This is a genomic window from Streptomyces sp. NPDC091412, from assembly GCF_044756885.1.
In the GTDB taxonomy this organism is placed as follows: domain Bacteria; phylum Actinomycetota; class Actinomycetes; order Streptomycetales; family Streptomycetaceae; genus Streptomyces.
Window position 1 is genome coordinate 1 of sequence record NZ_JBIVTV010000018.1, and the last position, 57,671, is coordinate 57,671.

General features: G+C 69.0%; 49 protein-coding genes and 4 pseudogenes (1 of these 53 running past the window's edge). 31 read left to right on the forward strand and 22 right to left on the reverse strand.

Annotated elements, in window-relative coordinates; translation table 11 throughout:
* Positions 1-485 precede the first annotated feature (485 nt).
* From ACIQMV_RS31115 to ACIQMV_RS31130, 4 genes are all read right to left on the reverse strand, one after another.
* Positions 486-1,732, reverse strand: a protein-coding gene (locus ACIQMV_RS31115) for an IS3 family transposase (RefSeq protein WP_402596664.1) whose coding sequence is annotated in 2 segments (ribosomal slippage) — positions 486-1,390 and positions 1,390-1,732 — 1,248 coding nt in all. Because the reading frame shifts where the segments join, the coding sequence is not laid out codon by codon here.
* A gap of 196 nt (positions 1,733-1,928) precedes the next feature.
* Positions 1,929-2,426: a hypothetical protein gene (locus tag ACIQMV_RS31120; protein ID WP_402596567.1), complete on the reverse strand. Its 498-nt coding sequence runs from the start codon at positions 2,424-2,426 to the stop codon at positions 1,929-1,931.
* Between the two features lie 255 nt (positions 2,427-2,681).
* Positions 2,682-3,479, reverse strand: coding sequence for a DeoR/GlpR family DNA-binding transcription regulator (locus ACIQMV_RS31125; RefSeq protein WP_402596568.1), 798 nt, complete (start codon positions 3,477-3,479; stop codon positions 2,682-2,684).
* Positions 3,480-3,747: 268 nt separating this feature from the next.
* Entirely contained in the window at positions 3,748-5,274 is a 1,527-nt protein-coding gene (locus ACIQMV_RS31130) for an APC family permease (RefSeq protein ID WP_402596569.1), read from the reverse strand.
* Positions 5,275-5,673: 399 nt separating this feature from the next.
* Here ACIQMV_RS31130 and ACIQMV_RS31135 point away from each other — a divergent pair, with 399 nt between their 5' ends.
* The 7 genes from ACIQMV_RS31135 (at position 5,674) to ACIQMV_RS31165 (ending at position 12,988) form a co-directional block, all read left to right on the forward strand.
* A complete protein-coding gene (locus ACIQMV_RS31135; protein ID WP_402596570.1) occupies positions 5,674-7,089 on the forward strand; it encodes an NAD(P)/FAD-dependent oxidoreductase in 1,416 nt (471 codons plus the stop codon).
* A complete protein-coding gene (locus tag ACIQMV_RS31140) occupies positions 7,086-7,868 on the forward strand; it encodes an FAD-dependent oxidoreductase (protein WP_402596571.1) in 783 nt (260 codons plus the stop codon). The genes ACIQMV_RS31135 and ACIQMV_RS31140 overlap by 4 nt, the downstream gene beginning before the upstream one ends.
* Positions 7,865-8,095 (forward strand): hypothetical protein, encoded by a 231-nt coding sequence (locus tag ACIQMV_RS31145; RefSeq protein WP_402596572.1) that lies wholly within the window; start codon positions 7,865-7,867, stop codon positions 8,093-8,095. The genes ACIQMV_RS31140 and ACIQMV_RS31145 overlap by 4 nt, the downstream gene beginning before the upstream one ends.
* A 30-nt stretch (positions 8,096-8,125) precedes the next feature.
* Positions 8,126-8,827, forward strand: coding sequence for a class II aldolase/adducin family protein (locus ACIQMV_RS31150; protein ID WP_402596573.1), 702 nt, complete (start codon positions 8,126-8,128; stop codon positions 8,825-8,827).
* A complete protein-coding gene (locus ACIQMV_RS31155) occupies positions 8,824-10,329 on the forward strand; it encodes an FGGY-family carbohydrate kinase (protein ID WP_402596574.1) in 1,506 nt (501 codons plus the stop codon). The genes ACIQMV_RS31150 and ACIQMV_RS31155 overlap by 4 nt, the downstream gene beginning before the upstream one ends.
* Before the next feature lie 24 nt (positions 10,330-10,353).
* Positions 10,354-11,829, forward strand: coding sequence for an aldehyde dehydrogenase (locus tag ACIQMV_RS31160; protein ID WP_402596575.1), 1,476 nt, complete (start codon positions 10,354-10,356; stop codon positions 11,827-11,829).
* A gap of 196 nt (positions 11,830-12,025) precedes the next feature.
* Positions 12,026-12,988, forward strand: a complete 963-nt coding sequence (locus ACIQMV_RS31165) for an LLM class flavin-dependent oxidoreductase (protein ID WP_402596576.1) — start codon at positions 12,026-12,028, stop codon at positions 12,986-12,988.
* 290 nt (positions 12,989-13,278) lie between these two features.
* On the opposite strand, the gene ACIQMV_RS31170 is transcribed toward ACIQMV_RS31165, so the two are convergent.
* On the reverse strand, positions 13,279-14,064 hold the full coding sequence (locus ACIQMV_RS31170; RefSeq protein ID WP_402596577.1) for a Ku protein: 786 nt from the start codon (positions 14,062-14,064) through the stop codon (positions 13,279-13,281).
* 1,180 nt (positions 14,065-15,244) lie between these two features.
* Here ACIQMV_RS31170 and ACIQMV_RS31175 point away from each other — a divergent pair.
* Positions 15,245-15,397, forward strand: a pseudogene (locus tag ACIQMV_RS31175) (M81 family metallopeptidase); the annotation flags it as partial.
* Positions 15,398-15,512: 115 nt separating this feature from the next.
* Positions 15,513-15,923, forward strand: a pseudogene (locus tag ACIQMV_RS31180) (transposase family protein); the annotation flags it as partial.
* Positions 15,924-16,035: 112 nt separating this feature from the next.
* Here ACIQMV_RS31180 and ACIQMV_RS31185 read toward each other — a convergent pair.
* The 3 genes from ACIQMV_RS31185 to ACIQMV_RS31195 all read right to left on the reverse strand — a co-directional run bounded on the left by ACIQMV_RS31185 (position 16,036) and on the right by ACIQMV_RS31195 (position 18,598).
* A complete protein-coding gene (locus ACIQMV_RS31185) occupies positions 16,036-16,215 on the reverse strand; it encodes a hypothetical protein (protein WP_402596578.1) in 180 nt (59 codons plus the stop codon).
* 614 nt (positions 16,216-16,829) lie between these two features.
* On the reverse strand, positions 16,830-17,513 hold the full coding sequence (locus ACIQMV_RS31190) for an ABC transporter ATP-binding protein (RefSeq protein ID WP_402596579.1): 684 nt from the start codon (positions 17,511-17,513) through the stop codon (positions 16,830-16,832).
* On the reverse strand, positions 17,510-18,598 hold the full coding sequence (locus ACIQMV_RS31195) for an ABC transporter permease (RefSeq protein WP_402596665.1): 1,089 nt from the start codon (positions 18,596-18,598) through the stop codon (positions 17,510-17,512). The genes ACIQMV_RS31190 and ACIQMV_RS31195 overlap by 4 nt, the downstream gene beginning before the upstream one ends.
* 172 nt (positions 18,599-18,770) lie before the next feature.
* On the opposite strand from ACIQMV_RS31195, the gene ACIQMV_RS31200 reads away from it, so the two are divergent.
* Both ACIQMV_RS31200 and ACIQMV_RS31205 read left to right on the forward strand, forming a co-directional pair.
* Positions 18,771-19,985: a sensor histidine kinase gene (locus tag ACIQMV_RS31200; protein ID WP_402596580.1), complete on the forward strand. Its 1,215-nt coding sequence runs from the start codon at positions 18,771-18,773 to the stop codon at positions 19,983-19,985.
* Positions 19,982-20,617, forward strand: coding sequence for a response regulator (locus ACIQMV_RS31205; RefSeq protein ID WP_402596581.1), 636 nt, complete (start codon positions 19,982-19,984; stop codon positions 20,615-20,617). The genes ACIQMV_RS31200 and ACIQMV_RS31205 overlap by 4 nt, the downstream gene beginning before the upstream one ends.
* Before the next feature lie 203 nt (positions 20,618-20,820).
* Here the strand turns inward: ACIQMV_RS31205 and ACIQMV_RS31210 are convergent.
* Positions 20,821-21,003, reverse strand: a pseudogene (locus ACIQMV_RS31210) (ROK family protein); the annotation flags it as partial.
* Between the two features lie 26 nt (positions 21,004-21,029).
* Here ACIQMV_RS31210 and ACIQMV_RS31215 point away from each other — a divergent pair.
* Positions 21,030-21,188 carry a hypothetical protein gene (locus tag ACIQMV_RS31215; protein WP_402596582.1) on the forward strand — a complete coding sequence of 53 codons (159 nt, stop codon included), beginning with the start codon at positions 21,030-21,032 and terminating at the stop codon, positions 21,186-21,188.
* Between the two features lie 226 nt (positions 21,189-21,414).
* A complete protein-coding gene (locus ACIQMV_RS31220) occupies positions 21,415-21,891 on the forward strand; it encodes a hypothetical protein (RefSeq protein ID WP_402596583.1) in 477 nt (158 codons plus the stop codon).
* A 113-nt stretch (positions 21,892-22,004) separates the two neighbouring features.
* Here ACIQMV_RS31220 and ACIQMV_RS31225 read toward each other — a convergent pair whose 3' ends face one another.
* Together ACIQMV_RS31225 and ACIQMV_RS31230 are read right to left on the reverse strand one after the other, a co-directional pair.
* Positions 22,005-24,671: an ABC transporter substrate-binding protein gene (locus ACIQMV_RS31225; RefSeq protein ID WP_402596584.1), complete on the reverse strand. Its 2,667-nt coding sequence runs from the start codon at positions 24,669-24,671 to the stop codon at positions 22,005-22,007.
* An 88-nt stretch (positions 24,672-24,759) separates the two neighbouring features.
* Positions 24,760-25,257: an SMI1/KNR4 family protein gene (locus ACIQMV_RS31230; protein ID WP_402596585.1), complete on the reverse strand. Its 498-nt coding sequence runs from the start codon at positions 25,255-25,257 to the stop codon at positions 24,760-24,762.
* A 693-nt stretch (positions 25,258-25,950) separates the two neighbouring features.
* Here ACIQMV_RS31230 and ACIQMV_RS31235 point away from each other — a divergent pair.
* The 3 genes and pseudogenes from ACIQMV_RS31235 to ACIQMV_RS31245 all read left to right on the forward strand — a co-directional run bounded on the left by ACIQMV_RS31235 (position 25,951) and on the right by ACIQMV_RS31245 (position 28,444).
* Complete coding sequence (locus ACIQMV_RS31235; protein WP_402596586.1) at positions 25,951-26,196, forward strand: Smr/MutS family protein; 246 nt, start codon at positions 25,951-25,953, stop codon at positions 26,194-26,196.
* A 149-nt stretch (positions 26,197-26,345) separates the two neighbouring features.
* Positions 26,346-26,891, forward strand: a pseudogene (locus tag ACIQMV_RS31240) (transposase); the annotation flags it as partial.
* Positions 26,892-27,223: 332 nt separating this feature from the next.
* Positions 27,224-28,444: a metallophosphoesterase gene (locus ACIQMV_RS31245; protein ID WP_402596587.1), complete on the forward strand. Its 1,221-nt coding sequence runs from the start codon at positions 27,224-27,226 to the stop codon at positions 28,442-28,444.
* A 398-nt stretch (positions 28,445-28,842) separates the two neighbouring features.
* Here the strand turns inward: ACIQMV_RS31245 and ACIQMV_RS31250 are convergent, their stop codons facing one another.
* Both ACIQMV_RS31250 and ACIQMV_RS31255 read right to left on the reverse strand, forming a co-directional pair.
* Positions 28,843-29,358, reverse strand: coding sequence for a hypothetical protein (locus ACIQMV_RS31250; RefSeq protein WP_402596588.1), 516 nt, complete (start codon positions 29,356-29,358; stop codon positions 28,843-28,845).
* Complete coding sequence (locus tag ACIQMV_RS31255; protein ID WP_402596589.1) at positions 29,352-29,771, reverse strand: hypothetical protein; 420 nt, start codon at positions 29,769-29,771, stop codon at positions 29,352-29,354. Before ACIQMV_RS31255 ends, ACIQMV_RS31250 begins: the two co-directional genes overlap by 7 nt.
* A gap of 206 nt (positions 29,772-29,977) precedes the next feature.
* On the opposite strand from ACIQMV_RS31255, the gene ACIQMV_RS31260 reads away from it, so the two are divergent.
* On the forward strand, positions 29,978-30,400 hold the full coding sequence (locus tag ACIQMV_RS31260) for an NUDIX domain-containing protein (RefSeq protein ID WP_402596666.1): 423 nt from the start codon (positions 29,978-29,980) through the stop codon (positions 30,398-30,400).
* A 20-nt stretch (positions 30,401-30,420) separates the two neighbouring features.
* On the opposite strand, the gene ACIQMV_RS31265 is transcribed toward ACIQMV_RS31260, so the two are convergent.
* Entirely contained in the window at positions 30,421-30,927 is a 507-nt protein-coding gene (locus ACIQMV_RS31265) for an NUDIX domain-containing protein (protein WP_402596590.1), read from the reverse strand.
* Positions 30,928-31,093: 166 nt separating this feature from the next.
* Between ACIQMV_RS31265 and ACIQMV_RS31270 the strand changes: the two genes are divergently transcribed.
* The 9 genes from ACIQMV_RS31270 (at position 31,094) to ACIQMV_RS31310 (ending at position 42,405) form a co-directional block, all read left to right on the forward strand.
* Positions 31,094-32,302, forward strand: coding sequence for a hypothetical protein (locus tag ACIQMV_RS31270; RefSeq protein ID WP_402596591.1), 1,209 nt, complete (start codon positions 31,094-31,096; stop codon positions 32,300-32,302).
* Positions 32,303-32,772: 470 nt separating this feature from the next.
* Positions 32,773-33,240 carry an NUDIX domain-containing protein gene (locus tag ACIQMV_RS31275; RefSeq protein ID WP_402596592.1) on the forward strand — a complete coding sequence of 156 codons (468 nt, stop codon included), beginning with the start codon at positions 32,773-32,775 and terminating at the stop codon, positions 33,238-33,240.
* Positions 33,237-35,228 (forward strand): ABC transporter ATP-binding protein, encoded by a 1,992-nt coding sequence (locus ACIQMV_RS31280; protein WP_402596593.1) that lies wholly within the window; start codon positions 33,237-33,239, stop codon positions 35,226-35,228. The genes ACIQMV_RS31275 and ACIQMV_RS31280 overlap by 4 nt, the downstream gene beginning before the upstream one ends.
* Entirely contained in the window at positions 35,225-36,547 is a 1,323-nt protein-coding gene (gene fxlM, locus ACIQMV_RS31285) for a methyltransferase, FxLD system (protein WP_402596594.1), read from the forward strand. The genes ACIQMV_RS31280 and fxlM overlap by 4 nt, the downstream gene beginning before the upstream one ends.
* Before the next feature lie 78 nt (positions 36,548-36,625).
* Positions 36,626-37,765, forward strand: a complete 1,140-nt coding sequence (locus ACIQMV_RS31290) for an NUDIX hydrolase (protein WP_402596595.1) — start codon at positions 36,626-36,628, stop codon at positions 37,763-37,765.
* A 57-nt stretch (positions 37,766-37,822) separates the two neighbouring features.
* Complete coding sequence (locus ACIQMV_RS31295) at positions 37,823-39,313, forward strand: NUDIX domain-containing protein (RefSeq protein ID WP_402596596.1); 1,491 nt, start codon at positions 37,823-37,825, stop codon at positions 39,311-39,313.
* Between the two features lie 324 nt (positions 39,314-39,637).
* Entirely contained in the window at positions 39,638-40,465 is an 828-nt protein-coding gene (locus ACIQMV_RS31300) for an NUDIX domain-containing protein (protein ID WP_402596597.1), read from the forward strand.
* Between the two features lie 29 nt (positions 40,466-40,494).
* On the forward strand, positions 40,495-41,694 hold the full coding sequence (locus ACIQMV_RS31305) for a bifunctional class I SAM-dependent methyltransferase/NUDIX hydrolase (protein WP_402596598.1): 1,200 nt from the start codon (positions 40,495-40,497) through the stop codon (positions 41,692-41,694).
* Between the two features lie 75 nt (positions 41,695-41,769).
* Positions 41,770-42,405: a M15 family metallopeptidase gene (locus ACIQMV_RS31310; protein ID WP_402596667.1), complete on the forward strand. Its 636-nt coding sequence runs from the start codon at positions 41,770-41,772 to the stop codon at positions 42,403-42,405.
* On the opposite strand, the gene ACIQMV_RS31315 is transcribed toward ACIQMV_RS31310, so the two are convergent.
* Positions 42,286-43,347 (reverse strand): hypothetical protein, encoded by a 1,062-nt coding sequence (locus ACIQMV_RS31315; protein ID WP_402596599.1) that lies wholly within the window; start codon positions 43,345-43,347, stop codon positions 42,286-42,288. The two genes, ACIQMV_RS31310 and ACIQMV_RS31315, sit on opposite strands and share 120 nt — an antisense overlap.
* Positions 43,348-44,202: 855 nt before the next feature.
* Between ACIQMV_RS31315 and ACIQMV_RS31320 the strand changes: the two genes are divergently transcribed.
* Positions 44,203-45,594, forward strand: a complete 1,392-nt coding sequence (locus tag ACIQMV_RS31320) for an MFS transporter (RefSeq protein ID WP_402596600.1) — start codon at positions 44,203-44,205, stop codon at positions 45,592-45,594.
* Positions 45,595-45,650: 56 nt separating this feature from the next.
* On the opposite strand, the gene ACIQMV_RS31325 is transcribed toward ACIQMV_RS31320, so the two are convergent.
* From ACIQMV_RS31325 to ACIQMV_RS31350, 6 genes are all read right to left on the reverse strand, one after another.
* A complete protein-coding gene (locus tag ACIQMV_RS31325) occupies positions 45,651-47,591 on the reverse strand; it encodes a helix-turn-helix domain-containing protein (RefSeq protein ID WP_402596601.1) in 1,941 nt (646 codons plus the stop codon).
* Positions 47,592-47,672: 81 nt separating this feature from the next.
* Entirely contained in the window at positions 47,673-48,467 is a 795-nt protein-coding gene (locus tag ACIQMV_RS31330) for a 3-hydroxybutyrate dehydrogenase (RefSeq protein ID WP_402596602.1), read from the reverse strand.
* A gap of 54 nt (positions 48,468-48,521) precedes the next feature.
* The gene (locus tag ACIQMV_RS31335; RefSeq protein ID WP_402596603.1) at positions 48,522-49,001 is read right to left on the reverse strand and encodes an NUDIX hydrolase; all 480 of its coding nucleotides are present in this window, start codon (positions 48,999-49,001) and stop codon (positions 48,522-48,524) included.
* Positions 49,002-49,080: 79 nt separating this feature from the next.
* The gene (gene lnt, locus ACIQMV_RS31340; protein WP_402596604.1) at positions 49,081-50,691 is read right to left on the reverse strand and encodes an apolipoprotein N-acyltransferase; all 1,611 of its coding nucleotides are present in this window, start codon (positions 50,689-50,691) and stop codon (positions 49,081-49,083) included.
* Between the two features lie 55 nt (positions 50,692-50,746).
* Positions 50,747-51,289: a hypothetical protein gene (locus ACIQMV_RS31345; protein WP_402596605.1), complete on the reverse strand. Its 543-nt coding sequence runs from the start codon at positions 51,287-51,289 to the stop codon at positions 50,747-50,749.
* A 104-nt stretch (positions 51,290-51,393) separates the two neighbouring features.
* A complete protein-coding gene (locus tag ACIQMV_RS31350; protein WP_402596606.1) occupies positions 51,394-52,179 on the reverse strand; it encodes a glutamate racemase in 786 nt (261 codons plus the stop codon).
* Between the two features lie 39 nt (positions 52,180-52,218).
* Between ACIQMV_RS31350 and ACIQMV_RS31355 the strand changes: the two genes are divergently transcribed.
* The gene (locus ACIQMV_RS31355; RefSeq protein WP_402596607.1) at positions 52,219-53,421 is read left to right on the forward strand and encodes a glycosyltransferase; all 1,203 of its coding nucleotides are present in this window, start codon (positions 52,219-52,221) and stop codon (positions 53,419-53,421) included.
* 178 nt (positions 53,422-53,599) lie between these two features.
* A complete protein-coding gene (locus tag ACIQMV_RS31360; protein ID WP_402596608.1) occupies positions 53,600-55,228 on the forward strand; it encodes an IS200/IS605 family accessory protein TnpB-related protein in 1,629 nt (542 codons plus the stop codon).
* 21 nt (positions 55,229-55,249) lie between these two features.
* Here ACIQMV_RS31360 and ACIQMV_RS31365 read toward each other — a convergent pair whose 3' ends face one another.
* Complete coding sequence (locus tag ACIQMV_RS31365) at positions 55,250-56,647, reverse strand: TerD family protein (RefSeq protein WP_402596668.1); 1,398 nt, start codon at positions 56,645-56,647, stop codon at positions 55,250-55,252.
* A gap of 296 nt (positions 56,648-56,943) precedes the next feature.
* On the opposite strand from ACIQMV_RS31365, the gene ACIQMV_RS31370 reads away from it, so the two are divergent.
* Complete coding sequence (locus tag ACIQMV_RS31370) at positions 56,944-57,411, forward strand: DUF6643 family protein (protein ID WP_402596609.1); 468 nt, start codon at positions 56,944-56,946, stop codon at positions 57,409-57,411.
* A 56-nt stretch (positions 57,412-57,467) separates the two neighbouring features.
* Positions 57,468-57,671: the 5' end (the start) of an MOSC domain-containing protein gene (locus ACIQMV_RS31375; protein ID WP_402596610.1), read on the forward strand. The gene runs 621 nt beyond the window's last position; only the first 204 of its 825 coding nucleotides appear in the window; its start codon is at positions 57,468-57,470; its stop codon lies beyond the right edge, outside the window.

Below are 57,671 nucleotides of genomic sequence, written 5' to 3' on the forward strand. Positions count from 1 at the left end.
TCGGCTCACTGAGCGCACGTGGAACTGGAGCGTGCGGCAGAAGGTTGCGGTCTATCTGGTCTCGCAAGCCCTGCTGCTGTGGGTGGTAGTGGCTGCGGTGGTCGGCGGGGGCATCGGTGTGCCGCTCCCTGTCTTGGTTGGCATGTGGTGCAGCCCTGCGCTGGGCGGACTCGTAGGAGTTTGGCGGGGCGCGAGGGATTTCAGTGACCGAGTCAAGGTGACAGGCGCCGGCCGACAAGAGGACGGCGCCCGAACGAGGCCAAGGCTTTGAGACCTGTGCTCATCTTTATCAGGTCGATTATCGCGGTGCGTTGACGCTGCAACTCGGCCGTCGTGCGGCGTTGGTGTGGTCGCTGGGGTCCACCCCGATTCGCCTCTATCCGCCGCTGTTGGTGTCAGCCGCTGATGTCAGACATCACCGGGCCACATGACGATCGCCGAGACGGGAGGGCCTTCCCCCGTGATGGTGGACACGCGTTCGTGTGTCATGCGGCCAGCGTGAGCTTAGCGGTGTGGTGTCGGTGTTCGTATTCGTTGGGGCTGAGGTGGCCGTTGGCTGAGTGCCGGCGACGGGTGTTGTAGCGGGTCAGCCAGGCGAAGACGGCCTGCCGGCAGGAGGCCGCATCGCCGTAGTCGCGGGCGTCCTGGAGGGTCTCGCGTTTCAGGGACGCGTGGAAGCTTTCGCAGGCCGCGTTGTCCGCGCTGGTGCCGACGGCGCCCATCGACCGGGTGACCCCGAGCTGATTGCAGAGATCGGTGAACTGCCGGGACCCGTATTGCGACCCGTGATCGGAGTGGAACACGGCGCCGTCCAGGCTGCCGCGGGAGCGGGCGGCCATCCGCAGGGCGTCGGCGACGAGGTCGGTTCGCATGTGGTCGGCGATTGACCAGCCGACGACCTTGCGGCTGAAGCAGTCCAGTACGGTCGCCAGATAAAGGAACTCCCCGCTCTCCAGGGGCAGGTAGGTGATGTCGCCCATGTATTTCACCCCCGGTTTGGGGGCGGTGAAGTCCCTGCGGAACAGGCCCGGGACGATGACGACGGAAGGGTCGGGGACCGTGGTGCGGATCCTTCTGCGCAGGCGGAACCCGGTGATGTTGAAGGCCCGCATCACCCGGGCCACCCGTTTCTCGTTGACGCGTATCCCGGTGTCGTGGAGTTCGGCGGTGACCCGCGGCGAGCCGTAGGTTCCGCCCGAGTGCTGGTGGATGACGCGAATCTTCTCGGCCAGGGCCTGATCGTCCAGATGCCGGGCGGCTCGCGCGTCGGCGCCCGCCCGCCACTTGTAGTAACTGGACCGGTTCAGGCCCATGACCTGGCACAACCGCTTCACTCCGAAGGCGCCCCGGTGGTCGTCAACGAACTGGAAGCGGCTCACCAGTTCGTCTCTCCTGCGAAATACTTGGCCGCCTTGCGGAGGATGTCCCGCTCGGTCGCGAGCTTGCGTTCGCTGGCCTCGAGTTCCCGCACGCGTGCCTCGAGCTGCCTGATCCGCTCGTCCGGATCGGTGGCCGAAGCCTCCTGCCCGGCCCCGGCCACCGCCTTTCCGGCGGCTGGCGGGGCAGCCGGGTCGACGCCGCGGCGCCGACGGTCGCGCAGCACCCAGTTGCGCAGGGTGTTCCTGTTGATGCCCAGGTCAGCGGCGATGCTCTTGTATGTCGCCCCGGGCGTGGACTCGTACAGGGCCACGGCATCGGCCTTGAACTCGTCCGAATAGTCCTTCATCGCCATCGGCGGTGTTCTCGCTTCCTCCGGATCAAGCAGATCCAGTATCAGCGTGTCCACCACTCAGGGGGAGGCCCCGGAAGTCCCGGGCTCCGTGCTGAACACGCAGTCAGCGAGAGCCTCGTCAAGGGAGGCTATGGAGGTGGGACCCGTTACAGGCCTCCCACGCGCTTTCAGGGCTCCACGCCGCAGCGTCGCGCGATCACCTTGAGGCGTTCCAGTTCGCGTTGTGCTGCGGCCGGGTGGACGAGGTCGAGGGCCATCCATGCGCGGGCGGTGAGTAGACGATGTCCTGGCGGGTGGCCGCGTCGAGGCTGGATGTGGCTTGCTGGAGGCGGTGTTCCGTGACGTACAGGGGGACGGCGATGTCGTCGAGTCGGTCTCGTAGGCCGAGGGGGAGTACCTGTGGCAGGGCGTCTTTGGCGTAGTCGCGCACCTGCTGGTCCGCCTCGCAGGGGCGGGGCAGTGAGGGTGCCCAGGGGAGGCCGGCTTCCTGGGCCTCGTCGTACATGTCCGCGATCCAAGAGCGTGCGATGGCGTATTCATTCTCGGTGGCGGCCGCGTGGGCCGACTCCAGCATGGAGCGCAGTTCGGCCCGGCCCTGGAGGTCCTCGCCCGTCTGGGCGTCCAGATAGCCGGACCACACGTCGAACGCCTTCCTCAACTCGGCGTCCAGCATGACCTTGTACGCGTCCGGCACTGCACGCCGGTGAAGGCGGCGGTCACGCCGGTGGCATCGGCGAGATCGGCCAGCAGGCGGGACCCGGCGTGGCTGACCACTCCACGACCGTCGGCCGAGACGACAAGCCTCGGGCGCGACCCGGTAGTGTGCACGCAGAATGTGCCTTCCTGCTGGGATGACAGAGACCTTCGACAAGCCTCATCGTCCCAGCTCAGAGGGCACTTTCGCGTTTCCGATCAAGATCCGGACACAGTGGCAAGTGAAACGCGCAGGTTAGGCGACAACGATCTCGATTCCTGCCTCCTGGAGTCGAGCGAGCTCCTTTTCGTCCGCGTCGGAATCCGTCACCAGAACGTTGACCGCGCTGATGGGTGCGATCTGGGTGAACCCGCGCTTGCCGATCTTGGTTGAGTCGGCTACGACGATGGTTCGGGCGGCTTGGCGCGCGATGGTGGCTCCGATCTCGGCGACAAGTTGGTGAGGGGTGGTCAGTCCCCCGTCGGAGCTGAGTCCGTCGCACCCGATGACTGCGACAGCGGTGTTCATCTCCTCGACGGCGTGTACTGCCTGGGGGCCTACGAACGTCATGTAGGAAGGCAGGTAGGTCCCGCCGACAGCGACCAGGTGGGGATCCTGCCAGGTGCTCACCTCTTCGATGACGGGCAGCGAGTTGGTGACTACGGTGAGCGTGGAATGAAGGTCTTTCGGGAGGCTTGCAGCGACGCGTGCGACCGTGGAGCCGGAGTAGAAGAACACGGATAGGCCCGGGTCGAGGAGTTCTACCGCACGCGCGGCGATGAGGCGCTTGGCGTGCAGGTTGCGGCTCGCTGCCTGAGCGTACTGGGGGGAGCTCACGGTGGGTGTTGGCTTGGCGGCTCCACCGCGGACACGGGTGATGAGTCCCTCGTTCACCATGGCGGTGAGGTCGCGCCTGACGGACATCTCCGTGAGGCCGAACTCTTCGGAGAGGTCCTTCACGCCGACGAAGTCCTGGGTGTCGAGGATCTCCAGGATGCGCGCACGGCGCGCGGGGGCATCCCATCGTGTGCCGTCAGACTGCGATACGGGCACCGCTAGCCCCCGATCGTCTCAGTGGCCATGACGGCCGCTGTGGTTCCCGGGCAGGAACGGCGCTGGTGGGGTGTGGGGGCAGCGCTCGCACGTGGCACTCGGTGGGCGGCACCCGTACTGGCGCAGTACTGCTCGATCACTGACTCGGCCTCCTGTCTGGGGGTCCGTACGGTAGGCGCGGGTGCGATCCCGCACACCGGCAATGTTCGCACGTTACCCATTCTGAGAGCGAACGAACATTGCCGGTGTGGGGGTAGTGCCGTGAGGATCATGAATCCTTCGAGGTGAGCATTACACGCATACGCTCGTACTTCTCGGCGGAGCGGGAGCGCAGCCAGAGGGCGTAGCCGGTGCCGGCCGCGGCGCTGAGGGCCAGCAGGCCCACCAGGAGTGCGGTCAGTCCGGTAGATGCTCCCAGCAGCAGGTCGAGGCTGGAGAGCGCGACGATGAACATGCCGATCATTCCGACAGCCGCGATCGCCGGTGCGATCCGGGTGTGCCACGGTCGCTGGTCCACCTTGGTGCGACGGAAGAACACGAAGATCGCTAGCGCGGCCACGACCTGCGCGCCGATGATGCCGACCGTTCCGATGCCGGCCAGCCACGTGAAGAGTGTGGTGTACGGGTCCAGGCCGAGCACGGCGAACAGGCCGACGATGACCACGGCACTGGCGGTCTGGGTGATCGCCGCGATGTAGGGCGTCTTGCGGCCCGGAAGGGTGTGCCCGAGGCGCTCCCACACCAGCCCTTGCCGGCCCAGCGCGTAGAGGTAGCGGGAGAGGTTGTTGTGGAAGGTGACGATGGCCGCGAAGACCGACGTGATGATCAGGACCTGGAAGACATCCGAGGCCCAGGCACCCAGTGCTCGGTTGCTGACGAAGAAGACCAGGCTGCCGGATTCCCTCTGGGCGATGCTCTGGGCCTGGTCAGTGCCTGTGCCGGCGATGATGAGGTAGGACGTGACGGCGTAGATGGCCGCCATGAAGACGACGGAGAAGTAGGTGGCCCGCGGGATGGTGCGGTGGGGCTTCTTGGCTTCCTCGCTGTAGATGGCACTGCCTTCGAAGCCGATGAAGGTCGTCTGGGCGAACATGATGGAGATGCCAACACCCGCGGCGGCGATCGCCGGAAGGGTGAAGGGCTCGGCGCTGAAGTCGGCCGGCGTCGGCGAGTTGGGATGGAAGATCACGCCCAGCCCGAGGATGAGGAGCATGGCGCACTCGAGGCAGATCAGGACGCCGAGCACTGCACCGCCCGCGTGCACACCGCGCAGTCCGATGAGGAGACAACACAGCATCGCGAACGCCGCGCAGGTCCACCACGGCACGGATGCGCCGGTGGCCCGGTGCAGCAGTGAGGAAAGGTAGTAGCCGAACCCGCCGTACAGCGAGAACTGGATGCAGCTGTAGGCGAATACGGTGACAGATGCCGTGCCCAGCCCCGGTGTTCGGCCCAGCCCCATGGTCACGTAGGCGTACAGAGCGCCCGCGTTCGTGATGTGGCGGCTCATGGCGAGGTAGCCGACGGCGAAGACGAGGAGCAGGCCGGCCGCGATCAGGAAGCTTGCGGGCGTTCCGACGCCGTTACCAGTGCCGATCATGATGGGCACGATGGCTACCACGCCTGTCAGCGGCGACGCCGCGGCGATGATGTAGAAGGCGATCGCCGGCGCGCCCAGAGCGTTCTTCTTCAGGCCGTGGTCCTGGCCTGCCACCCGTTGGGGCTCCCCGGGAGGGGGGCTGGGGACCAGGTGCGCCATGGCGGGCGGGGTCTCGTCGGAAAGAGGCTGCGTCATGACGCGGTGCCCTTCTCTTCGGGGATCGGGGCACTGGCGTTGCGCTGCGGACACGCGCCTCGATCCTCTGCCGCGCTGCATCGGATCAGTGGCGCATGTTGGATCCGCCAGCCCGCAGACGCGTGAAACACGCTGCTACACAGGCGATTGCACCTATTGACCCTGTAGAACATCACTCACGAGGAATGTGACCTGATGCACCTTCCTGAAGTGGGTGCAAGCGAACACCCGAGAGATTCGATTGTCAAGGGTTGTGTGTTCGCAGGCGTGCGTTTAATGTTCACTGAGAACGCAAGAGATGTTCTAACAAACATCGAAAGCGGATCGAAGTGCTACATTCGTCCCAGTTGATAGGGCATCCCGGCAGCTCGGCAGGGCCCTGGGGAAGCGAGGTCCACGGTGTCGCCGCAAGCGGACTACGACGTCTTGATCATCGGAGGCGGTGTTCTTGGAACTGCTGTCGCCGAGCGGCTGGCTCGAACCGAGGCGCGCGTCGGCTTGATCGAGGCCGAGAACGACGTCGCGGAACATGCCTCCAAAGGCAACGCCGGTGTGGCTGTGTCCTATTACGGTGCCCCGGACACACTGGAGACACATCTGATCAACGCGAGTGCTCCGCTGTGGGAGGAGGTGTGCGCGCGTCTTGACGTGCCGTACCGCCGTATCGGCGGGGTCATGGTGGCGCTCGACGCCAACGAGGCGGAACGTCTGGAGCACACCCGTGACGAAGTCATCGCCTGCGGAGTGGCCGTCGAGGCCCTCGACGCCCGGCAGGTCCGGGCAAGGGAGCCACTGGTCAGCCCGCATGTCGTGGCCGGGCTGCTGCTGCCCGACGAGGGCATCATCGACCCCATGCGGTTGACCGCCGCCTATGCACGCCTCGCCGCGACCAACGGATGCGACTTCCGGTTCGCAGAGCGGGTCATCGGCGTCGACCGGAACAGCGACGAAGTCCTTGTCGTCACCACGAACCGCTCACGGCTGACCGCCAGGTTCGTCGTCAACGCGGCAGGAGTCGGCGCAGCCGAGATCAGCCGCCTTGCCGGCGGTGAGCCGCTCGTCAGCTGGCCCCGTAAGGGCCAGTACGCGGTGGTGGACCGCTCTTTCGGGCAGCGACTGTCGTCGATCGTGTTCTGCACCCACCTGCCCGACACCAAGGGCACCAACGTTGTGCCGACCACGCACGGCTCGGTACTGCTGGGCCCGACGGCACACGACATCGAAGACCCCGACGACCGCAGCACGGACGCCGAGACCATCGAGGCCGTTGTCGAGCAGGCGGCGCGGCTGGTGCCGGAGGTCCGAGGCGCCTATGTCATGAAAACGTTCGCGGCCAACCGTCCCGCTGGCGATGAACAGCATCGCCTCCGTTTCGACGCTAAAGTCCCCAACCTGCTGCACTGCACCGACCGTTCGGCCGGTGTCAGCATCTCGCCCGCTGCCGCCGACTACACGCTCGGTCTCCTGCGCGAAGCGGGACTGGACGCGCCGGACCGTGCATCCGCCCAGCAGGTTCTCCCGCCCGTGCCCAGGCTGCGCACCAGTGCGCACCCCGAGCAACTGGTCGCCGAGAACCCGCTGTCCGGGATGGTGGTGTGCGCCTGCGAGCACGTCAGCTCCGCGGAAATCGAGGCAGCCCTCACCGGCCCCGTGCCCGCCACATCGATCGAAGGCGTACGCAAGCGCACCGGCGCTGGCTATGGCCGCTGCCAGGGCTCACTGTGCCTCGCCGGCATCTCGTTCATGACCGCCATGCACACCGGCGCCGATCCGGCGACCGTTCTGCACACCACCCGAGGAACCGTCGGATCATGACCACCTACCTTGTCGTCGGCGCCGGACCCAGCGGCCTGGGTTGCGCGGTCGCCCTGGCCGAGGAAAGCAGCGCCCGTGTGGTCCTCATCGACCGCATCCCCGTCACCGGAGGAGAGACCGGCTGGGACCACGCCCCCATCCGGCGGCTGACCGCGCAGGCTGAGGCTGCAGGAGTCGAGCTGCGCCTGGGCTCCATCGCCCTGCGATGGCAGGACCACAGGCTGCTGCTGGTCTCACCGCTGGGCACCGAATGGGTGCCGGGGGACCACCTCTTCTTCGCCGGAGGCCGCCGCCCGGCGACCCAAGCAGACCTCAATATCACCGGGCAGCGCCCCGCCGGCGTGTTGCCGGCCACCGTCGTCGAGCATCTCCTCACCAGCGGTGTACCCCTTTGGAAACGTCCACTGATCATTGGAAACGACACCTGGGCCGCACGTGTGGCCGCCGAGCTTCGGCATGCCGGAAGCACTGTTCTGGGCCTGGGGGACGTCGCCTGGGCCGATGAGCGCTTCCCCGAGGGCCGCATCGAAGTCCTGGGCACGCACCGCGTCGAAGGCGTCCGGGTCCGCACCGCAGACGACGTCACCGGCATCACATGCGACGGAATCGTCCTGGCCGCCGAGGCCCGGCCCAACCGCAACGTCGACGGCGCGCTGTTCGACGACGCCGAGGACGTCACCTTTGTCCAGCCCTTGAACCTCGACGGCGCCGCCAGCCGGGCCGCAGACGCAGCCACTGTCGCCAAGGACTGGATCCACTCGCAGGGAGAGACCGCATGAAAGTCAGCTCACCGATCGGCGAGCTCCCGTTCGAGCCCACGAAATGTCGGTACACCAAGGCCGGCATCGAAATGGAAGGCGTGATGGGCGCCTGGCCCGCCCGTGTCCTGATCAGCCGCAAGGACATCCCGCTGCTGCTCAAGGTAGCCCTCGGCGGACCTGCCCTGAAATCCGCCGCCACCACAGTCTTCGGTCGGCGTCGCACGGCGCGCGACCGATCCTCCTGAACCCGTAACCACATCAAAGGACTCCGCACCATGGCAACGAAGTGGCTTGAGACCCGCCAGAAGGTCGTCACCTTCGCCCGCAAGCTCCAGGCCGAGCGGCTGGTGTACTCCACGGCCGGAAACATCAGCATGCGCATCCCCGGCGAGCCCGAGCTGCTGGCCTGCACGCCCACCGGCACCCAGTACGACTTCCTCGAGCCCGAGGACATCGCGGTCGTCACCGTCGACGGCGAGCAGGTCGACGGCCGCCGCGCCCCCACCTCCGAGGTGCCGATGCACACCCTCATCTGCAAGCGCCGCCCGGAGATCGGCGCCATCGTGCACACCCACGGCAAGGCCGTCATGACCTTCGCCAACCTCGGCTGGACCCTGCCGCCCATCCTGACCGGCCTGGTCGAGGCAACCGGCGGCGCCGTCTACACCTCCCCCTACTCCCAGCCCGAGACCGACCAGATGGCCGACTTCACCGCGGCCGCGCTCAAGGACCGGGGCGCGACGTTCATGCGCTTCCACGGTCTGCTGGCCATCGGTGCCGACCTGGAGCACGCCTTCCACACCGCCTCGGTGGTAGAGGGCGCCTGCGAGGTGTACCTGTCGGCGCGGCAGTTCAAGGACGAGGTGGATGAGCTGCCCAAGGAGCAGGTGGAGTGGATCGCCTCGTACTGGCGCGCTCAGTTCCCCGGCGCTCCCGAGCCGCTGCCGGCCCCGCAGACGGTTTCCGTGTCGGCATGAGTCGGCAATGGCTCATTGGAGCCGACGTCGGGTCTTCCTGCCTGAAGGCCGCTCTGGTGCACCCGGAGCGGGGCGTAGTGGCCACCTCGGAACAGTTCTACCCCATGCACCGGCCGCACCCGGGCTGGGCGGAGAACGACCCCGAGGACTGGTACCAGGCTCTCGCCCTGGCCATCCCGGCGGTCCTCGCCCAGGCCGGCGTCGCTCCCTCGGACGTGGCGGCCCTGTGTCTCGTCGGTCAGCGCGACATCGCCGTGCTGACCGACGAGGCGGGCCAGGCTCTCGCACCGGTCATTCACTGGACCGACCGGCGCGACCCTGACGAGACGACCGCGGCCTACGACCGACTCGGGCGCAGGCGCCTCATCGACATCTCCGGAACGCTCCCCATCCCCGGACTGGTGCTGCCCAACCTGCTGTGGACGCGGCGGCACCAGCCCGATGTGTGGCGGCGCATCAGGCACGCCCTGCAGCCGAAGGACTACCTCGCCCACCGTCTGACCGGTGACGTCGGCACCGACCCGACCGGCCCCACCCGCAGCATCCTCAACGACTGGCGCACCGGGACCTGGAGCGAGGATCTGTGCGACGTGTACGGGATCCCCCGCGAGGTGCTGCCCGACGTCAAGTACCAGCCCTGGCAGGTTCGCAGCGAACTGGGCGCCAGTGCCCATGAGATCGGCCTGGCCCCCGGCACGCTGCTGGTGGCCGGCGGCGGCGACGATCCTGCCGCCGCCCTGGGCTCCGGCGTCATCGACCCCGGCGACGTCAGCGTCGGCACCGGCTCCTCCATGAGCTGGCGCGCGGTCGCAGAGCGGCCCGTGTTCGATCCGACCGGCCTAGTCGGCCTGATGCCACACGTCGTGCCCGACCGCTACCTCCACGAGATGGTCGCGGTCGGCAGCGGTACCACCCTGCGGTGGCTGCGCGGCACCTTCGGCGGGGGCGCCACCTACGAGGAACTCATCGCCGCCACCGACCAGGTCGGCCCCGGCAGCGACGGTCTGCTGTGCTTCCCGTACATCGAAGGTGCCAGCGTCCCGGTCCAGGACGACCACGTGCGTGCGGTGTTCCACGGGATCTCCGGACACCACGGGCTGCCGCACTTCGTCCGCTCCACGCTCGAAGGCATCGCCTACCAGTACCCGGCCCTGCTTCAGGCGCTGACCGAGCGCGGGCTGCAGGCGAGCAGCCTGACGATCTCCGACGGAGAAGCACGCAGCACGACCTGGAACCAGATCAAGGCCGACGTGCTGGGCCACCCCCTGATCCCGGCCCTGCACGTCGAGGCACCCTCCATCGGCGCGGCCATCCTGGCCGGCATCGGATCGGGTGCTTTCGCCACCGCACGCGAAGGAGTAAACGCAGCGGTCGAAGTCAGTCCGCCCATCCAGCCCACCCCCGAGGGCTACCACACCTACCAGGACCTCCGCCTGCGCTGGGAACGCACCCGCGACCAGGTCTTCCCCCAGCTCACCGGGCACGCTGCCTCTCTGCACTGAGTCCCACATCCCGAAGGGGCATTCATGACAGCGACACTTCCACCCACCATCCGCACCCAGGCATTCATCGACGGAGCCTTCACCGACGCCGCCGACGGTGCGACGTTCGAGTCCCTCGCCCCCGCAACCGGCGAGGTCCTGACCTCCATCGCCGCGTGCGGCAGCAAGGATGTCGACCGGGCGGTCGCCTCTGCCCGCACAGCATTCAACAACGGCGTCTGGAGCCAGCTCCCGCCCGCCGACCGCAAGAAGATCCTCCTCAAGCTCGCCGACCTCATCGAGGAACACCGCGAGGAACTCGCTCTCACGGAAGCCGTCGACGCCGGCAAGCCCATCACCGACTGCCGGGACTTCGACCTGCCGGACGTCCTCAACACGTTCCGCTGGTACGCCGAAGCGATCGACAAGGTCTACGGCAAGACCTCACCGACCGGCCCGGAACACGTCGGCCTGATCGTGCGCGAACCCATCGGTGTCGTCGGCGCCGTCCTTCCCTGGAACTTCCCGGCCGCGATGCTCGCGTGGAAACTGGCTCCCGCACTCGCGGCCGGGAACTCGGTGGTCGTCAAGCCCCCGGAGCTCGCCTCCCTGACCACCCTGCGCATCGCGGAACTCGCCGCCCAGGCCGGTATCCCCGCCGGAGTCCTCAACGTCGTCCCCGGACTGGGTCATGTCACCGGCAAAGCCCTCGGACTGCACCGCGACGTCGACGTCGTCTCCTTCACCGGTTCGACGGAAGTCGGGCGTGAGTTCCTGCGCTACGCCGCCGACAGCAACCTCAAGAACATCGTCCTCGAATGCGGCGGCAAGAGCCCCCAGATCGTGACCGCCGACAACGCCGACCGCATCCCCGAGGTGGCGGCCGACCTCGCCGACGCCGCGTTCTGGAACGCCGGCCAGAACTGCAGCGCCGGATCGAGGATCCTGGTCCACTCCTCCATCAAGGACGAGTTCGTCGCCGCGCTGGCCAAGGAAGCCAACCAACGCCGCGTCGCCGAACCGACCGATCCGGAGACCGCGATCGGTCCGCTCATCGAAGCCGCAGCCCTCGCCCGGGTCCTGGGTTACATCAGGCAAGCCAGGGACGACGGCGCCACGGTCGTCGCCGGAGGCGAGCAACTGCACCAGGACACCGGCGGCTGGTTCGTCGCACCCACCGTCATCGACAACGTCACCCCGGCCATGGCGGTGGCCCGGGAGGAGATCTTCGGCCCGGTCGTCGCCGTGCTGGCATTCGACACCGACGAAGAAGCCCTCGACATCGCCAACAACACCGACTACGGGCTGGCCGCCACCGTCTGGTCCCGCGACATCGACCGAGCCCTCACACTGGCCCGCGCTGTCCGGGCCGGCACCGTCGCCATCAACGGATACAGCGAAGGCGACATCGGCACGCCCTTCGGCGGCTACAAGACCTCCGGATTCGGCGGTCGCGACAACGGTCTCGAAGCATTCGAGCAGTACACCCAGCTCAAGACCATCTGGATCACGCTGCACTGACACCGCACCTCCCCGACGATGACACAGCGCGGCGGCAACAGGGATACGTGACCCGGAACCCCGACCCCGGGCACGCATCCCTGCTGCCACAGCCACACCGGCTGGGACCGCATGATGACGCAGGACAGAGCGAGACCGGCCGACGCAGCGACAGCTACGGCGGTCCCCGCAGCGACCCCGCCGACGAGGGAGCACCATGACGACACGAGACGGCACGATCGGCGTCCTGATCCCCCGCGACATCCCAGCGGGTGACATCGTCGCCTTCGCCCAACGCGCTGAGACGCACGGCTTCGACGAATTGTGGGTCGTCGAAGACCTCAGCTACCGAGGAGGACTGGCCCAGGCAGCCACCGTCCTCGCCGCCACGACCAGAATCCGCGTCGGCGTCGGGCTGCTGCCGGCCGCCGCCCGCAACTTGGCCTTCACCGCCATGGAGATCGCAACCCTCGCCCAGCTGCACCCCGGACGCATCGACATCGCGGTCGGCCACGGCATGCCGACCTGGATGCGCAGCGTCGGCGCATGGCCCGCAAGCCCCCTCACTCTCCTGACCGAATACATCACCGTCCTGAAGCGCCTGCTGAGCGGACAACTCGTACACCACGATGGGCAGTACGTCCGCGTCGAAGGGCTGCAACTGCACGCCAGCGCCGCCCCGACGCAGGTCCCCGCCATCCTGGCCGGCGTACGCGGCCCCCGGTCCCTGGCCGTGTCCGGCGACACGGCCGACGGCACCCTTCTCGCAGAACCGGTGACCCCCGCCTACGTACGGCAGGCCCTCACACACATCGCTCCCACCCGTCCTCACCGTCTGGTCGCCTACAACATCGCATCGGTCGACGACGACTCCACCGCCGCACACACGGCTGTCCGCCCCGCCCTCGCAGTAGTCGGCGAACCCGACTGGCGCCCCCACATCGCTCCACTGCCCTTCCACGACGAACTCATCTCCCTGCGCTCACGCAGCGACAGCCCGCAGGAGTTCGCCCGATCCCTGCCGGACGAATGGGTACGTCAGCTCGCCGTAGCAGGCACGCCGCAACAGGCACGGTCCCAGCTGACGGACCTGTTCGCCGCAGGCGTCAGCAGCGCCGTCCTCGCCCCGGTGGGTATCGACTACCTCGCGTCGTTGGACTCGCTTGCCGCAGTGCTGTGAACAGCCCCCGCCGTCACACCCAACACAGCGGCGAACAGGCATGCCCGGTCCACGTACCCGCAGTGGCCCGGCAGCCCCAAACCGCCGGAGTCCGCCTCCGTGCAGTGCCACCGGGGTCCAAGCAAAGCCCTTGAATGGCCACTCAATACTGACCGCATCGCCCTGCTTGCTTTGCTCGGCGATGTCCACGAGAACTCGTTCTGCCGCGAGTCTGCGACGCGGTCGCCCTTCTGTCACGCCAACAGGACCCGTTTGCGGAGGAGTTGGAAGCAAACCCGATCAAACAACGGTTATGGCCGATGCCGCGCCGATGGACGCTTGTATACCCGCTCGGCAGCCCGGACGCTCTCCTGCAGTGCTGCCATCAGGTCAAGCACCGGGGTAGGCTCCGCCGGCTCGACGAGCTCACCGTCGGTGATCTTTGCGTCCACGAGCCGCTCGAGGGCGTGGGCGTAGTCGTCGTGCACCTGGCGCACGTTGATGCCGGTGAGGTCCCGGATCAGCACCTCGGCCAGTTCCAGCTCCCGGTCGGTGACCGGCGTGGAGGGTGCGAGGTCTCCGGGGTCGCGCAGCTCGTCCTGCCACAGGAGCGTCTGGAGGATGAGTATGCCGTGGCGGGGGCGGAGCAGTGCCAGGCGCTCTCGGCTGCGCAGGGCGAGTTTGGAGACGGCGACGTTGCCGGTGCGGGCGAGTGCCTCGACGAGCAGGGCGTACGGGCGGTCGGCGTCCGGTCCGGGACCCGCGTAGTACGGCCGTCCGAAACTGATCGGGTCGATGTCCTCGAAGGGAACGAAGCCCAGCACGTCGATGGTCCGCTTTGTGGGCAAGGGCAGGTGTGCGAGGTCTTCCTCCGTGAGGGGCACCATGCGCCCGTCTGCCAGGGCAAAGCCCCTGCCGACTTGTTCGTGGGGGATCTCCCGGTTCTCGGCCTTGCAGAAGCGGCGGTGCTCGACGCGGCTGCCGTCGGCGACATGGATCTCGTGGAGGCGCACGGGATGCTCCACCGTGGCCGCGTACAGCCTGATCGGCAGAGCGACCAACCCGAACTGGATCATCCCGGACCACACGGCCTTCATGCATCCAGAGTCATTCGCCAGTAGATGGTGCGCATCCCGGTCGCGGGCCGCCCCTCCAGCGACGGGATGTTTGGGCTCGCTGGCCCTGGAATGTAAGGCCAACCACCGCTGCGGATGCTCAGCTCCAAGCATGCACTGACGGTGACCGAGACCTTGCTCGCCTTACTGTCCAGGCAGGGACGGCGGCCCCTGCCCAGGGCGCTGCGTGCAGGGGCCGTCCATCACCCTGCGGTCCTGTCACAGCGCAAGGCACTACGACGCTAAAACCCCAGCACCCAACCCCGCCCGCTCGGCGCGTCAGCAGGGTGAAGGAATCCCCTCCCTTACGCCTCACGGGCCATCTTCACCGACCGCGGCGGCGCCCAGTGGTCCTGGTCGCCGCCAGCGATCCGCACCAAGATTTTTGTCGCGGCCCTCGCTCAGGGCGTCAGGCGGGTTGGATGCACGAAACGGGCGTACCAGGGCCCCGGAAGGTCTTACCGGGAGCCGGCAAGGACAGCGGCCCTACCCGATCGGGCAATCGCTTCTGCTGCGGCATGCGATGCCCTCGCATTCCGCGAGGTCCGCCACCGCGTAGGGCGCTCGTATCGTGTCATATTCGCGTGTCAATGTTACCCCCGTCTCGAGTGAGACGAATGTATTTCGCGGATTCAACGACAGGCAAGGAAAGGCCCGCTCTATGTCAACCCTCTGTAGCGGACCTTCCATTTCTCTGATGGAGCTGTCCTGTATATGTCGATTGACTGGAACCAATCGAAGGCCGTCACATTTCGGACGGCGCGTGATCGTTTTTCAGTCGAGGGGCGGTACCGTCAAGGACGCAGCCCAGGCCGATTTCGAACTGCCCTTGCGGATCGTCCTGGCCGGTGTGCGGGATCAGCTACATGTCCTGCTGCTGAAGAAGCTGCGGACCGAAGAAGCTCGACTGGTCGCGAGCGATGATCGACTCCTCCCACGTGCGGGGGTCGCGGGCCGTCACGCTGTGCGCTCCTGGCCCCGCTGCCCCGGTAGGCCACGGACGGTGGGTCAACTACCCGGCCTTGGGTCAAGCCCCCACGTCCTGCACGGACCGCCGTTGCCCGTGCCGTTGGATCCGTGATCCCTTGGGAACTGTACGACCCCGTATGGGAGGCTCACCGTGTCCCTGTTCAGACGACCGGTCCGTACGCGTCACCCGCAACGGGAGGCCGCCGAATGGCACGGCGCTCTGGTCGGCAAGTCGCTGCCCGGCGGCACCGTCACCGCCGCCGCCTGGACCGCGCTCACCGACGAGCTCATCGAGCGCCTCGCCGCGCTGCCCCGGTTGGACGGCCTCTGGTACGACATCCACGGCCGCCCTCCCCGGCATCTCCCGGTTCAGGCTGTCCCCAGCTTCAACCGCCCTGCTGCGACAGGACGGTGGTGGTGGTCTTTCACCACCACTCGAACAACAAGCGCCTCACGGCGCGCACTCCGGTAAACACAAGAAGCACGGCATGAACGTGCAAGTCATCGCCGACCCTTTCGGCCGCCTGCTGTGGGCCTCGCCCGCCCTGCCCGGGGCGGTGCACGACATCAGGACCGCACGTACCCACGGGGTCATCGCCGCTGTGACCGAGGTCGACCTCCGCTGCTGGGCCGACAAGGGCTATCAGGGTGCCGGAGGCACCGTCCTCGTGCCCTTCCGGGGCCGCTGGGAGGAGTTGTCCGAGGGGCAGCGAGCCGTCAACGTCTCCCACGCCAGGATCCGCTCGCTCCGCGAGCAAGCCATGGCCACACTCAAGGCATGGCGCCTGCTACGGAAGCTCCGCTGCAGCACCACCCGAATCACCAGCTACGTCCAGACCGTCCTCACCCTGCACCTGACCTGCTCAAACTGAGATTGGCAAAGGCTCAGTGTGCCCGGATGGGTCACTCTTTCCTGCCGATCAGGACCGGCTCGTTCGGCCTGGCGGCTCGCGCTGCCGGGCCGAACGTCAGTAACGCACCGACTCAGATGTCGGGGTTCTTGCCCTCGGCGGTCTTCTTGATCCGGTCGATCTGGATCTTGGCGAGGTCGCTGTAGGGCTGTTCCTCGCGGAGGTCCCCCTGGCTTTCGACGAAGACGAGGATGGTTCCGACGCGCATCATGATCCTGGTCCTCTGGCCCGTGAAGGCGTCGGTCTCGTCCACGCCACGGAGATCTTCAACGGCTTCATCTCGACGCCGTTGGCGTCGGCCGATCGCCGCTCCTCGGCAGCCAAGCCCTTCATGGCCGCCTTCGCGTCATCCGGGGAGCGGAAGGAGTAGAGATGGAACTCGACCCTCCCCGACCCGTCTTTGTCGTACGCCGGCTGCTCGTCCGGGCTGACGTGCGACCAACCCACGGCCACGAACCCGCCGCAGTTCGACTTCGTGTCCTCCTCACAGACCCTCATGCCATTGTCAGGGTCGACCTTTGGCGCGGACCCCGTTCAGCCCTTGGGGGCACCCGCCTTGCTCACCAGAGCCGTACGTACTTGGTCGGGCGCGAACACAATCGGCGCCTTCGCCTGTCCGCCCGTGGACCCCGTCGCGCCGCCGCCGCCGCTTCCGCAAGCGGTCAGTGCCGCGACCATGGCAGTGCCGGCCGCAATCCCCCGTAGCGCCTTGAGCACGTCAACCTCATTCCGCCGTAGATCAATTGACTAGAACTCAATCGTATTAATGCGTGGCATGGCGGGGGTGGGGCGGCGGCTTCTCATTTGGCCATTCATGAGACGCACCGTGCGCGACATTCGTCGCGCACGGTGCGTGGCCGGTGTGGTTCAGCGGGCGGCGGCGGGCAGGTGGAGGCGTCCGTCGTGGACTTCGGCGATCTGGTCGACGGCGGTGAGGTGGGTGCGGTCGTGGGTGACCAGGACGGTCGCGGTGGCCTGCTGGTGAGTGAGGCGGGTGATGAGGTCGATGATGGCGGCGCCGCGTTCGTGGTCCAGGGCGCTGGTGGGTTCGTCGACCAGGAGGACGGTGGGATCGTTCATCAGGGCGCGGGCGATGTTGACGCGTTGGCGCTGGCCGCCGGAGAGCTGGTGGGGGCGGCGGCGGGCCTGGTCGGCCAGGCCGACCGCATCGAGGAGTTCGAGGGCGCGGGTGCGGGCCTTGGCGGGGTTGCGGCCGTCGAGCTGGGCCATGACCTGGAGTTGTTCGGCGGCGGTGAGGGAAGGCAGCAGGTTGGGCTGCTGGAAGACGATGCCGATCTTGTGGCGGCGCAGATCGGTGAGTTCGCCGCGGCTCATGCCGGTGGTCTGGGTGCCGTCGATGGTGACGGTGCCGCTGTCGGGGGGGATGAGGGTGGCGGCGACGGCCAGGAGGCTGGACTTGCCGGAGCCGGAGGGGCCGACCACGGCGGTGAGGCTGCCCTTGGGGACGTCGAGCGTGACATGGTCGAGGGCGGTCAGGCGGGTGTCGCCGTCGGGGTAGGTGAGGGTGATGTCGGTCAGGTTGAGGCTCATCGGGCGCTCCCCAGGGCGGTCAGCGGGTCGACGGAGGTGATGCGGCGGATGGACAGGCCGGCCCCGAGGGCGCCGAGGAGGATCATCACGGCGGCGGGGAGCAGGACGGTGGCGGGGGTGAGGAGGAACGGCACTGCGCTGCCGGCGACGAGTGCACCGATGCCGGCCGCGATGCCGGTGCCGATCAGGGTGCCGCCGGCGAGCAGGATGACGGCCTGGCCGAGGGCGTCCTTGAGGAGGCCCTCCGTGGAGGCGCCAAGGGCCTTCAGGACCGCGACGTCGCCGCTGCGCTGGATCGTCCACACGGTGAAGAAGGCGCCGATCACCAGCGCCGAGATGGCGAACAGGAAGCCGCGCATCAGCTGCAGGGAGCCGTTCTCGGAGGTGTAGGAGCCGATCGCGGACAGCGAGTCCTGCTTGGAGACCGTCTGGGTGCCGGCGGCCTGGTCGGTGGCCGTCACATCGGTGTCGGAGGTGGTGTTCAGGGCGATCACGGTTGCGGTCGGGCCGTCGCTGCCAGCGGTGGGGGGCGCGACCTTGTGCCAGGTGTTCAGGCTGGTCCAGATGACCGGGGTGTGGCTGAAGGAGGCGTCGCCCTGGACGGCGGCCACGGTCAGCTGCTGCCCGGCCAGGGTGAAGTTGTCGCCGGGCTTTACGCCGAGGTCGTTGGCGGCCGTGGTGGACAGCACCGCCGACTGGTCGTTGATCTGGCTGCTGTCCGGGGCCAGGGGGGAGCCGGGCGTCACGCCGAAGGCGGAGACCCCGGTGCTCTTGTCTGCGGCGGTGGCCTTGGTGGTGGTGATCCCCAGCGGTTCGGCGCTGGTGACTCCGGGGGTCTTGGCCCACTGCCGCCACTGCTGCTGGGTGACGGTGGAGTTGGCGTACGACAGTTTCTGACCGCCGCTGGGCGCCTGGAAGGCGATCTTGTCGGCGGGCAGGCCGGTGATGGCGGAGATGTTCTGCTGGCCCAGCCCGGCGGTCAGCCCGGACAGCAGGCCGACCAACAGGGTGATGAGCACGATGACGGTCCCCATCAGGGCGAAGCGCCCCTTGGCGAACTTCAGGTCTCTCCAGGCGACGAACACGGCTTTGGCCTGCCCTTTCTTGCGGTGGAAGCGGTGTGCCTTCACCCTCGCCGCCGACCCCCTGCGCGGGCATCTGGCGAGGGAGGGCACTTCGCGGATCGAAGGGCGGCACGCGGGTTGTAACTTTCGATGGAGGCCGCCTTGGGGCATGCGTCCGTAGGCTGGAGGGACTGTGAACACCACCGCTCCCGCCCTGACCACCCGGGCCCTGGCCTGGTGCCTGCACCTGCTGATCGTCGCCCTCCTTGTCCTGGCCGCGGGCCGGGCCGTGGCCGACAACCGGCCCCACGCCGCGATGACCGTCGCCGCAGCCGCAGCGTGCGCTGTGGTGTACGCGGCCGGGCCGCTCCTGCCGCCCGTCCGCAGCTCGCGGTGGGCTGCGGCCGGCTGGCTGGCCGCCGTCGGCGCCTGCTGGCTGGTGCTGCTGGTCCTGTCCGCCGACGGGGTCTGGGTCGCCTTCCCGTTGTACTTCCTCGAGCTCCACCTGCTGCCGCGCCGTGCCGGCCTGGCCGCCGTGGCCGCCACCGCCCTCACGGCGATCACCGCCTTCGCATTCCATCAGGGGTCCTTCAGCCTCGCCATGGCGATCGGCCCGGCGCTGGGCGCCGCCGTCGCGGTCGCGGTGGTGTGGGGGTACCAGGCCCTGTACCGGGAGAGCGAACAGCGCCGACGCCTGATCGAGGAACTCACCACCACCCGCGCCGACCTTGCCCGCGCCCAGCACACCGCCGGGGTGCTGGCCGAACGCGAACGCCTGGCCCGCGAGATCCACGACACCCTCGCCCAAGGGCTCTCCAGCATCCAACTGCTGCTGCGCGCCGCCGAACGGGCCCTGCCCGGCGCACCGGAGAACGCCGCCGGCTACGTGGACCAGGCCCGCCAGGCCGCCGTGGACAACCTCGCCGAGGCCCGTCGCTTCGTCGCCGCCCTCACCCCGCCCGCCCTGGAAGGCGCCACCCTGGCCGGCGCACTGGAACGCTTGTGCGCCACCACCTCCACCCGGCACCGCATCACCGCACGCGTCCATCTCACCGGCGATGCGGCACCACTCCCGACCGCGCACGAGGTCGCTCTGCTGCGCATCGCCCAGTCCGCCCTTGCCAACACCGTCCGCCACGCCGACGCCACCACCGTCGAGGTCACCCTCAGCTACCTTGGCGACCACGTCGCCCTCGACGTCGTCGACAACGGCACCGGCTTCGCCCCCGACCAGCTGCCCGCCCCCGACCCCGACAGCGGCGGCTTCGGCCTGGCCGCCATGCGCGCCCGCATGCGTGCTCTCGGCGGCACCCTCACCGTCGAATCCGCCCCCGGCCACGGCACCGCCCTGGCCGCCCAGCTCCCCCTGACCCCGCCCGCCGACACAGAACCCGAGGCCCACCAGTGACCGAGAGCCCCATCCGACTGCTCCTGGCCGACGACCACCCGGTGGTGCGGGCCGGGCTGCGCGCCGTCCTGGAGACCGAACCCGGCCTCACCGTGGTGGCCGAGGCCGCCACTGCCGAGGACGCCGTCACCCGCGCCGCCCAGGGCGACATCGACGTCGTGCTGATGGACCTGCAGTTCGGCAAGGGCATGGGCGGCGCCGAGGCCACCGCCCAGATCACCGCCCACCCCGGCGCCCCCCGCGTGCTGATCGTCACCACCTACGACTCCGACGCCGACACCCTGCCCGCCATCGAGGCCGGTGCCACCGGCTACCTCCTCAAGGACGCCCCGCCCGAGGACCTGGCCGCCGCCGTACGCACCGCCGCCACCGGACGCACCACCCTCGCCCCTGCCGTCGCCGACCGGCTCATGAACCGGCTCCGCACCCCCGCCACCGCCCTGACCCGGCGCGAGACCGAGGTCCTCGTACTGGTCGCCGAGGGCCTGTCCAACCAGGCGATCGGCCAGCGGCTCCACCTCACCGAGGGCACCGTCAAGTCCCACCTGGCCCGCATCTACACCAAACTCGGCGTCGACTCTCGCACCGCCGCCGTGGCAATCGCCACCGACCTCGGCCTCATCCGCCGCTGAACCAGAACCCACGCGCGGCGCGTTCAGGCGGCCTGCCTGAAGCCCGCCTCCGTCAGGCTCTCCTCTCGCAGGACGGTGAAGCCGCCCGGAGGGCCGTCCTCACCCTTCACCTGGCAGCGTTAGGCTCCACGCGTACCCGGGCCGCCATGCCGGTGTGGTCCGCGGGTCGGGCCCGCGGACTTCAGGGGCCGGTGGTCCTGTCCCTACGCCGTCGCTCTCACCTCCGTGCCCAGTTCGTGTCGGGCGCGGGCGGCGGCGCCGACCGGGACGGCGTCGGAGGACAGGGCGGCCCGCACCAGGCGGACGGGGTGGCCGCTGACCGGGGGTTCGACAGCGAGGGCGGACAGGATGATGGGCTCCAGGAGGGGCCAGGCGCGGCTGACTCCTGCAGCGGCTGTACGCCCTGTTCGTCATGGAAGTGCGCACCCGCACCGTGCACATCCTCGGTGTCACCGCCCACCCCACCGCAGCCTGGGCCACGCAGCAGGCCCGCCAACTGCTGTGGCAGCTCAGCGACCGCGCCGCCGACTTCACCCTGCCCTTGCCGGAAACCTCGTCTGCCCACCCATGAGGGCCGGGCCTGTCAAGCGTAGAAATAGCCCCGACCTGCGGCTTTGAGGTCTGCCGGGCTGGTGAATCGGTCGTCGAGCGCTGGTGACGGTCGGCTGCGGACGCCACGGTTGCTGTACATCTGTGCTGTACTACAGCGGCTCCGGAGCCGGCCGGCTGTCTCAGTATGCGGGAACCGACTGCTCGTTCACCGCGTCGAGTCCAACTGGTACTGGAGGAAGGTGCATATGAGGAAGCTGGTTGGTTCGCTCGGCAGTGGCCTGCTGGTCGTCGGGATCACCGCGGGGGTGTGGTGGAACTGGTTCCACGAGCCCTATGCCCTGGCCGACGCGCCCAAGGTCGACGTGACGGTGCGCGCGGAGAAGTCCACGTACCTCGATGTACAGGAGACGACCGAGGACGTCGACACTCTCGTACGGGTCTACGTCCAGCGACTCAAGGACGGAGACGCGAAGGGAATCGCCGAGCTGGCCGGGCCCGCTTACAAGCAGCCTAGGCCTACCGCGGCCAAGTACGTACGCGAGTACGGCCAGGCAGCGGGCGATCCCGTCGAAGTCACCGTGCTGGAGGGATCCGTTCCCTACTTCAACCCGGTGACAGTGGCGTACAAGCAAAGCGGTCAACGGCAGGAGCTGCTGCTGGTGAAGGATGACGGGCACTGGTGGATAGGCCTCGGCGACGGCGACCCTGCGGCGGGCCTGTAGTGACAACCGCGGAAGACGACGCTTGAGGTGCAGCCTCATCTTGATCAGGTCGATCACGGAACCGCTGTCACCCAGTGAACTCGTTAAAGAGGGCCGGTGCAGTGGGTAATTTCTTATTTTATGCCCAACGACACATAGTCATAGCGGCCATAATAGGAGTCGGCGGTGTATGTGTTGGTCAATCGGGGGCCGCGCCACATCATGATCTTCTCATAAGTGATGGGCATGTATGCTGCATTCTCGGAGACTTTGCGGTTGATCTGTTGGTAGATTCTTCCTGCCTTGACCGGATCCCGTTCGGCAATTGCATCGTCGAACAGGGCGTTGATCTCCGGATCGTTGAGCTCGCTGTAGTTGACGTTACCCGTCTCCAGGATGAAACGCCCGTCAACCAGGGATCGCAAGAAACCCTGACCGGTTGGAAAATCTGCAGCGAAACCCTCAAGGATGATGCCGTACCCTCTATCCTTCACCGCCTTGGGTGACTTAAATACTCCAAAGGTCGCTGCGCCGTCGATCCGGTCGATCGTGGTGGTGATATTAACTTTCTTCAGTTCCTTCTGCAGGGCCGCAGCGGTGTCCAGCTCGGCTGGTATGTTTTTACGCACGGCAATGGTCGTGGAGAAACCGTTCGGCTTGCCGCATGCCTGGAGTTCCCTCTTGGCTCTTTCAAGGTTCTGCTTGCCGTTGTTGTCGAGCACGCCGTAAAGATCGTAGGTCCGATCGGATCCTGCAATGGATGGAGGGAGCATATTCGGAGCGATATCGCCACCGACGATTGGCCCACCTCGGGCCGTTTGCAGCTCCTTATGGTCGGCGGCGAAGATGATGGCCTTGCGGCAGTGAATATTATCCAGCGGCTTGACTGATTTCGGAAAGGCTGCGTATCTGATGTATCCGGTCCTCGGATTGTCCAGATGCTCCTTGAGGTCAGCGTTCCCCAGCACCTTGGAGATGGCGGCCTGACTGAGTCCTGTCCCGTTCAAGTCGAGATCAAATTCACCGCTGAGGAGACGCTTGTCCATATCGTTCGCATCGGTGACGAAAGTGACCTCAATGCGGTCGGGTAGCGCCGGACGGATCGGATCGGACTCCTTGTTCCACTGTTCGCTGCGGACCAGGACCAGTTTGCGGTGCGGGTCATATGCGGCGAACTTGTATGGACCCGATGAAAAAGGTTTCAGTTCGTATAGGCGGCCAGTGTCACGCTCGCGTTTGACCGGGGACGCCGTCGGCAGAGCAAGCATCTGCTCGAAGTCGCCGTTTGGCTCGGGCAGATGGAAGACGATCGTCTTCTCGTCAGGGGTCTCGATGGCCTGCAGGCCCAGCTTCTGTGGATCCTTGTCGTTATATGGCCCCTTGTAGGTTTTGTTCGGGTCGAGGGCCTTCTGGAGGTGGGCAGGGCCGCCGGAGATGACATCATCCGCCCAGCCCCGCTCAATGCCGTACTTGATGTCCTGGGAAGTGATTGGCGAACCGTCTTCCCAGGTGATGCCGTCACGTAGTGCGTAGGTGTACGTCGTGCCACTGTCCGAGACCTTGGCCAGGCCGGCGGCAAGGTCAGGTACCAGGGCGGTGCTCTTGCGCCCTGGCTGCGGGGCGAAGGTGACCAAATTGCGGGTGTAGTAGCGGGCGAAGTCCCACACGAACCCGTAGTAGGTGCGCTGAGGGTCCCAGGAGTCGGCCTCCTGGGCGGAGACAAACCGCAGCGTACCGCCCTTGGTCTCCGATGCTTTGGCGATGCCTTTGGTGGCGGCGTTGTACCCGGCGCCGGAGTCGGTTGTCCGCTGGGCTGACTCGTGTCGCCAGTTCAGCACGACTGGAATCCCCACGGCCAGCAGACTGATGGCTGCGAGCCCAGACGTGAGGGCACGTGTGAAACCGTGCTTGCTGCGACGCCTGTACCGCACGCTCGCCGCATCCTGGCCCGTCGGGTCCTGCGCAGTAATGGTGGCGCGGCGAGAGTGCACCACGGTAAGCAACTCATCCGGGGTGGGCCGACGGGTCGGGTTCTTGTCCAGGCACTTTTCGACGATGGGCCGCAGCGGATCGGGTAGGGCGCTCAGGTCGGGGTCGTGATGGACGATCTGGTAGGCGGTCACATATGGATGATCCGAGTCGAAGGGTCCGCGGCCGGTGGCCGCGTAGACCAGGAGCGAGCCGAGCGCAAAGACATCGGCGGCCGGGCTGATTGCCGGCGGTACCTGCCACTGCTCGGGGGCCATGAACGGCGGAGTTCCGATTACTTGGCCGGTTTTGGTGTGCACTTCGCTGGCGCTGCAGTCGATGGCTTTGGCGATACCGAAATCGATGACCCGTGGCCCGTCATCGGTAATGAGTACGTTGCTAGGTTTCAGGTCCCGGTGGATCACTTGGGCACGGTGGATGTCGCGCAGAGCCTCGGCTAATCCGGCAAAGAGTTGCCACAGTTCGTCCACAGGTATGGGGCCATTTTCCCGAATATACCCCGAGAGGGTCGGGGCAGGCACATAAACCGTGGCCATCCAGGGTTGCTGGGCATCCGGGTCGGCGTCCACCACTGGGGCGGTAAAGGCCCCACTGACTCGCCTGGCGGCCGCCACCTCTTGACGAAACCGAGCCCGGAACAGGGGATCCTCCACCAGTTGCGAGTGCACCACCTTGACGGCCACACGGCGACCCGACGGGGAGTGGGCCAGGTAGACCTCACCCATGCCACCCGCACCGAGTCGGGAAATCAGTCGATAGATGCCGATTGACCGATTTTCAATACCTTCGGCGTCATTGCCTGGAATTGGCATATCTCCCCCTGCCCCACGCTTGCCGTCGGACAGAGTACGGTGCCCGCGTACCCCCAGGAGCCCGATCGCCCAGGCGTGGACAGTACCGTTACAGAAAAGCGGGATCGTGTTGCACGTAGCTGCTGCTGAACCCGACTTTGGTGAAGGCACCCTTCGGCAGGTATCCGGGGTGAGGGATGCCATGCACGAAGGCGTGGAGTTGGCCATGGGTGGCCGGGTTCAGGTCCAGGAACAAGGTGTCGCTGCCGCCGTTGCGGGCGATCGGGAGAAGGGTGGCCAGCGAGAGCCCATCGGCGAGCCACCCATCACGGCTGCAGCGGTACTCGCCAAGCAAGGTGCCCCAGCCGTATTCGCCGTCGTCGTCGCGGCCGAGCTGGTAGAGGTCGTCGAAACTCTGGAACGGCTCCGGTTCACACGCCGACAAACTGACGGAGTACCGGAGGCTCTCCCCGCCCGCCGTTTCCAGGAACGAGCGGTACGAGGACGGCAGTGGCAGCCCGATCTCCCGTTCGAGGCCTTCAAGTTCACCAGCATCGAGAGGCCTGAACGGACCGACGACCAGGCGGCCCCGGTACCAGCGTGACAACTCCTCAGAGGCGGCCAGATTGTCGCACCCCGCAGCATCCCGAGATCCTCCAAGCTCCCACGTTGCTGGACGTCGAGCTGAGCAGGTTCATTCCGTACCTGCCTGAGCACCTCCAACAAGTACGCGGACTGCCCCGCCAGTCCCGAAAGGGTCTGGGGGCGACGACAGTCCCGTGCAGGGCGATCAGTCCCAGCGAGTCGGCGGAGGCGAAGGCCACCACTGACCAGCCGAATCTTCGGCTGAGCCGATGACCCTCCCTTCGGTGTTGCCCATGGTGAATCCGAACGCGAACGGCAGCCTCCACAGGCACCAGGGCAACACAGGGAGCGGTATGGCATGCGCGGTCCGTTCCGCCCAGCGCCGAACGGGGCGTTCGATGGGCTGAGGTCTCCTCGTCTTCATGGACACCAGATTCGCCCGGATGGCGGCGAAGATCATCAAGCTCCGGGGTGATCGGCGGATCGCCGGCCAGAGTGACCCCATCAGACCTCGGAGGTAGCCGCCACCGGACGGCGTCGGCGATCACGTTTTTCAACTGGTTTCCCGACAGGGCTGGTTTCCCCTGGCATCGGTCAAGCAAAGCGGCCAGGCTGATAGCTACGACGCGGTAACAGCCCGGCCGCTCCGGCGGGTCCGGCCACCCCTTGCGGGACCAGGGCGCCTTGGCTCACCATGACAAGAAGGAGGATCCCGATGATGACGCTCGATCTCCACCCGGTCTTCCGCAACAACCGGGACATCGAGGTCGCGTTGCGTCAGTTTCTCTTCAGGGCGTCCCATGCGGGTGAACCGGTCGCGGAGATCATCCCCGGCAAGGGATCGGGACGGCTGAGGGCCCGGGTCCTTGCCTTCCTGGACCAGAAGCACATCCGCAAGCTCTATGTGCGCCGAGAGGTCGACTCGGACAACTCCGGCCGCATCCTGGTGTACTTCGACTGAGGGGATGGCGTCCCTGTCGTGGTGTAGCCGATCAAGGTGAGGGAGTGCGCCGGGCGCGTGTGCCGATGTGTCTTTCGCTCCCTGCCCGCGGGGTGGGCCACCGTGCAACTCTCCGTAGCGAAGTGGCAGTTCAACGCGGGAGGTGCAGGGTGGCCCTGTCTCAGCAGGACCTACTCCGGTTGTTGGAGTCACTACGTTCGGCGGACGGGCTTGAACTCGTTCGCGGTGTGGCCGAGCGGATGCTCCAGGAGCTGATCGAGGCCGAGGCCACGGCCCGGATCGGCGCGGAGTGGAACGAGCACACCGAGACGCGCACCGCGCTTCGCAACGGCCACCGGGACAAGACGCTCAGCACGCAGGCCGGCGACCTGGACCTGGCGATCCCCAAGCTGCGGTCGGGGAGCTTCTTCCCCGCGCTTTTGGAGCGGCGTCGCCGCATCGACCAGGCCCTGTACGCGGTCATCATGGAGTTCTACGTCCACGGCGTGTCCACGCGGTCGGTCGACGACCTGGTCAAGGCCCTCGGCACGGATACCGGGATATCCAAGAGCGAGGTCTCGCGGATCTGCCAGGACCTGGACGGCCAGCTGACCGCATTCCGCAGCAGGCCCCTGGACCACGTCCGATTCCCGTACGTCTACCTCGACGCGACCTACTGCAAGGCGAGGGTCGAGCACCAGGTCGTGTCCCGGGCCGAGTGGGCGGGATGGGCGGCGCGGACGCAGCCGGGGATCGGGGCGCGCTCGCAGGTGTCACGCGTCGGCACCGCCGCCGCGCCGGGCCGCCGCCCGGACCCGGCGTCCTTGGCCACCTGGGCGCGTATGCCCCGGCGTGTGCAGTCGTGCAGCAGGCCGGCGCAGAACTCGCATCGTTCGCTGTGCGGCCCGTCCCGCCGAGGGCGCGGAGTCTTGCCATCCTGCAGAGAACCCTTCGCCCCACGAGGCCGCGCCCATGAACGCCGGTCCGACCGGCCCGAGGGCGACCGGATACAGTGCGCGCGACGGCAGCCTGGTCAGGGAGGGGAAGCGTGACCGACACCAGCAACACCCGGTCCGCCGAGGGTGAAGCGCAAGCGCCGCGGCAGAGCCGAGTGCACCGCCTGATGCGCTACATCCCTCTGATCGCCCCCGTCCTGCTGTGGGCCGTGCCCTGCTGGGTGCTCCTGCACACCGGCCAGCACTGGCCGCTGCCCGTCACGCTGGTCGGCACCGCCCTGTTCGCCCTCGGCCTCGTTGGTATGCCGCTCGCGATGGTACGCGGCCACGGCCGGCGCCAGCAGGACCGGGCGGCGATCGTCGGTGACACCCTGCTGGGCACCAGCTGGGTTCTGTTCACCTGGTCCATTCTGCTCGGCGTCCCATTGCGGCTCGCCCTGACCCTGGCCGGCGTCGACGAGAGTCAGGACCGGGCCCGAATCATTACTTGGGCCGTATTGGGCATAACCGCCGTACTACTCGCCTGGGGGTACGCCGAAGCCCACCGCGTGCCACGCGTGCGCCGACTCGACGTGCAACTCCCACGGCTGGGTGCCGGGTTGGACGGTATCCGCGTCGTCCTCATCACCGACACCCACTACGGCCCGCTCGATCGCGCTCGCTGGTCGGCACGGGTGTGCGAGACGGTGAACACTCTGGAAGCCGACCTGGTCTGCCACACCGGCGACATCGCGGACGGCACGGCTGAACGCCGCCGGGCCCAGGCCGTCCCACTCGGTACCGTGCGGGCCACCCGGGCCCGTGTATACGTCACCGGCAACCACGAGTACTACAGCGAGGCCCAGGGCTGGGTCGACCTGATGGACGAGCTGGGCTGGGAACCGCTCCGCAACCGCCATCTGCTGCTCGAACGCGGAGGCGACACCCTCGTGGTCGCCGGCGTGGATGACGTCACCGCCGAGTCCTCCGGCCTGGCAGGCCACCGCGCCCACCTCGCCGGAGCCTTGGACGGCGCCGACCCCGACCTGCCCGTCCTGCTCTTGGCACACCAGCCCAAGTTCGTCGACCGGGCGGCAGCCAACGGCATCGACCTCCAACTCTCCGGCCACACCCACGGCGGCCAGATCTGGCCCTTCCACCACCTGGTCCGCATCGACCAGCCCGCCCTCGCCGGCCTCAGCCACCACGGCACCCGCACCCTCCTCTACACCAGTCGCGGCACCGGCTTCTGGGGCCCGCCGTTCCGCGTCTTCGCCCCCAGCGAGATCACCCTGCTCGTGCTCCGCTCCCCGCACCTGCCCACCTCGCCATAGCACGGGGCGGGGCCAACACATCCGCTTGAAGCAGTCCACGAGCCGAGGGGTGCGGCGTCGACAGATGACCAGGCCCATCTCGCTGAGGACAAGATCTGACCATTCCCGGGCCGACGGCTCCAACGAGCCATACGTGGCCACGCTTTACGCAGGTCAGCGACGCGTGACGCCTGCACCACCAGCAGAGGAAGAATCTTCTGGTGTCGTACTCGCCGAAGAGGCTTGGCTTCTTCTAGACACATGCGAAAAGGCGCCTGACCTGGGTTTTCACCCGTCAGGCACCCTTCGTGCAACCCGCTCTCGACCGGGCCCGGCTTGCGCGCTAACTCCCAATTCCTCCCACGACTGCACCCCTCCTGACCAGTGCTTCCGGACCAGTCACGGACCAAACCCCCGGTTCAGCCCTCGGGTACGTCACCTTGACTGACGCGCTGCCACTCGTTCATGGACTGCTCGATGAGACGGTTCGCCTGCTCTCGAAGGCCGTCAAGGAACTTGGCGTAGTGGCGAAAGAGAACCTCGATGCTCTGGCCGGCGCGGCGGGCGCACTCGGCCGGGTCCACTCCGGAGTAGAGCCAGAACGAGATCCCGGCGTGACGGAGATCGTAAGGCCGCTTGGCCAGGCTAGAAGTGCGCTCAGTACGGGTCAGGGCGTATTCCCGGGCCCGCGCCCATGTGAAGCCGTAGGCGGCAGCGTCCACGTAGTTGCCAGCCTGGTTCCGGAAAAGTCGACCGTCAGGTGCCACGTCGAACCGATTCACATGGGCACGCAGCATGCGTACGAACTGCGGCGGGATGGGAACAGGCCGCGTCGCGCTTGCCGCGCGACGCTTGAGCGAGTGCACCTCGTGCACCTCACCGTCGTCGGTCCACTCCTTGCCAGACGTGACGACCCCGCCCGAGAGGTTCAGCATCCCCCTTCCGTCTTTGGCAAGTGGCATTGCTCGATCCGAAGGTGGATGACCTCAGCTGGCCGCATAGCCGCGAAGTACATGCAACCGAAGAATGCTTCAAGATGAGGACCCCGCCCCCGCTGGCGAGCAACGGCCTCGAGCAGCCGAAGCACCTGGGCCGGATTGGGAACGGCGGCCGGATCCACCTCCTCATTGACTGCTGGCGCTTGCCACCGGAGCCCCTTGAGGGGGTTCTCTGCGAAGTATCCCTTCTCCACCGCAGTGTTGAGAGCTTCGTTGAACGCAGCCCTCTTGCGTCGGGCTGTTTTAGCCGCAGCCGCCTTGCCGTCCAGCTTGCGGCACATCGCATCGAGGGCCCGCCTCAGAACGTCGGCTTCCGCGAGGGCGCTGACCGGCAGCGAGTTGCGCTTCATCCAGTCCAGCGCGTGGAGCCACTCCTCGGTGGGCTCGCACTGGCGCCTGGCTGACGCTGCACGTCGCCCAGTTGGACCGCAACCAGGTCTACAAGGCCGCCTCTGGCAGCGGTGGACACGCCTAGGCGATCCAGCAGCTCGTACCGCTGCGCCAGCTCGGTCGCCTGCTGGGCCTGTGGGACGGGGACGGCGGCGCCGAAGCCGGAATCGCCCCGGTCGCCGGCCACGTCGACGAGCATGGCGGCCCCGAGCAGGCCGCCCGCGACGAAGTCACCGAAGAGGTCGGTCTCACCGTCACCCACCTGCACCTGCTGCTGGACCAGTGGCGCCCCAACCACTGCCACCGCACGCCCAGCGGTCCGGTCGGCCACCACTGGTGGATCTTCCGGGCCGAGGTTTCCGGGTCGCTGTGCCCCTCGCCCCTGGAGGTCCGCGCCCCTCGGTGGATCCACCCAGCCCAGCTGCAGCAGCACGCGCTGCGGACCGCCGCGCACGCCAACGGATGCCTGGACCGTGAGGAGTTCGAACGCGAACCCGGCCTGGAGCCGGTGTGGTGCCGCTTCCTGCACGACCTTGAGCTCGTCACCCTGCCCTCGGCCGACCTCGACCGGATCGAGGCCCTCCTGTGAACGGCGGCCAGGGGCCTACCTCAGCGGGAGCCGACCGCCCGGCCGGCTGCCAGACGGCGAGCGTGCGCACGGATCCGCTCGCGGTCTTCGAGGAAGACACTGTCCCAGCCTGTGTCCAGACGGAACCATGCCGCCGGCTGGTTCTGCTCCCCGGCGAGCGGCACGTCGCGTCCCACGATCGCGGCGTAGGACAGGCCCAGCGTCGGAGACCAGTCGGCCCGGTAGGAACGCACCGCCACGGCCGCGGGCTCGGGCAGCAACTCGGTGCGCAGGCCGGTCTCCTCCAGCAGCTCTCGTGCCGCCGCCGCACGCGGCGCCTCGCCCGGCTCCACCTTGCCGCCTGGCGGCACCCATCCGCGCACACGGTGCTTGACCAGCAGGACGTGCTCGAAAGCAGGGTCGGTGACCCACACCTCGGCGGCCAGCGGCTCCATGGGATGCCGGCGGGCTTCCTCCAGCCAGGCCCGTGCACCGTCGAACTCCCATGCGGCGAGGCGGGCATCCGCAACAGCCTCGTCCAAGATCACCTGACCAACTTCACCATGACTCACCCGCCCCACCCTAGGCCGACGAACCGGCCGGACGTCGCAGCGACGAGCAGGCAGCCATACGGGGATGTCCGGCCGACCCGGTGGCCCCTTCGGGCTGCAGGGCGATCACCCGTGGCACTCGCTGCACACGAAGGAGACCAGCGTGCACGATGAGCAGCCCTCGTACCGGGGAGCCTGGGTCGTCCTCGGCGGCGTCCACCTCCTCAACCGCACCGCGCCACGGCGACCAGACGAGCCGATCGTGCTCGTACGGGTGCCACCGCAGGAGATATGCCGGCCGGCCACCACCGTGATCGTCCGCTGGAACGCGCTGGGACCCTGCCCGGCCGAAGCGCTGCACCCCGGCGGCTCCCGGCTCGGGGCGGCCAGGATCGACGGCGGCGAACTGTTCCCCGACGCCATCGCCGGTCCCGCCCTGCGCGGCCTGGTCGGCACCGAGGACGCCCCGGGCCTGGTGCCGCTGTGCTACCTGGCTGAACACCCCGGCGGCGGCTACCACGCGTACGCACAGATCCGCTTCCACCCCGAGGATGCCTGCTTCGTCCGCACCACCCGAAAGCCAGTCGGCCACGGCCCGGTCGAGGAACTGCTCTGGTTCGACCCCGTGCTGACGGCGCACGCAGAGTCGAGCACGGCGCTCAACAACCATCTGCGGTACTTCCGCAAGCACTTCTCCGGCACCGAGCTGGAGTTCAAATACACCCTCGACCCGGCACCGGACATCTGGTCCGCATCCATGGAACTGCTCAAGACACTGCGCGACGGCAAGCTGGAAGGCTGCCGCCCGGAGTACCGGGAAGAGTTCCAGATCCACCACACCGAGAACCATCTGTTCGACGTCACCGGCCCCGAGCCCGAGATCGGCTACGCCTCCTTCATCCCCACCGTCACCGCCGGGCACGTACTCAAGCGAAAGTGGTTCACCAAGGACGCCTTCGCCCGCCGCGAGGAACTCGCCCCTGGCCTCGACATCACCCCCGACCGCTTCGAGACGTTCCTGCGCGAAGACCTGAGTCTCCAGGTCCGGGCCATGCCGCCCTTCCAACGCGTCCGCTACGACATCCAGTGCGAGTCGCTGCGCACCGGACACGTCTACGGCATCTTTCTCGACCGCTGCGCCCTCCTGGCGGCCCCCGACGTGGTGCTCTCCCAGTGCGAGCTGGAGTACCTCCGCTCACGCAGCATCCTCGACCACGACCAGGACGAGATCCTCATCGAGATGAAGCGGATCGACAGCTGGCTCTGCGAGTACCTCGCCAGTCACGGTTGGGCCGCCGAGCACACCTTCTACTCCAAGCGCAGCTTCCTTCGCGACGCCGTCGCCCTCCGCCCGGACCTCGCCACGCCATGACCGACCAAGCGCCCCCCGACAATCCCCCGCAGGAGGTACCGCAACCCACATGAGTGATCGAACACTGCATCACAGCCCGCCCCACCCGACCGCACAAGGAGAGAGCCCGGTATGCGAAGTCACGTTCTAGATTTCGTCCCCCTCCACCCGTTACGGCTACAGCAGGACCGCCGTTACCCGATCACCTGTCCGCATCTCGCCCCGAGGAGTCCCCATGCATCCCGTACGCCGCCCTGGACTCGTTCATCCTGCGTTCGAAAATGCCGCTACCTCCTCGGGCGCCAGCCTTCGCTTCACCTCCGGTCGCGCAGCTCTGCTCGACGACGGGTCACGACCGGATACGAGGTACCTGGCATGACGCAGCCCACACCTCTCCCGTCCTCCGTCCTCACCTATAGCTTTCGGCACGGCGGTGCCCTCGTGACCAATGGTCGGCACACCGTAGAACGCCTGGTGCAGGAGGGCCGCCCGTGAGCGACTCCCCTCACCAGCTGATTGCCGACGTGGCACAGGTCCTGCTCCGTACCAACGGCGCCGCCCTGTGCGTACGCCGCGCACTGGACGCCGCCCTCGCACCGGGACAGCTCACTGTCGTGGGCGGCCACTTGGAAGTCGGTGAACCACTCGACCATGCTGCGCGACGCGAGGCCATGGAGGAGGTGGGGGTCCTTATCACTGCTGAGCAGCAGGAGTTCTGCGGGCTAATCCACCACAACTACTCCGACGGTGGCCTGGACCGGATCACCGCCGTGTTCGTGGCGCAGTCGTGGACGGGTGAGCCGTACAACGCCGATCCACACAAGCACGAAGGGCTCTTCTGGGTGCCGATGGAACGACCGTTGCCGGACTGTCACCCCTACACCGCCACCATCTTCCACATGCTCACCCACGGCCCGTCCTACCGGGCCATCAACTGGCCTGCGGGAGGCGCCCGGTGAAGAGATTCTTCGGCCCAGTCACGATGGCCGATCCGCAGGTCTCCGACGCCGAACACGAGCTGTTCGGCGGCCCCCTGCGCTACGACATGGGCTGGTCCCAGCACGAGCACGCGACCTTGGACCTGACCATGATGTCCGCGCTGCGCTCCATGCCCACACTCGTCGGCGCAACGCTGCGCATGGCGTGGCAGGCCGACCGGCGTGCTCTGCTCTCGGTCGGGGCCAGCGAGATCGGCCAAGGCATCGCCGCAGCCGCCGGCCTGCTCGCCGTCAACGCCGTCATGCACGCTCTGCTCGCCGGCAACGGCAGCGCTGCCGAGCGGCTGCACGCCCTGTTACCCGGCCTGTTGGCCGCCGCCGCTATCGGCGTCATCAACTCCGCCCTGTCCGCCTGGTCCACCTCCCGCGCAGGGCGGCTGGAGCCGAAGGTCGAGCGGATCGCGACCACGCAGTACCTGGCCGCCGCAGCCAGCGTCGAACTGGAGGCCATCGACGATCCCGACTTCCGGCGGCTCGTGGACATCGCCCAGCATGGCCCGGGTTCGGCCCGCCGCATGATCAGCGCCTGCGTCGCCGCGCTGAACGGCCTCATCTCGCTGATCACCACCGCCGGCGTCCTCGCTGTACTCCACCCCGTGCTGCTGCCCATGCTGATCCTCATCGCCGCCCCTCGCGGCTGGGGCGCCATGCGCGTGGCCCAGGAACGATACGTGTCGGTGATGAGCTGGATCGAGCACGTGCGGGCCAGCCGCCTGATCGGCAACCTGCTCACCGAACGCACCGCCGCCCAGGAAGTGCGCCTCCACGCCGTGGGCGACTTCCTCCTGAGCCGCTACGAGCAGATGGCCGAGAGCGCCGAGGCCGAACAGGAACGCCTCGCTTCCAACAAGGCCCTGACCGAGTGGGTCGCCTCCGCGCTGTCCGGTCTGGCGATGGCGGCGACCTACGGGGCCATGTTCTGGCTGATCATGGCCGGGCACATGAGCCTCGCCGTCGCCGGGACCGCCGTCATCGCGGTACGCACCGGCTCGGCGAGCCTGGGCGCGCTGGTCATGAACATCAACCAGCTCCACGAGGAGAGCCTCTACGTCCGCGACCACGGCCGCTTCCTCACCCAGGCCGCCCAGCGGACGCTGCCCGGCGGCGGTGCGCCCGTACCGGAACGCGTCAGGGAAGTCGTTCTGGACCAGGTCACCTACCGCTACCCCGACCGGGACACCACCGCCCTGGACAGCGTGTCGTTGACCCTGCCGATGGGATCGGTCACCGCCGTGGTGGGTGAGAACGGTTCCGGTAAGAGCACCCTGATGAAGATCCTCTCGGGCATGCTGCTTCCCGAGGCCGGCACCCTGCGCTGGGGCGACGCGGACCTCACCAGTCTCGACCGCTCCCAGGTCTTCGAGCGCGTCTCCCTGCTCACCCAGGACTTCCAGCGCTGGCCCGTGACCGCCGCGATGAACATCCGCCTCGGCCGCCCCGACCACCCCGCTACAGACCAGGACCTTAAGCCCTCGGTCGACTACGCCGTTGCCGGCCCCGTCATCGCCAAACTCCCCGACGGCCTGCGCAGTCTGCTGGCCCGCATGTTCCGCGGCGCCATCGAACTGTCCGGCGGCGAATGGCAGAAAGTCGGCCTGGCCCGCACGCACTGGCGCAGTTCAACATCACAGGCAGACGGCGTCCTCATCGTCGACGAACCGACCTCCGCCCTCGACCCCGAAGCCGAAATCGAAGCCTTCGACCGCATCCGCCGCCTCGCCGCACCGAACCGAGCCGTCGTCCTGGTCACCCACCGCATGTCCGGCGTCCGCCACGCCGACCACATCTACGTCCTCAACAACGGACACCTCGCCGAGCACGGCACCCACGACGAACTCATCGCCGCCCGCGGTCGGTACGCCGCCATGTTCGACGCCCAGGCCGCCCAGTACGCCCCGACCGCGACCATCCCGAACCCTGCAACGCCCACCGTCTCGGACCAGGTATGACCCGCACGACCGAAAGGCTCGCCGTGACCACGCCCCCCACCACGGACCTCGACGAAGCCACCGCTCTGCGCCACCAACTGGCCGACGAACTTGCCGCCGCCGGACACATCCGCACCCCCGCGGTCGACCGCGCCCTGCGCACCGTGCCCCGGCACGCCTTCGCCCCCGAAAGGCCACTCCATGCTGCGTACGCCAACGAGATCATCGCCACCCGCCACAGCGACGACGGCACCGTCATCAGCTCCATCTCCGCGCCCTGGCTGCAGGCCGACATGCTCGAAGCCGCCCGCATCCAACCCGGCCACCACGCTTTGGAGATCGGCTCCGGCGGCTACAACGCTGCTCTCATCGCCGAACTCGCCGACCCGACCGGCCACGTCACCACCCTCGACATCGACCGATCCGTCACCGACCGGGCCACCCGCTTCCTGACCCAGACCGGATACGGCCGCATCCGCGTGGTCACCGCGGACGCCGAGCACCTGCCTGCCGAGGTGGTGCCGGACGGCGGATTCGACGCCATCGTGGTCACCGTCGACACCTGGGATCTGCCCTGGATCGACGCCCTCGCCGAGGGCGGCCGTCTCGTCGCACCGGTGCGTCTGCACGGGTACCACTGGGCCATCACCTTCACCAAGCGCGACGGGGTCTTGCACAGCGACGAGCCGCTCATCGTCTGCGGCTTTGTCGCCATGCAGGGCGACGGCGCCTGGCACAGGAATCGCCGCACCGTCCCAGGCACCGGCGTCCACCTGTCCTGGGAAGACGGCACCCCGTTGCCCGTCGACGAACTCGCCCCAGCCCTCACCTGCGAGCCGACCGTGACGCACACCCACGTCACCGTAGGCGGCCAGGAACCCTTCGACGCCCTCACCCTCTACCTCGCCGGCGCCCTGCCGGGCTTTTGCCGCCTCTCGGCCGACTTCGACGGCGACAACGGGGTCCTGAACCCGCCGCTCAAGCACTGGCCCGGCGCCGCGATCGTCCGCGGCAACTCCCTCGCGCGACTGGCCACCGATCGCATCGGCGACGGAGACGATGGCGAGGGCCTGTACGAGTTCGTTGTCCATGGCCACGGCACCCGAGGACATCTCGCTGCACAGGAGATGGCCGAGCAGGTCCGGCACTGGCAGCACAACCACCGCGGCGCCCTCTGCCCCCGCATCACCGCCCGACCGGCCGCCAGTTGCGCCCCGCCGCCCAGAGACCACGAACTGCACGTATTTGCCAAGAAGCACACCCGCATCACCGTGGACTGGCCGATCGTTCCCGGCCCCGCTGCACTACTCACCGGCCAAGGGAGCTGCAGCGCCGGATGAACGGCGGTGCCTCCTGATCACCGCTCCCGGCCCGTGCCGAACCCATGCCCGCCCCACCGATAAGGAAGGCACCGCCAAGTGACCACTCCCGTCTCACGTTCGGATGATGTCGCACCGCGTGCCGCCCTGTCCGCAGGGCAGCACGCCGTCCCCCGGCACACGGTGTGGGTCGGCGCCGCAGCGCTCGTCACTGACCAAGTCGGCCGCGTCCTGCTCGTTCACCCCACCTACCGCGAGGACGACCGGTGGCTGCTGCCCGGAGGAGTCGTCGAACCCGGCGAACACCCGCACGTCGCCTGCCGGCGCGAGATCACCGAGGAACTGGGCCTGACGAGCCTGCCCCTGTCGGGCGTGCTCGCCGTCCACTCCCTCTCCCCGCACCACCCGGACAGCCAGCACAGCACGCGTTTCCCCGGAGAGATCCGGTTCGTTTTCGATGGCGGAACGCTCACTCCTGACCAGGCGGAGGCCATCCGTCTCCCGCGCGAGGAGCTGTCCGAGTACGCCTTCCTGGAGACTCGGGACGCGGTGCAGCGGCTGCGCCCCGTGGACGGGCAGATCATGCTCGCCGCCTACCGTGCACGGCTCGGGAACACAGCCACCGCTCACCTCGCGGATGGCCGGCACATCCTCGACGTCCCGGTGCTGGACCGCCATGACGTGCACGTTCGCTACCGGCCTCTGTGGGAGAGCCCCTTCAACCGCGGCCCCGTCCCCGAACGGCTCCCCGTGCAGCAAGCCTGGGCGTGGTGCTTCGTCCCCGACGGCCGGGTCGTCCTCTTGGCCGACCCCGGCCCGCGAGGCGCGCTGCCGATGCTGCCCGGCGGCACGGTGGAGAAGACCGACGCGACTCCCGAGGACACCCTCCACCGGGAAGCCGCCGAGGAAGCGCAGCTCGCTCTGACTGACCCGGTGCGACTGGGCTGGGTGCTGGACGAAACCGGTGAGGTCTACGGCGGGGTGGGGCCCAACGCCCGGCTCCGCTTGGCCGCCCGGGTCACCGCCGTCGGGCCGGCGGCCGTCGACCCTGCCACCGGCCACCCCTTCGCACGCCTGCTCGCCTCCCCCGCCCAAGCAGCCGCCCTGCTGGGATGGGGGCCGCCCGGAGCGCGGCAAGCCCTGCTTGCCGCTGAGACGGCCCGGGAGCGGTGGGGTCTGCCTGCCGCTCGGCCCGCTGCCATCGAGGAGATCCCTGCTGAGGGGATGCGGCTGAGCTGACACGAACGACTACCCCGCCTCCATTTGTCCCGCTTCACGCTCCTCTGAGGTAGCCGAATGCCGCTGTCACCCGAGCACATCCGCACCACCGTCGAGACCTACCTCGCTCGCCACCCTCACGAGCGCGCGCAGCTTGCCGGCCTCCTGGTCGCCCTCGACCGTCCCACCGATATCGCCAGCCGCTCCACCTTCACCGGACACGTCACCTGCGGCGCGATCGTCGTCGATCCGCTCGGCCGCGTCCTGCAGGTGCTGCACCTGGGGAGCGGCAAAGTCCTCGCCCCCGGCGGACACACCGAGCCCGAGGACGAGTCCCTGGCAGGGGCGGCTCTTCGGGAGCTGCACGAGGAGACCGGGATCCCGCCCCAGGCCGTGGCACCGTGGCCCGGCTACGAGACTGTCCCGTTCGACATCGACATACACGACATCGACGCCCACCCGGGCAAGGGGGAACCCGGCCACCGGCACTTCGACCTGCGGTTCCTCTTCCGCCTGCAGACCGCGGTAGAGGTGCCGCTGGTGCTGCAGGAAGAAGAGGTCGGTGGCATCGAATGGCGTCCCGCGGACAGGGTGGGCTCCCCCTCCCTGCGCCAGAAGCTGCTCAAGCTTCCGCCCGGAATCGGACCGGCGACCGCCAACGCCTCGGCCCTGATCTACAGCGACCGTGGCGAGTACCTGCTCCACCTGCGCGACTACTTCCCCGGCCGAATCTGGGAGCCGGGGATGTGGTCACTGCTGGGTGGTGGCCGAGAGCCCCAGGACGCCACCCTGGAGCACACTGTGCGGCGCGAACTGGCCGAGGAAGCCGGCCTCCACATCGCCGACCTGACCCCGTTCGGCATCGAGGAAGCAACCGACGACGCCGGCGTGACCGTACCCATCGCCATCTACGCCGGCCGCTGGAACGGTGACCCCCGCGAACTCCACCTGACGGAAGGGGTGATGCTGGCCTGGTTCGCCCCCGACGACCTCCACCGCCTCCGCATCGCAGACACCACCAGCGCCCTCGTACGGCGCCACGCCGCCAGCCGCCCGACCGGCGCATCCAGCACCGCGTCGCAGAGCGGGCCCGCATCGCACGAGGGTCGCCGCCCGGCCTCTCCGCACGGCACGGTTCCCAACATCATCGGCGTTCACCTCTACCTGGAACGGCCTGACGGGACGGTGCTGCTCGGGCTGCGCCACCCCGACTCCAACTTCGCGCCTTCCACCTGGCACGTCCTGGCCGGCCACTGCGAGCAGGAGAGCGCCATTACCTGCCTGATCAGAGAGGCGCGGGAGGAGGCCGGTCTGCGCATCGAGCGACAGGACGTCGAACTCGTCCACGTCGTCCACCACATCGACCGGGCCGGGGGCCGGCCCCGCATGGGCCTGTTCTTCCGCGCTCGGACCTGGAGCGGCGAGCCGGAACTATGCGAGCCGGACAAGTGCACCCAGTGGAAGTTCTGGGATCCGGCCGCCCTCCCCGAGGACCTCGTCCCCTACACCAGGGTCGCCATCGAGGGCATCCAGGCCGGCCGCTCCTACTCCGAAACGGGCTGGGTATGAACATGGCCGCTTCCATGCACCCGGACCTCCCGACCGAGGAAGTGCGGCAGCTCGCCGAAACAGGCAGTGGGCTACATCGCCAGCTGGTCGGCCACCTCTGTGGCCCGCGAGAGCAGCCGGGTGGGACGGGCCGACGGAGCAGGGGGCGGGACATGGTCCACCCTGAAGATTCCGTCACGGAGCAACCCCCGTTCACCGTCCATGGGCCGCTGAACGCAACGAACCACACCGCATCTATCGGAGGCATGTGTGCCTGACGACACCCAACAGGCGATCCCAGCCGTCCCGAGTCCGGCGGCCAGAGAGGAACGGCAAGAGCACCACATGCACCTGCTCCCGCGGTACTACCGCCAAGTGGAAGCAGGCCGCAAGACGATCGAAGTGAGGGTGGCCACCCCGCGGAAGCGCGCCGTTGCCGTCGGCGACACGGTCGTCTTCCACGACCGCGGCACCGGCCGGGAGCTCGACGTCATCGTGCAGCGGATCACCCCGTACCCCTCCTTCGAGGATCTGCTCAGTTCAGAGGACCCTGCGCGCGTCGACCCGAACGGGCCGCCCGGAGAACTGCTCGCCAACCTGCGCAGCATCTACCCGCCAGCCAAGGAGGGCCTCGGCGTCCTGGCCTTCGCATTCGACCACCGCCCTGCACGGCCAGGCCGACCGATGCCGATGACGCCCGCGCAGTACGCGCACACCGTCCCCCACCATACGGTGTACGGCTGCCTGTACATCCGCGACGAACACGATCGGCCGGTTCAACTGCGCTCGGTCTACGGCTCGCGCCTCTGGCAGTTCCCGGGCGGCAACCTGGACGCCCAAGGAGAGGACCCGCTGCAAACCGCTCGCCGCGAAGCAGTCGAAGAGACCGGCCTCGAACTCGGCCTGGATACGCCGAAGCTTCTCCTGACGCACTTCCTGCACGCCGGGCTCCGCCTGCCACTGAACAAGGTAGGGCTCATCTTCGACGGAGGGCGGCTCTCCGCAGAGCAGCTCGGGCAGATCCGACTCGATCCAGCCGAGCACGACATGTGGGCCGTGCACGACCTCGCCACCTGGCAGGGCCTGATGGCGCCGCGCTCCTTCGCCCGCCTCGACGCCATCGAACAGGCCCGTCGCGGCGAAGGCCCCGCCTACCTCACCACGCACACCTGATCCCCAGCGCACCCACCCAGGAGGCAATCGTGGCCGCCGAGGACACCAACACACGGGCCTGGCATATGTATGGCCAGCGACAACTGGCTCGCGCCTACACCCCGCCCGTCCCCGACCAGCTCACCTGGACGCCTTGGGAAGGGGTCGGACCGGGAGCAGAAGTCCTCGGTGACGTCACCGGCCGCCGCGTCCTGGACATCGGTTCGGGAGCTGGCCACCACGCCGTCCATCTCGCCCAAGCGCACGGAGCCCGCGTCACCGGAATCGAGCTGTCCCCGACCCAGCACGAACGCGCCGTCTCCGTCCACACGGGCGTGGAGGGCGTGGAGTTCGTCCAAGGAGACGTGGCCGAGTACCTGGCCGGCACCGCGCCGTTCGACGCCGCATACGCGATCGGGACGCTCGGGTTCATCGATCCGCACCGCTCCCTGCCCGCACTGCGCGACGGACTGCGCCCCGGTGCCCCTCTGATCCTCTCGCTCCTCCATACCGACTTGCACGGCAGCGGCCCGTCCACGGAGGTGGCGCCGCGCGAGCAGATGATCCTGCTGCGCGACGATCCGCCCCTGCCGACGCAGATGTGGGTCCTGTCACCGCAGCTGTGGGAGGACCTGCTCACCGAGTACGGCTTCCGCGTCGAGGCCATCAACCTGCTGCCTCACCCCGACGAGGGCGCCACGGTTATCCAGCAGCTCATCCGCGCCCGGCGCCTTCCCGACCGGCCGGCGCGAGTCTCCAGCCGGCCCCGCAGCACCCGAGCGCCGGCAGCACACGCAGCGGTCGGCGTCGGAGCGATCCTGCTGAGCGAACAAAGCATTCTGTTGGGCCGGCACCGACGCGGCACCCTCGAACTGCCCGGTGGGAGCGTGGAGGCCGGGGAATCCTTCGAGGACGCGGTGATCCGAGAACTCGGCGAGGAAACCGGTCTGGTCGCTCGGACCGGCGACGTCCAGCTCCTGGGCACGCTCGTCGACCACGTCGGATGTGTCCTGCGGGTCACCGTCGGCGCGCTCGTCCACGCCTGGCAGGGGCAGCCGACCACGCAGCCGGACGAGAGCGTCGGCGACTGGGCTTGGTACCCGCTCGATCAGCTCCCCGACGGCCTGTTCGTGTGCAGCGCCCAGATCCTCACTGCATGGCGACCCGACCTGGCCATCGACCACTCACCAGCGCACTCCACGCGTTTCGCATCCGGACCAGCGGCCATGCCGGGCGACGGCCTGGCCTGACCGCCAGCACCGACGTACACCTACGGCACCGCTCGTCTTTTACTGTCGAAGGAGACGTAGTTGAAGATCGTGCTGATGTCCGACCCTCGGGTCGCCGCCATCCCTGTTCAGGACTGCGGCGAGGAACTAATCGACATACGGGCGTCCGGCCTGTTCCTCGTCGATCAACGCAAGCAGGACTCCGACGGCCACTTCGCGCACCTGCGGCACGGGCTCATCGAGCGCCTGGAACACGCCCAGCGACTGCTTCCCACTGAGTTCCGCCTGCTCGTCGTCGAGGGGTACCGGCCTCCGGCGCTCCAGCGGGCGTACTTCGAGGAGTACGCGACCAAGCTGCGTCGCCGAAACCCCGACTGGAGCGACAGCCGCGTCCACGAGGCCGCAAGCCGCTACGTCTCCCCACCGGAGATCGCGCCGCACAGCGCCGGCGCGGCCGTCGACCTGACCCTCGCCGTCCCGGACGGCCAGGAGGTGGACATGGGGACGAGGATGAACGCCTCCCCAGAGGAAAGCGACGGCGCCTGCTACACCCACGCGAACTCGATCAGCGGCGCCGCCCGGGCCCATCGCGACACGCTCTGCCGCGTCATGTCAGCCGCCGGTTTTGTGAACTATCCAACGGAGTGGTGGCATTTCAGCTACGGAGACCGATACCGGGCCCTCCACACCGGCCAGGCAGCCGCCGTCTACGGCCCACGCGACCGCACGTAAGCAGCAGCTACCAGCAGTACCGCGAGGGATGGAGCCCGCCGGCAAGTTCCGTTCAATCTGCGTGGTAAGCACAGATTTCCCGACACCGCCGGCCGCGTGAACAATGACAGGCCGCGGGGCGAGCCGCACGATGTCATCGACGATCGCACGAGTCTGCGGAGTCACAATGACGCGTCCGGGCAGGTCGATGAGGTTGGGGGCAGGCAGAAGGCGCTCTGGTGGGACCTCGAGAGCAGTAAGCACAGTGGAGCGGTCGACGACGTGCTTCGTCTCCAGCGAGGTCGCGCGTCGCGCGATCATCTCTTTCAGCAGAAGGGGCTGCACATCGGGAGCGCCGGGCAGAAACCCGGCTAGATCCAGCCGGAACAGCCCTTCGAGTCGCAGCAAGCCTGGCGCTGTGGGATTGACTTGCATCTGGTTGAAGAAACCGGCTTCGCCGTCTGCGTCGTCCGAGAACCCCGCATATTGTTTGAGAAATTTGACCTCGTGAGCGTAGTCGCCGAGCTCACCGCCCACTGCCAGAACCCTGATCGCACGCAGAACGGAGTCGCGGACCGGCCGGTTGGATAGGAACTCGAAGATGGCTTTCCGCTCAAGTCCCGGCGACTCCAGCTTGATTCGTCGGTACTTCTCTGCAAACCCGCTGACGGTGCCGCCAAGTCCCGACACGGTCCACTCCTCGGTGGCCCGCGCAGTCGAATGCTTCAGCTGGCGATACACCACTCGGTTCGCTTCGCGAAGTCCGGTCGCGCCGTAGTACTCGGCGATGTCAATGACGTCTTCACCGTCGCGCCCCGCCGTGTCATCCTGCGACACGCCCTCGACGGCGATCGCAGTCAAATCTGCACCAGGGAGCAACAGCTTCACCGCCTGCCGAGCCGCCCAGTGATAGTGGAACTGATCGCCGTCACGGCTCGCACGCAGAAGATCGGTGTCAGGCATGCCCACTCCCGGCAGACCTCAAAGCGACGGAATCGGGCAAGGGTCCCCTCACATCACCACAGACCAAGACGGCACAAGCCTGCACACGCTACTCATGTCTCCCTGATTCCGGCGACGCATCCACCGACGCATCGTGTCCGAAACGATCGACGCGGATTCAAGACGGCGCTCGCAGCTCCCCTCGCCGGGTGTCAACGGCCACGGTATGGGCGTTGCGGGCGCAGACAAATAGGAGCCGGCCCATCAGAAACCGCCTCGCCAAACCCTCCAGACTCTGCGACTGCGAACAGTGCCGTTGGCCCTACCCAACCCAGTCGAGGTCTCGCTCAACCCACAACCAAGATCCGGACCATATGCGGGCCAGAGACCGCCAGACCCACATCGGCCGTCACATTCGCGCTGGTCAGCGCCATGCAAGCCGTGTACCACCAGCAGACGAAGCGTGCACCGCATCCAGCGCAGCGCCTCGCCCAACACACAGAAACTGAAGAGCAAGGCTGGACTTGGTCAGCCCGGTCACCTTCCACGCAACGGCTCAGCGCCGCTCAGCCCCCAGATGTCCGAGTTCAACGGAGTGTAATCAGCACCTAGTCAGCACGGGAGGGGCGAAGGCGGGTGATGACGTGGTCTTTTAGTCAGCACCAAACCATCACCGGAGTCAGCACGGCACCGTCAAATCACCCCTAATTCGGCTCTCTTCGAGCCCCTGAATCACCGCTCCACGGGCGGGCATGGTGGCCGCACGCATAGCGAGCCGCCAGACTATGTTGGCTCGCCACATGTGCGCTTGACCTGCATGTTCCTACCGTGTGCCGACACGTACCCGTCCCCACCGCAGACGAGGAAGTGGCGCACATGGCCTCCCCGACCACCTCTCCCCCACCCCCGGCGAACCTCCGCCGCATCGTCGCCGCCAGTCTCATCGGCACCACCATCGAGTGGTACGACTTCTTCCTGTACGGCTCGGCTGCCGCGCTCGTGTTCAACAAGCTGTTCTTCCCGGACTCGGATCCGCTGGTGGGGACGCTGCTGTCGTTCCTGACGTATGCGGTCGGGTTCGCGGCGCGGCCGCTGGGCGCGCTGGTGTTCGGGCACTACGGTGACCGGCTGGGGCGCAAGAAGCTGCTGGTGCTGAGCCTGCTCCTGATGGGTGGGGCCACCTTCGCAATCGGGTTGCTGCCGACCCATGCGACGGTGGGCAGCGCGGCTCCGGTGCTGCTCACCGTGCTGCGTCTGGTCCAGGGCTTCGCGCTGGGCGGTGAGTGGGGCGGGGCCGTGCTGCTGGTGTCCGAGCACGGGGACGCGCGGCGGCGCGGGTTCTGGGCCTCCTGGCCGCAGACCGGGGCGCCCGCGGGGCAGTTGCTCGCCACCGGCGTGCTCTCGCTGCTGACCGCCGTTCTCTCCGACAGCGCCTTCGTCAGCTGGGGCTGGCGCATTCCGTTCCTGCTCTCCGGTGTACTCGTCGTCGTCGGTTTGTGGATTCGTCTCTCCGTCGATGAATCGCCCGTGTTTCAGCAGGCGTTGGCGCAGGCCGAGTCCCGTAAGGCGGCGCGGGCGGCCGGGGACCGGACCGAGAGGCTGCCGCTGGTGTCCGTGTTGCGGCATCACTGGCGTGATGTGCTGGTCGCGATGGGGGCGCGTATGGCGGAGAACATCAGCTACTACGTCATCACCGCGTTCATCCTCGTCTACGCCACCACCTCCGCCGGGGTCTCCAAGCAGACCGCGCTCAACGCCGTGCTGATCGCGTCCGCGGTGCACTTCGCGGTGATCCCGGCCTGGGGTGCCCTGTCGGACAGGATCGGGCGCCGCCCGGTGTACCTGCTGGGTGCCGCCGGGGTCGGCCTGTGGATGTTCCCGTTCTTCTGGCTCATCGACACCGGCGGCTTCGGCTACCTCATCCTCGCGGTGACCGTGGGCCTGGTACTGCACGGGGCCATGTACGCCCCGCAGGCGGCCTTCTTCGCCGAGATGTTCGCGACCCGTATGCGCTACTCCGGCGCCTCCATCGGCGCCCAGTTCGCCTCCGTCGCCGCGGGCGCGCCCGCCCCGCTGATCGCCACCGCCCTGCTGTCCGCCTACGGCAGCTCCACCCCCATCGCCCTGTACGTGATCGCGGCGGCCATGCTGACGCTGATCGCGGTGGGAGTGGCCAAGGAGACCCGGCACCGCGACCTCGCCGACGTCGAGTCGCCCGCGGACGCCGGGCCCACGGCCGCCCGCACCGCCGGCGCGCGTACCGTCTGATCCCCGCCCGCTCCCTTGGTCCGGCCGGCCCCCGTACGCCCGCTCGCGTACGGGGGTCAGGTCTGTGCCGGTACCGACAAGCGGTGCAGACGCAGGGCGAGTTGGATCTCCAGGGCACGGGCCGGGGTCTGCCAGTCCCGGCCGAGCAGCCGGCCCACGCGGTCCAGTCGCTGGGCGACGGTGTTCACATGGACGTGCAGTGCGTCCTTGGTGCGGGCCGGGCTCATGCCGCAGGCGAAGTACGCCTCCAGGGTGCGTATGAGCTCCGTGCCGCGCCGCTCGTCGTAGGCGACGACCGGGCCGACGGTGCGGTCGACGAAGCCGTCGATGTCCCGGTCACCGGCCAGCAGCAGGCCGAGGAAGCCGAAGTCCTGGGCGGCGGCGCCGTCGCCGGTGCGGCCGAGCAGCCGCAGGGCGTCGAGGCAGCGCCGCGCCTCCTCGTAGGCGGCGGCCACGGTCTCGGGGTGGGCGGCCAGGTTCTCGACGGGGGCCGAGGCGCCCACGGTGACCGCCTCGTGCACCCCGGTGCCGAGGTGACGGGCGGTTCTGCGGGCCAGTTGAGTGGCGCTGTCCCCGCGGCGCAGCGGCAGCAGCAGAACCGTGCCACCGTCGCGGGCGGCGGCCAGTCCGTGCCGCGTGGCGGCCAGGTGAAAGGCCGCCGACCACAGGCGGTGGCGGGCGGCGGCCTCCTGCTCGGCGTCGGCGGACGGGGCGTCGAGGCGGGCGGCGAGCACGACGTGCGTGGCGTCGAGGTCGGCGTGCAGCCGGGCGGCGCGCTCGCGCAGCAGGCGGGGATCGCGGTCGCGGGCGTCCAGGAGGTCGTCGAGGAGTTCGCCGCGGACGCGCTGTTCGGCCTCGGCGGCCGACCGTCTGGCGAGCAGCAGCAGCGAGGTGACCATCGCGGCTCGCTCCAGCGTGCGCTGGTCGACGGGGTCGAGGCCGGGGTGACCGCGCAGCACGAGCGCGCCGAGCAGTTCACCGCCCGCGGCGACGGCGGCGATCCAGTCCGGACCGTGCGGCACCGCGTGTCCCTCGGCCCGGGATGCCTCCAAGGCGCCGGCGGGTGCGGCGGCGGCCTCGGTGAACTCGACGGCGCCGTCGAGCACTTGGGAGACGGCGGCGGCGACGTCGTGCACTCCGCCGCCGCGCAGGACGAGTTCGGCGAGCCGGTCGTGGACATCGGAGGCGCGCTCGATGACGCCGCTGCGGTCACGGATGATCTCGTTGGCCCGCTCCAGGCCGGCGAGCGCCGAGCGGGTCTCGGTGAGCAGGTTGGCGCTGTCGATGGCCGCCGCGGCGAGGGCCGCGAAGGAGCCGAGCAGGGCGATCTGCTCCCGTTCGAACACGCGGGCCCGCCGGTCGGCCGCGAAGAGTACGCCGATCACCTGTGGTCCGAGCATGAGCGGCACGCCGAGGATCGCGACCAGGCCCTCGTCCCGCACTCCCGCGTCGATGGTTCCGGTGTGCTGGAAGCGGGGGTCCTTGAAGTAGTCGTCGGTGACGTAGGGGCGGGCCGTCTGCGCGACCAGGCCTCCCAGCCCCTCCCCCATGCCCAGGCGCAGTTGCTGGAAGCGGGCGGCCACCGAGCCCTCGGTGACGCGCATGCAGGTGTCGCCGCGGGCGGGGTCGTTGAGGGTGAGGTAGGCGATGTCCGTGCCGAGCAGCGAGCGGGCACGCTGCACGATGGCCTGGAGCACCGCGTCCAGGTCGCGCAGACCGGCCAGGTCGTGGGCGGTCTCGAACAGCGCCGAAAGCTCCGCCTCGCGGCGCCGCCGGCCCTCCAGTTCCGCGCGGACGCGCAGGGCGAGCAGTCTGGCCTGTTCGAGCGCGTCGATCCACTCGGCCGGCCGCCCCTCGGCACGGGCGAGCAGCACGGGCTGTTCATAGGCTGCGGTGGGCGCACCCCGGGCCAGCAGCTCGAGGAAGAGGGTCTCGGCGCTGCCGGCCGGAGTCCTGGCGGCGGGGCGCCGGGCGGACTGCACGTGATCGCTGGACATGCCCACAGGATCACCCATCGTCCGGTCCTCTCGTGGAGCCTGTGGAAAACCCGGGGGTGCGCAGAGGAACCGGGTGGCGGGTCAGTGCGCGGTCCAGCCGCCGTCCAGGACCAGCGAGGAGCCGGTGACGAAGGAGGCCTGCGGACCGCACAGGTACGCCACGGCCTCGGCGACCTCCTCGGGTTCGAGCAGCCGTTTGACCGCGCTGTCCTTGAGCAGCACCTCGGAGAGCACGCGCTCCTCGGAGATGCCGTGGGCCCGCGCCTGGTCGGCCAGCTGCGCCTCGACCAGGGGGGTGCGCACATAGCCGGGGTTGACGCAGTTGGAGGTGACGCCGTGCGGGGCGCCTTCGAGGGCGGTGGTCTTGGACAGCCCCTCCAGGCCGTGCTTGGCGGCCACGTAGGCCGACTTGTAGGCGGAGGCGCGCAGGCCGTGCACGGAGGAGATGTTGACGATCCGGCCCCACTGCCGGCCGTACATGTCCGGCAGGGCGCCGCGGATCAGCCGGAAGGGCGCCTCCAGCATCACGGTGAGCACGGTGTGGAAGACCTCGGGTGGGAACTCCTCGATGGGGCACACCAGTTGCAGCCCGGCGTTGTTGACGAGCACATCGGTACCGGCGGCCACCCGCTCGGCGGCGTCGAGGTCGGTGAGGTCCAGCACCAGCGGTTCGAGGGAGCCGGCGAGCGCGCCCGCCCGCTCGGCGAGCGCGTCCAGGCCCGGCGCGTCCCGGTCGACGGCTCTGACCCTCGCCCCGGCGGCGGCCAGCCGCAGCGCGCAGGCGCGGCCGATGCCTCCGGCGGCGCCAGTGACGAGCGCGGTGCGGCCGCCGAGATCGAGCGAGGGGGTGTGCGGAGCGGGGAGCGGCGAGGTCATGGGGTGACCCTAGGCAGGCCGTCCGCCGCACCACATATGGGCACCACCCATACTTCAGTTCAATTCCGTGGGGTTGAACCACGTGGGTGCATCGAACATGGCCTGCTTGATCCGGAACAGACCGAACTCGTTCAGGTCCGGCAGCGCGTCCACCGCGAACCAGCCCACCTCCAGCGACTCGTCGTCGTTGACGCGTGCCTCGCCGCCCACGGCACGGCACCGGAAGGTGATGTCCATGTACTGGCAGATGTCGCCGTTGCCGTAGGTGACAGGGCCCAGCGCCTGGACCAGGACCACCCGCTCGGCGACGCAGTGCACCGCGGTCTCCTCGTGGACCTCCCGCACGGCACACGCGGCCGGCTGCTCGCCCGGCTCCGGGATGCCGCCGACCACCGACCATTCGCCGGTGTCGGAACGGCGGCCCAGCAGCACTCTGCCGTCGTCGTCGAAGACGATGGCGGTGACGCCGGGCAGCCACAGCAGCTGGCTGCCGGCCGAGGCCCTGATGGTACGGATGAAGTCGGGAGTTGCCATGGAGCCGACCCTAACCGGCCGGATGCCCCGGACCATGGCGCGGTCAGGGGCACCCGGGGGGCGTACGTCCGGCGTACGGTTACACGTTCCGGGCGCGTCGCCCGCGCAGTCCGGCGCCGACGGCCCACCCGAGGCCGCCGGCCGCGACCAGTACCAGGGCGAGCTCCGGCAGGGTGCCCAGCCGGGTGGCGGGCGTCTCGGACGAGCGCAGCGGCACCTTCTGGACCAGGTAGCCGGGCACGAACATGCCGGTCTTCTGCGTGATCCGCCCGTCGGGCATGATGATCGCGCTGACACCGCTGGTCACCGGGACGGTGACGGTACGGCTGTGCTCGACCGCGCGGATCCGGGACATGGCGAGCTGCTGGTAGGTCATCTCGCTGCGGTCGAAGGTCGCGTTGTTGCTCGGTACGGAGATCATCTGCGCGCCGGATGTGACCGTGTCGCGCACGGCCCAGTCGAAGGCCGCCTCGTAGCAGGTGGCCAGGCCCACCTTCGTGCCGTCGATGGTGAACACGCCCGGCTTGTCGCCCCGGCTGAAGTCCTGCCGGACCATCGACGTCCAGTCCTTGTTGATCGCCCCGAGCAGCGGGCGCAGCGGAAGGTACTCGCCGAACGGCTGGATCTGCCGTTTGTCGTACGTCTGAGTGGGTCCCTTGGCCGGGTCCCACAGGATCTGCTCGTTGAACAGTTCGCCGTCCCGCTCCACGACGCCGCCGACGGAGACCGGCACCCCGACCGCCCTGACGGCCATGCCGATGACGGCACGCGCGTCGGGGTTGACGAAGGGGTCGATGTCGGAGGAGTTCTCCGGCCAGAGCACGAAGTCCGGCTTGTCGGCCTTGCCCGCCTTCACCGCCTGAGCCAGCCGCTCCGTCTCGCGCGCGTGGTAGTCGAGGACCGCGCGCCGCTGGGCGTTGAACTCCAGGCCCGCCCGGGGCACGTTGCCCTGGATGAGGGCGACGGTGGCGGTGCCGTCCTCGGCCTTGTCGCTCACCAGGGGCCGGGCGGCCACCGCGCCCGCCACCGGGACGGCGACGCTCAGCAGGGCCGCCGCCGCGGCCGGACGCCGTACGGCTCCTTCGCGCCGCCCCCGCACCGCCAGGCGCACGGCCTCGCACAGGCCGAAACCGCACAGGGCGACCGCGAAGCCCAGCACCGGGGTGCCGCCCACCGCGGCCAGCGGCAGGAACACGCCGTCGGCCTGCCCGAAGGCGATCTTGCCCCAGGGGAAGCCGTGGAACGGCACGCGTGCGCGTACCGCCTCGCCGGCGATCCACACGGCCGCCGCCCACAGCGGCCAGACGGGCAGCCGGGACACCGTCGCGACACCCGCGCCCACCAGCGCGACGAAGACCGCCTCCACGGCGACGAGCGCCAGCCACGGACCGGGGCCGACCTCCACACCGGTCCACACCAGCAGCGGCAGCAGGAATCCGAGGCCGAAGAGGTAGCCGAGACCGAGGGCCGCCTTCCAGGTGCGTCCGCGCAGCAGCCCGCCGAAGACCGCGAAGGCGGGCAGGGCCAGCCACCACAGGGGGCGCGGGGGGAAGCTGAAGTAGAGGAGGACGCCCGACAGGGCTGCCGCGGCGGCGGGCACGAGCCGGAGGAGCCTCGCCCTCCAGGGCGCGGGCGCGGCCTGCGGTCGAAGCCGGTCCGACTCGTCGACGGAAGTTGCGGTGACGGTCACTCCGGGAGTGTACGGCCGGCCCTCTTCGAGGGACCGGCCAGGCCGCTCGGGCAGGTCAGGCCTTGCCGCGGGCCGACGGGTGGAGGCGGTCCCTGATCACGTGCACCGCCGTCTCGGCGTTGTCGATGGTGATCGTGAACGTATGGCCGTCCCACATGCGCAGTACGACGCCCTCACCGCGGCGTACGACGACCGCGGTGCCCTTCTCGGGCCGCCACCGGTAGCCCCAGCCGCCCCAGTGGCGCGGGGTGACGTGGGGCGCGAACTCGGCGCCCGCGACATGGGCGAGCGGGATGCGGCGGCGCGGCAGACCGATGTGCCCGCAGCGCACCTCCAGGGACTCGTGGTCGACCCGTACGGCGACGTGCACGAAGGCGAGGGTGCCGAAGAGGACCAGCAGACCGGCCGCGATGCAGCCCACGACGGACATCACCAGCGGGGCGACGCCTGAGGTCCAGGCGGAGTCGACGGCCAGCTCGATGCCCAGTGCCATGCAGGCGGCGCCGGCCAGCGCCAGCAGCCACTGCATCCGGTTGGTGGCCCGTCCGGTCCACACCTCGGGATGGGAACTGTTCTCGGGGTGGAGGTGGTCCCTCATACCCATGAGGTTACTCAGGTTTCGCTGCGCGGGTAGCGCGTAGCACAGGGTGACGGGACCGGGCGGCCGTACCCGGACGGGACGCGCCGGGTGGCCGGCCCGGGTCAGCGGGCCGGGGCCACCTGCTGGAGAAGGCGGCCTTCCGCGTAGGCCAGGGCCGGGGCGGGCAGGTCGCCCTCCCGTCCGTTCAGCAGCACGGTCACGCCGCCCTCGGCCGCGGCCTCCGGTTCGGGCCGGGCGCCGATCCGGCGCAGCGCCTGGGCGGCGACGGCGCCCGCCGAGCCGCGCAGGGCCGGCGGCGGGCCGTCCGGGTGCCGGACCGCGGCCCGGATGCGGTCGGCGACCAGTTCGTAGTGGGTGCAGCCCAGGACGACGGTCGTCACGTCCGCGGGGGTGAGCGCGGCGGCCGCGGCGACGGCCTCGTCGATCGCCGTCTGGTCCGCGTGCTCCACTGCCTCGGCGAGGCCCCAGCAGGGCACCTCGGTGACCGGCACGCCGTCGGCGAAGTCGCGGATGAGGTTCCGCTGGTAGGGGCTGCCGGTGGTGGCCGGCGTCGCCCAGATGGCGACGGGTCCTCCGTCGGCCGCGGCCGGTTTGATCGCCGGCACCGTGCCGATGACCGGCAGGTCCGGTTCCAGGGCGGCCCGCAGGGCGGTGAGCGCGTGCACGGTCGCGGTGTTGCAGCCGACGATCAGGGCGTCCGGGCGGTACGCGGCGGCGGCCTCGGCGACGGCCAGGGCACGCTCGATGAGGTCCTCCGTCGTGCGTCGGCCCCACGGCATGCCCGCGGGGTCCAGGGAGAGCACGAGATCCGCGTCGGGGCGCAGCCGCCGTACCGCGACGGTGGCCGCCAGCAACCCGATCCCGGAGTCCATGAGCGCGATCTTCACCCGGCCACGATAGTCGATCCCCTCGAACCGGCCGCCCGGGTGGGGCAGACTGCGCGGGTGAGCGTGATCGAGTGGAGTGCCGTCGGATCACTCGCCGCCTGGCTGTGGCTGCTGCTCTGCCAGGGCTTCTTCTGGCGTACGGACGTCAGACTTCCGCCCCACGAGGACCCGGCCCCGGGGGACTGGCCGTCGGTGTGCGTCGTCGTCCCCGCGCGGGACGAGGCCGGCGTCCTGCCGGAGAGCCTTCCCTCCCTGCTCGCCCAGGACTATCCGGGCCGGGCGGAGGTCTTCCTGATCGACGACGGCAGCCGCGACGGCACCGGGGAGCTGGCCCGCGAACTGGCCCGGCGGCACGGCGGGCTGCCGCTGACCGTGGCCTCACCGGGTGAGCCGCCCGCCGGCTGGACGGGCAAGCTGTGGGCGGTACGGCACGGCGTCGGTCTGGCACGCGCGCGTGGACCCGCCTACCTGCTGCTGACGGACGCGGACATCGCCCATGCCCCGGACAGCCTGCGCCATCTGGTGGCGGCGGCACGCACCGGAGGTTTCGACGTCGTCTCGCAGATGGCCCGGCTGCGCGCGGAGAGCCTGTGGGAGCGGCTCGTCGTACCGGCCTTCGTCTATTTCTTCGCGCAGCTGTACCCCTTCCGCCGGATCGGCCGCCGGGGGGCGCGGACGGCGGCGGCCGCGGGCGGCTGCGTGCTGCTGCGCGCCGAGGCCGCCGAGCGGGCGCGGATCCCGGACGCGATCCGCCAGGCGGTGATCGACGACGTGGCCCTCGCCCGGGCCGTCAAGGCCGGCGGCGGCCACATCTGGCTGGGGCTCGCCGAGCGGGTGGACAGCGTGCGCCCCTATCCGCGGCTGCGCGACCTGTGGCGGATGGTCTCGCGCAGCGCCTACGCGCAGCTGCGTCACAACCCCCTGCTGCTGCTCGGCACGGTCGCCGGGCTGGCGCTGGTGTACCTGGTGCCGCCGGTGGCGCTGACGGCGGGCCCGGCGGCGGGCGACGCGGGGGCGGCGCTCGCCGGAGGCCTGGCCTGGCTGGTGATGGCGGCGACGTACGTCCCGATGCTCCGTTACTACCGGCAGCCTCTGTGGCTCGCTCCCCTGCTGCCGTTCACCGCGTTCCTCTATCTGCTGATGACGGTCGACTCGGCGGTGCAGCACTACCGGGGCCGCGGTGCGGCCTGGAAGGGCCGCACGTACGCGCGTCCGGACGCCGTGCCCGACGAGGGGTTGTGAACTGCTGGCGTTTGACTGTGGCTGGGCGTGTTCTGGTGCGTATGAGTGAGCATGGCGTGCGTGAAGGCGTGCGGTCTTTGGAGGCGACCGGGAGTTCTGGTTTCGAATGCGTGACCTTTGACCGGGGGTGGTCGTTGGGTGCGGTGAGGGGTTCTTCGGCATCGGGTGGGGGTGTGGTGTGGGCGGGCTGCGCGAGGTGGCGGCGCCGTTCGTGGTGCCCGGCCCGTCCGGGGTGGCGATCCGTTCCAGCCTCAAGGGCCTGACCGTGCAGGACGCGACGGTCCTGCGCCGGGTCGGCGCTCTGCTCGGCTCGCTGGCCTCCCGCGACCTGCAGGCCCGCTGCGCGGCGGGCCTGGACCACGACGGGGAGCAGTGGGCGCGGAGGAAGCGGGCGTTGACCGGGCAGTCGTCCTCGCGGTGGGCGGGCAGTATCACCAAGGCCACGCATGATCAGTGGGCGTTGGCCCGGCGCGGTCAGCTCGCCCACATTCACAGCCTGCAGGCAGGCGTCGAGACGATCACGCACCGGCTCTCGCAGCCCATCGGGGCCAAGGGCTCCCGGGGCGCGCCGGGCGGTTACCGCTCCCGGCGGGAGTGGTTCGCCAAGTCCCGGCGGCTGCACGTGCTTCAGGACCGGCTGGAGCAGGTACGGGCCGACTGGGAAGCCGGACGGGTGCGGGTGGTACGCGGCGGCAAGAAGCTGCTCCACACCCGGCACCACCTCGAAGCCGCCGGGCTGACCGAGGCGCAGTGGCGGCTGCGATGGGAGGCCGAGCGGTGGTTCCTGCAGGCCGATGGCGAGTCCGGCAAGCGGTACGGCAACGAGACGATCCGCATCACACCCGGCGGTGAGGTGAGCATCAAGCTTCCGGCTGCCCTGGCCGGGCTGGCGAACGCGCCGCACAGCCGGTACGTGCTCGCCGGCCGTGTTCACTTCCACCACCGGGCCGAGCAGTGGGCCGACCGCATCGCCGTGAACCGTGCGGTGGCCTACCGCATCCACTACGACACCGGCCGAAACCGCTGGTACGTGACCGCCTGCTGGCAGAACCCGCCTGTGCGAACCGTGCCGTTGGAGACTGCTCGTGCGGGTGGGCTGGCCGGGGTGGACATGAACGCCGACCACCTGGCCGCCTGGCGCCTGGATGAGCACGGCAACCCCGTCGGCGAACCCCGCCGCTTCGACTACCGGCTGACCGGCAGCGCACAGCACCGCGACGCACAGGTGCGCCATGCCCTGATCCGCCTCCTGCACTGGACCGCACGGCACGACCTGGCCCTCGCGATCGAGGACCTGGACTTCACAGCGGACAAGACCCGGGAGAAACACGGACGCCGCAAACGGTTCCGGAAGCTGATCTCCGGGATGCCGACCGCCAGGCTGCGCGCGCGGCTGGTGTCGATGGCAGCCGAGCTGGGAGTCACCGTCGTCGCGGTCGACCCGGCCTACACCAGCCGCTGGGGCGCCCAGCACTGGCAGAAACCGCTGACCACCAAGGCTCGCAAGCCCACGCGGCACGATGCTGCCGCCGTGGCGATCGGACGACGCGCCCTGGGATGCCCGATCAGGCGACGGACGGCACCGCCCCCACACGACCGGAGCGATCGTGTGGGGCATCGGACCGTCCAGGCCGCACCGGGCAGCCCGGGGCGTGAGGGACCCCGCCCCCGCGTTCCCGGACCACGGACACGATCCGCCGGCGCCGGACGCGGAGCGAAAGCGGGCGACCAGTGTGCCCACAACCGTTCGGGACACACGGCTGAGCACGAGCCCTGGCACCAGGACTCACTCCCGCTCAGTCTCTAGGAACGGTGAGCGGGTGAGCGTTCACTTGCGGCCGGGGGTCCAGTTCATGCCCCAGTCGTAGGCGCGGTCGATGGTGCGCTGCGGACTGACCCCGCGTTCGGGCACCAGATAGCGGGCCTCCCGCTGGACCACGAGGTCGCCGCCGGTGTTGGTGATCAGGGCGAGTGCGCACACCGTCGAGGGCACCGTGCACTCGTCCAGGGAGAAGTCGACGGGGGCGCCGTGCTGCGGCTGGAGGGTGACCGTGGCGTGCAGGTCGGCGAAGGAGCGGGCGCCTTCGTAGATGGTCACGAAGACGAGGATGCGGCGGAAGTCGCCGCTGTGGTCGAGGTTGATGGTGAGGTTCTCGCCGTCGGCGACGGCGCCGGTGCGGTCGTCGCCGTCGAGGTGGATGTACGGCGGCCAGTGCAGCGCGCCGAAGGCGTTGCCGAGGGCCTGGACGACGCCCTTGCGGCCGTCCGACAGCTCGTAGAGGGCGCAGAGGTCGAGGTCGAGGTCCCTGTGCATGGCCACCGCACGGCCGCGCTTGCTGCCCCAGCCGGAGAACTGTTTGCGCACCTCCCAGTTGAGGTTCACGCGCATGGCGCCCGCGGTTCCGCCCTGCTTGGTCAGCGACACCGAGGGAGCCGCCTTGGTGAGCGTCACCTTGCTCAGGCGGACCGGGGCCGCGGCGGGCGTGGACGTGGCGGGTGCTTGCGTGGGCGTGGCGGGTGCGGGTGTGCCGAACGGGCTCGCGGACGTGCCGGACTGAGGCAGGGTGACCGGAGGCGTGACCGGCGGCGGAAGGGGAACCGGCGGTCCGACCGGCGGCGGGGGCGTGGCCGGGAAGGGGGCCGGCGCGGGTGGCGGCGGCGCCATGGCGGGTGCCCGCGGGGCCGGCGCCGGGGGCGGCGTGTGCTGCGGCTCGTCCACGGTGATGCCGAAGTCCGTGGCCAGGCCCGCGAGTCCGCTGCCGTAGCCCTGGCCGACGGCCCGGAACTTCCAGGCGCCCTGACGGCGGTAGAACTCGCCGAGCACGAACGCCGTCTCGACGCTCGCGCCGGTGCTGTCGAACCGCGCGGCCACCGTGCCCCGAGCGGCGTCCCGGACCTCGATGTAGAGGCCGGGCACCTGTCCGAAGGTGCCGCCGTCCGCGGAGGCGGCCAGCACCACCTTCTCGATCGAGGGCTCCACGCGCGCGAGGTCGACGAGCAACGTGTCGGTCACCTGGCCGCCGAGGGTGTCCTTGCCCTCGTACCGGACCGCGCCGGAGGGATGGGCCGGCTGGTTGTAGAAGACGAAGTCCGCGTCGGAGCGCACCTTTCCCCCCACCAGCAGCAGCGCCGAGACGTCAGCGTCGGGGACGCCCGGACCGGGGCGCCAGCCCACCTCGACGCGCAGGGCGGTGGCGGGCACCGGCGTGTTGGACCCCTTCGGCATGGACATCTTTCGCCCCCATCACATGTCGGACAAGCCGTGGCTCCGGCGGCCCGTCGGCTCGCTACCCGACCAACCTAAGCCCGACGACACCGAACTCCCACGAGAAGCACCGGAACACGCCTGGCCGACCGCCGGTAACCCGGCCTGAAGATCGGCTTATACAGCATCCGAGCCTTGCTCGATGCCCCTTTTTAGCCAAGATCGCTCATATTGGGGACTTCACGTCACCGCCGACACGGAAAACAACCCTCTTATCGGTCTCCCCAACCAGCACATCGTGGGCTTTACTTATGGCCATGACCTCCCCCCGCTCCAGTTATGGCGGCGGCTACTACTCCGCCTCCTTCCCGGACACCCCGATCTACGACTCGCTCGTGGCCGAGCGAGGAACCCCGCAGATCGCCCCCATCCGTGTTCCGGCGCCGTACGACACGGGCAGCCACCTGACCGGGGGCGGCCCGATGAGCACCGGCAGCAACCTGCCCGCGCTGCCCTCGGCGCTGCCCGCCCTCCCGGCGGCCCCGTCCCAGCCCTCCTACGGCTACCCACAGGCGCCGCAGCCCGTCCCCCCGCAGCCGGCGCCCACGGCCTACATCCCGCAACAGGCCTCCGCGCCGCGGGGGTATCCCGGCCCGCAGCAGCCGCAGCCACCACGCCCGATGCAGGGCGGCACCGGCTACGAGGCCATGCGTCCCGCCACTCCCCGGCCTGCCCCGGCGCCCTACCAGGACCCGTACGGCAACCAGCAGTACCGCGGTTACTGATCCGCTCCGGTGCCGTCCGCTCCCCGGCTGTCCGTGCCGCCTGGCAGGATGAGGCCATGGGGAACGCGGAACTGCACGCGCTGCACATCCACCCGGTCAAGGCGCTGCGAGCCGTCCCGCTCGCGGAGGCCGTCGTCCAGCCCTGGGGGCTGGACGGGGACCGGCGCTGGGCGCTGATCGACGACGGGGGAAAGGTCGTCACGCAACGCCAGCAGCCGCACCTCGCGTTGGCCGCCGCCGAACCCGAGCCCGGCGGCGGC

Coding starts and splice junctions, on each gene's coding strand:
- ACIQMV_RS31130 (WP_402596569.1), bottom strand. CDS start 5,274: ATGACGCAGCCTCTTTCCGACGAGACCCCGCCCGCCATGGCGCACCTG.
- ACIQMV_RS31140 (WP_402596571.1), top strand. CDS start 7,086: ATGACCACCTACCTTGTCGTCGGCGCCGGACCCAGCGGCCTGGGTTGC.
- ACIQMV_RS31145 (WP_402596572.1), top strand. CDS start 7,865: ATGAAAGTCAGCTCACCGATCGGCGAGCTCCCGTTCGAGCCCACGAAA.
- ACIQMV_RS31150 (WP_402596573.1), top strand. CDS start 8,126: ATGGCAACGAAGTGGCTTGAGACCCGCCAGAAGGTCGTCACCTTCGCC.
- ACIQMV_RS31155 (WP_402596574.1), top strand. CDS start 8,824: ATGAGTCGGCAATGGCTCATTGGAGCCGACGTCGGGTCTTCCTGCCTG.
- ACIQMV_RS31160 (WP_402596575.1), top strand. CDS start 10,354: ATGACAGCGACACTTCCACCCACCATCCGCACCCAGGCATTCATCGAC.
- ACIQMV_RS31165 (WP_402596576.1), top strand. CDS start 12,026: ATGACGACACGAGACGGCACGATCGGCGTCCTGATCCCCCGCGACATC.
- ACIQMV_RS31170 (WP_402596577.1), bottom strand. CDS start 14,064: ATGAAGGCCGTGTGGTCCGGGATGATCCAGTTCGGGTTGGTCGCTCTG.
- ACIQMV_RS31190 (WP_402596579.1), bottom strand. CDS start 17,513: ATGAGCCTCAACCTGACCGACATCACCCTCACCTACCCCGACGGCGAC.
- ACIQMV_RS31215 (WP_402596582.1), top strand. CDS start 21,030: ATGGAAGTGCGCACCCGCACCGTGCACATCCTCGGTGTCACCGCCCAC.
- ACIQMV_RS31220 (WP_402596583.1), top strand. CDS start 21,415: ATGAGGAAGCTGGTTGGTTCGCTCGGCAGTGGCCTGCTGGTCGTCGGG.
- ACIQMV_RS31225 (WP_402596584.1), bottom strand. CDS start 24,671: ATGCCAATTCCAGGCAATGACGCCGAAGGTATTGAAAATCGGTCAATC.
- ACIQMV_RS31235 (WP_402596586.1), top strand. CDS start 25,951: ATGATGACGCTCGATCTCCACCCGGTCTTCCGCAACAACCGGGACATC.
- ACIQMV_RS31250 (WP_402596588.1), bottom strand. CDS start 29,358: ATGCTGAACCTCTCGGGCGGGGTCGTCACGTCTGGCAAGGAGTGGACC.
- ACIQMV_RS31255 (WP_402596589.1), bottom strand. CDS start 29,771: ATGAAGCGCAACTCGCTGCCGGTCAGCGCCCTCGCGGAAGCCGACGTT.
- fxlM (WP_402596594.1), top strand. CDS start 35,225: ATGACCCGCACGACCGAAAGGCTCGCCGTGACCACGCCCCCCACCACG.
- ACIQMV_RS31295 (WP_402596596.1), top strand. CDS start 37,823: ATGCCGCTGTCACCCGAGCACATCCGCACCACCGTCGAGACCTACCTC.
- ACIQMV_RS31300 (WP_402596597.1), top strand. CDS start 39,638: ATGCACCTGCTCCCGCGGTACTACCGCCAAGTGGAAGCAGGCCGCAAG.
- ACIQMV_RS31310 (WP_402596667.1), top strand. CDS start 41,770: ATGTCCGACCCTCGGGTCGCCGCCATCCCTGTTCAGGACTGCGGCGAG.
- ACIQMV_RS31315 (WP_402596599.1), bottom strand. CDS start 43,347: ATGCCTGACACCGATCTTCTGCGTGCGAGCCGTGACGGCGATCAGTTC.
- ACIQMV_RS31320 (WP_402596600.1), top strand. CDS start 44,203: ATGGCCTCCCCGACCACCTCTCCCCCACCCCCGGCGAACCTCCGCCGC.
- ACIQMV_RS31325 (WP_402596601.1), bottom strand. CDS start 47,591: ATGTCCAGCGATCACGTGCAGTCCGCCCGGCGCCCCGCCGCCAGGACT.
- ACIQMV_RS31330 (WP_402596602.1), bottom strand. CDS start 48,467: ATGACCTCGCCGCTCCCCGCTCCGCACACCCCCTCGCTCGATCTCGGC.
- ACIQMV_RS31335 (WP_402596603.1), bottom strand. CDS start 49,001: ATGGCAACTCCCGACTTCATCCGTACCATCAGGGCCTCGGCCGGCAGC.
- ACIQMV_RS31345 (WP_402596605.1), bottom strand. CDS start 51,289: ATGAGGGACCACCTCCACCCCGAGAACAGTTCCCATCCCGAGGTGTGG.
- ACIQMV_RS31365 (WP_402596668.1), bottom strand. CDS start 56,647: ATGCCGAAGGGGTCCAACACGCCGGTGCCCGCCACCGCCCTGCGCGTC.
- ACIQMV_RS31370 (WP_402596609.1), top strand. CDS start 56,944: ATGACCTCCCCCCGCTCCAGTTATGGCGGCGGCTACTACTCCGCCTCC.